The organism is Flavobacterium sp. MMLR14_040 (assembly GCF_033657265.1).
In the GTDB taxonomy this organism is placed as follows: domain Bacteria; phylum Bacteroidota; class Bacteroidia; order Flavobacteriales; family Flavobacteriaceae; genus Flavobacterium.
Genome location: NZ_JAWVWO010000015.1, coordinates 1 through 57,671 on the forward strand (window position 1 = coordinate 1; position 57,671 = coordinate 57,671).

A 57,671-nucleotide genomic window follows, 5' to 3' on the forward strand; every position below is an offset into this window, starting at 1 on the left:
AAAGTCTTAATCGAAATATGAGTCATGAACTCGGACGAACGAATAGTTTACCTTGGCTTCCTTTCTCAATCATAAATCTAATCAAATTTCAAAAAACAAATCTAAAGGACGCAGGAGAAATCTTCGCAAGTAACTCCGCAAAGAGAATCAAATCTTTGTCGAGCTTCTCGTGGAGATTTCTCCCCTGAAATGACAATATTGTGTTTAAACTTTGCGTCTTAGAGCCTTTGCGAGATTAGTGTTAATTTTTTAGAAACTCAAAAAAAGGATTTCCGCTTCTATTCCTAACGCAAACCTATTCATTGGAATTTTTTCCCTTCTAAAATAACCTCAACTTATTTTCATCTTTTTTTATTCTTATGATTTGAGTCATAAAATAGAGCCTCCTGCCCTATTTAAATTTGTAAATATCAAACTCTAAACACATTTATTGCTTTAGAATCTGAATATTTAATCCTAATCAAATCCTAATTATTAAAAAATGAATCCACATCAAAAAGAGCTTATCAAAGCTACAATTCCAATTTTAAGAGCAAGTGGTGAAGACCTTACCAATTATTTCTATAAAAGAATGTTTACACATCATCCTCAATTGCGCAACATGTTTAATATGGGAAATCAGGCCAACGGAAGACAAAAATCAGCGTTGGCAAACGCAGTTTTGGCTTACGCTGAAAATATTGACGATCCGAGTGTTTTAATTGGTGTTCTAAAAGGAATTGGAACAAAACACAGAAGTTTAAACATCCAGCCCGATCAATATAAAATCGTAGGAACACAACTTATCGCTTCAATTGGCGAAGTGGTTGGAGAAGCCGCAACACCCGAAATACTAGACGCCTGGACAGTTGCTTTTTATCAGCTAGCACAAATTATGATTGATATTGAAAAAGAAATGTATCAGGAAAACAGCGCCAAGCCCGGAAGTTGGAACGGCTGGAGAAAATTCGTAATCAAAAAAATCGTAGAAGAATCCACCGAAATCAAGTCCTTTTATCTGTATCCCGAAGACGGAAAAGAAATCACCAATTATCATCCCGGTCAATATATTAGCGTTCAGGTTTATGTTCCTGAATTAGAACTTTTGCAACCCAGACAATACAGTTTATCAAGCGCTTTTAATCCCGAATATTATAGAATTTCGGTAAAAAGAGAAAGCGGAATTGCGCCAAATCCATCCGGTTATGTTTCGAATACTTTGCATTCAAAATCAGAAGGCGACCACATTTCCATCTCTGCTCCTGCCGGATTATTTCATTTAGAAAAAGATTCTCAAAATCCGTTAGTTTTAATCAGTGGCGGAGTTGGGCTTACGCCGATGTTAAGCATGCTGGAAACGAATTTAAACAACATTCAGAATAAAAAAACTATCTGGATTCACGGCTGCAGAAATGAATCTGTTCACGCATTTAAAGATCAAATTACAACATTAAAAGAAGAAGCAAAATATCTTGAAACCTTTACTTTTTACGACACTTTAGAAAATAAAAATGAGATTCAAAGTGAAATAATTCAAGGGCGCGTTGATCTTCACAAATGCAAAGATTCTATTTTATTAGATCAGGCAAAATATTACATCTGTGGTCCCGAAATATTTATTAAAACACAATACGAAACTTTAGTGAATCTAAATGTAAGTCAGGAAAATATTTTTTACGAAGAATTCGGACCTCAGCTGATCAATTTAAATTAAGATGAAAATGGTTCGGTTTCAAAATAAGAAATACCTAATTCCGGTATTGCAGAATTTGACAACAACGTTTTTTATCACCTTTACACTAGCCAGTCTTAATTGCACAAACAAATCTGCTTTTTTATTTTTTTGGATGCGTTCGTGGCTGGTTGCGGGTTTAATTTCGAACTTGTTTTCATTATTTATATTTTCGAATAAAAAGTAAAATGCAAAAGCCTTCATTGTTTATGAAGGCTTTTTTAGTTATGATATCTTTATATTCTAACCAAATTACGATAATCGTATTTTTTATAAAGATCTACGTTTGCTTTTTCTTTCTTCAACTCGATTAACTCGTTTTTTATCTCAACCCGATACCATTGTTCAGGTTTAGTATGCGAAAATGTGCTAAGTTTTAAAACCAATTTTGCATTTAATTTTCTCTCTCCAGAAAGATATTTGTGAAGATTACTATCACGCATTTCAAAATACGTAGCCAATTCTTTCTTGGTTAAATTAAGTGCTTTCAAATACATCTTAACAAAATCAAGAATTTTTAAAACTTCTGTATCATCACTTTCATTCTGTATATAATCCTCTAACTTATATTGAATAGAAAGTAATTGATTGGTAAGTAACCTTTCTTTAGATTGTTTGGCAGAATGAGTAGATATAAAATCTTTTAAATCATTGTTTTTTTTATCGTTCCAAATATCATCAACTTGAATTTCTTTATTTTTCATATTTGCTACTTTAAAAATTCATCTATTAACTTTTGTCCTCCTTGAGGCGGAATGACCATCGTGGTTTCTCTAAATCTTAGTGCATGGTACTTTTGACAATACATTGCCATTAATTTTATTTCATCATTTTTGTCTTCTTCCATTACATCAAAGGCCAGCCAGCCTGTAAAATCTCCTTCTCCTTTTGTAAAACTTAGTCTGCAGGCATAAGCAATTAGACAACCTGCAACATTATCATATTCTTTTATTGTTCCCTTATTATGTGGTGCTATTTCAACATACGCCATATAAGGTTCAATCTTATCTTTCATTTCAAAAATTAAACAGCCTTCAATTTTTTCAAAAGTTTCCTCAGAGATTAAAACGTATGTTTCAAAGTTTTTCTTTTTCGAATGTTTATTAAAATTAAATCGCCATCCGTCTGCTACCGAAGGAAGGCTTATTTTTATTAATTTTGAATCTGAAATCTTAGCATCGATTAAAACATTACCTTCTATTTTTAATATTTTCACATTCATTTAAACAAATTCATTATACAAATATAGCAAATAATTATACATATTGTATAATTTAAATTCGTTTAATTACTCCTCAAAAAAACAAAACTTTTACTATCCGCTTTCAACATGTTTCCTTCAAAAGAAATAGCAATCATTCCTGCTTTTCTTGGAGAAACGCCCGAATTACTAAAATGCGTATGTAAAACATAGTGCATAATATTGTTTTTATCCCAAAAAACATCACCATGACCAATTCCGTTTTGATTGGTATTTTGTCTGCTAATGATCGGACTATCACTCGATTTTTCCCAAGGTCCGCACGGACTTTTACTTGTTGCGTAACCTACGGCGTAATCCGGATTTCTAAAATCATTTGCTGAATAAATTAAATAATACAAGCCATTGTGTTTTAAAACTGTTGGACCTTCTGTAACTAGCCAATCTGTATTTTGAGTATTTTCCCAGGGTAAAGTTCCGGCAATGCATTCTTTTAGAGTTTCGGTTTTTATACTTTGAAGATCATCATTTATTTCGGCTACAAAAATTCGGTTTCCGTTTGTTAATCTCACATGATAGAGATATTTTTTACCATCATCATCAATAAAAATAAAAGGATCAATTTGGTTTCCGGTTTTAATAATGGGTTCCTTCGATTCACTTTTAAAAGGCCCAAGCGGATTATCGCTTGTGGCAATCGCAATATTTTCATTGGCAGTATAAATCATGTAAAACTTCTTGTTGTATTCCAAAATTTGTGGCGCCCAAAAACCTTTATCACCATAAGAATCTCCTTTTTTTAAAGCCAAACCATTTTGTGCTCCCGCAGGACCACTCCACTTTTTTAAATCCGAAGAAGTATAAACCAAAAATCCTTCGCCATTAGTTTGATTTCCTGTCGTTGTTCCGTACAAATAATAAATTCCCTTATTGTAGAAAATAGTGGGATCAGCCAAAAGAATATTACCTGATTCAGATTCGGTTGTCTTCATTGGATTATTTTCCTGAGAGCAACAAATGAAAATACAGAGGCAAGTTATAAGAGTTAATATTTTTTTCATTTTATTATGGTTTAGTTTTTTTTATAATGAATCGTTTGTCATCCTGACAGAGGAAGGATCACACTAATAATTCGACAACAGTTTAACATAATGTAACCACAATATTGTCATCCTGACGGAGGAAGGATCTCCGCAAGTAACTCCGCACAGAAAACCGCCAATCTTTGTAGAGTTACTTGCGGAGATTCCTCGTTCCTCGAAATGACAAGCATTGGCGACCTATTAGTCTGCTCTTTCCTCCGACAGGATGACAAATCGCATTCACATTATCTAATTGTCTAATTTTCAAATTATCTCATTCTCAAAATTTCACAGTTCACATCTCACAAAAAAACCTATTTCACAGAAAACTGATAAAGCGAAACCGTATGATATTTTTGTCCCGTCTTCAAAACAATTGGTGCAAATTTTGGCTGATTTGGAGCATCTGGAAAATGTTGTGTTTCGAGAGCAAAAGCTGTTCTAAAAGCATCTTTTGCACCAGATTTAAAAGTGTTTTTCGATTGCATAAAATTCCCACTGTAAAATTGTAATCCCGGTTCTTCGGTAAAAATATTCAATGTAATTCCGGATTTATCTCCTGAAATTGTTGCAGCATGATTCAACCCGTTTTTCTTTTTTCCGTTTAAAACGTAATTATGATCGTAACCTTTTCCGAAGGTTAATTGCTCATCTTTCGTTTCAATCCTTTCACCAATTGTATGTTTTGAAGTAAAATCAAATGGTGTATTTTTAACCGCTTTTAATTCTCCCGTCGGAATCAAACCTTCATCGACAGGCGTAAATTGATCTGCATAAATCTGCAATTCATGGTTTAAAATCGAATCGCTTCCTTCTCCATTCAAATTAAAAAAAGCGTGATTGGTTAAGTTTACTAAAGTTGTTTTATCAGTTGTGGCTTCGTATTCCATTTTAATAGTTTGATCCTCTTCAATCGTGTACGTTACTTTTACAGTAAGATTTCCAGGAAAACCTTGCTCACCATCTGGCGAAACATAACTAAAAACCAAAGTATTTTCATTCGTTTTACTAACATCCCAAACTACATCCTGAAAACCTTTAATTCCGCCATGCAAAGCATTTTTGCCATTATTCAACGGAACCTGATATTTTTTTCCTTCCAATGTAAATTGTCCTTTTGCAATACGGTTTCCAACTCTTCCGATAGTTGCTCCAAAATAAGGTTCTGTCGAAGTTTTAAAACCTCTTGCACTATTCATTCCCACAACAACATCAGTTTGTTTGCCATTTTTATCAGCAACCCAAAGTCCGATTAATCTTCCTCCGTAATTAGTAAAAGCGGCTTTAATTCCTTTGTTTTCTATCCAATATAAATTGACTTTTTTACCATCAATTATGGTATCAAAATTTTTAGTTTCCAAAACCGGTTTTATCGAATCCGTCACCATTTCCTGTGAAGTTTCTTTGGAAGTTTCAGCCTTATTATCTTTACAATTAAATTGAAAAAGTGCCAGCAAAACAACCGCTGCAATTTGAATATTCTTCATTTTTATGTCATTGCGAGGAAGACCTGTTCGCTGGGGCGAAAGCAATCTCATCCTCTGATTAATATTTTTAAGTTTTATTTCGATGGAATTTCCAATATAGCTGCTTCATTCACAGGTTCGCCCAAAACAGGAAAACCATTCGCATCCCAACTAATTTTTTGCATTCTTGGTGATCTTTTACTTCCGCAGCCTTCACCGGGATTTGAATTGGCGTGATACAAAATCCAGTCTTCTTTTCCATCGGGAGATTTAAAAAACGAGTTATGTCCGGGCGCGTAGACTTTGTTTGCATCCGATTGTTTAAATATTGGTTCTGCTGATTTTTCCCAAGCCGATGCCTCTAATAAATTATCTCCACCTTTAAAGGTTAATAATCCTAAAGCATAAAAATCTGTCCAGCAGCCGCTCGCAGAAAACACGATGAAAATTTTATCGCCATTTTGTAAAAACTGAGGCCCTTCGTTTACATTTACCTGTGGTGGATTTTTCGCATCATTCAACTTTCCGTGTGTTTCCCAAGCATGTTTAGGCGAAGAAATTAAAACTCTGTCGCCTTCAATTTCAAGCGGATTTTTCATTTTTGCGATATAAATATTTTGCTGTCCGTTGCTATCGCCTTCCCAGCCCGCCCAAATCATATAGAGCTGTTTTTTATATTCGAAGACATTGCCGTCAATCGCCCATTTATCGGTTTTAGCAGCGATTTTTCCTTTAAATTCCCATTTCCCTTTAAATGGATCTGATGCCTTATTTTCTAAAACATACATTCTGTGTGTATTGTTATCGCCATTATCGGCAGCAAAATAAGCGTACCATTTTCCTTTTATGAAATGAAATTCCGGTGCCCAGATATCTGCAGAATAATCAGTTCCTTTTGGTGCTTTCCAAACCACTTTGCTTTCGGCGTTTTTTAGATCAGCGAGATTTTTTGTTTTCCATAAAACCAGTCGATCCTGCAAGGTATTTGTGTAGTAATAGTAGCCTTTATAAAATGTGCTATACGGGTCTGCGCCCGAAGGCAAAATTGGATTCGAAAAAGTTTTCTGCTGCGAATATCCACTTGAAACAATCGCTAACAAAAAGAGAATTAAATATTTTTTCATTTATATATTTTTTATTGTTGGGCGTACTTTTAAATACGTGATTCCTCTTGATTAGCTTTGTCAAAGTTTAAAACTTTGACAAAGCTTCAAAAGCAAACACTAACTTAAACTAACCAATTTTTGAATTATGAGTTTACTCCAAATCCTAACTCAAAACTCAAAATTCATAACTCATAACTTTTTTCCAAATTTCTTCACCAAACTATCATATTCATTTCTTGAAATTGAAATCATACAACCGTGACGTACTTTTTCAGGTAAACTATATTTGTCCCAATCAGCAAAAAAGGTATATCCTGAAGCCTGAAACCAAGGTCCGTTGAGATTATCTGCGATTGATAATCCGTAAGAAACTCCGGGATATTGTTCGTAATACATGTACCAGATTTTATCATCCGGTGACGGAATCAACATTGGAGCTTCTCTAAAATTGGGGCTTATCGATTGTTGGGGCAAAGAATAAGGTCCTAAAAGCGATTTTGATTTCGCTATTCGAATAGTTTTTCCGGTTGTCCAATACAACGTTGGATAGGTTTCATCTTTGAGAATGGCGTAGTAGGAATCGCCTACTTTACGAATAAAAACGTCTATTGTTCCCATATCCCAATCAAACAAACGTTTTGGAGTTCCTTCAAAAGTTTTTAGATCTTTTGATAAAACATACAACGTTCTTTGGCTTGCCCAATAACGTTCCGGATCTTCTTTTGTTCCGTCCAGATGCGGAGTATGCCACGTCATTATGAATTTTCCGGAATCTTTGTCGTAATACAATTTTGGTGCACCAATTCGCTGTAAAGCATTCGCATAATCAGGTGTGCTTTTTAAATCGGGTATGTAATTCGAATGCTTTTTCCAGGTAATTAGATCATCGGAAACCCAGATATTAATACTTTTTGCATCATCTCCTGTGTTTCCGGCTATGTAATATTTGCCGTCAGGACCTTTGCAGATATCGGGATGTCCTTTATATTCTTCAAAAACCCTTTTTCCGTTGTTTAAATTTTCCCAATGTAAACCATCCAGACTTACCGAATAATATAATCTTCCGTAATCGCTGTGTGTCATATGCGCAAAAAGATAGGCTTCGTTCTTCGGTTTTTCACTGCCTTTTACTTTTCCCGGTGGATCTGGTTGTTGCGCTTTCGCGGAAAATCCAATTAGGATTGCAACCAGAAATATGAGGTGTTTTATGAAATATTTTTTCATTGCTATTCTCTTTATTTATTAGGCCGCGGATTTCACGGATTAAACGGATTTACGCAGATTATTTTTTTATGAATTATAATTGAAAACTTAAATTTCAAAATCCTACTGTAATTTGATCTGTGAAAACCTGTTTAAATCAGCCAAATCCGTGGGCAAAAAAATTATCTAATTGACTAATTTTCTAATTCTTCTTATTCGCCTCAGTCGTCATTTTTTTAATCAAGTCTGTCTCTGCTTTTTTATAAGGAGTTCCGTCGTTATGAAACACTTCGTGAAACCACACTTTTGGCTCGGCGTCGTATTTTTTTGTCCAGCTGTCCCACGCATATTTGGTTTGAGTTTTTCCGTCGACTAATCCCCAGTTGATCATACCAATATTGTATTTCCTAGCTACTGGCAAAAAGCCTTCGAACGTGCTTCCGTTTGGTCTTGCCATGTATTCTGTACAAATTAGCGGTTTTCCGTAACGCTGTAATTGTTTGATTACTTTTTCGAAATCCTGCGGCGTGTTGTAATTATGAAAAGTAATAACGTCTGATTGCTCGATTTGCATTTTGTGCATTGGCTGCATCTTCGTTTCGTCGCTCCAGTCTCCTGCCCAAACTCCTGAAGTCAATGGCTGTGAAGGATTACTTTCTCTCGCCCAAACGAAAGCATCTTTTAAAAGCTTTAAAACCAAATCGGCTTTGTTTTTAATTTCGATTTTTTCGTAAGATGGTCCCGTCATATTATCCGGTTCGTTCCATACATCCCAACCCAAAATACGTTTATCATCTTTGAATTTTGAAACGGTTTCTTTTACATATTTCTCTAAACGAGGATATTGCGTAGAATCCTGCAGTACTTTTTGTCCCGGACTCTGAACCCATCCTGAGTTGTGCGTATGTGGTTTTGGCGCACGTTGTTTCCCTAATGCCGGAAACGGATCCCAGCAGGAATCAAACAAAACAAATAAGGTTTTGATGTGGTGTTTATCTGCAATTCCTAAATAAGCGTCCATACGTTTGTAAAGCCCTTCGGGATCTTGTTTGTGTAATAAATCGTGCAGGTACACGCGCATTACATTCATCCCAATTCCTTCGGCCCACCCTAATTCCTGATCAATTCTTTTTGGGTCAAAAGTATCGGCCTGCCACATTTCTAACTGGTTAATGGCGGTACTTGGATAATAATTGGCTCCAACCAGCCAGGGCTGTTCTGCGTACCATTTATTAGCTTGGTCTTTTGTCCAGATTTCTCTTTTTTCAACTACCGCTGTTTCTGTTTTATTTTCTTCGGTATTGCTTTTTTTGTTGTTGCAACTAAGCAATAAGGTTCCTGCTAACAAACATGTTAGATACAAATTAATTTTTCTCATTATAAATTTTCTTAAGTAAAATGAAGATTTTTTGGTGATAAGGGAATCGAATTATTAATTCCTGATTCCCTAATATATTTAAACGTTATGTATAATTATTCTAACACATAGAAACATAGAATTATTGAACTCAAAAAAGGCGTTTCACTTGCATTAACACACATAGCTATGTGTGAGAAATAAGTTTCTTTTTTATCCTTTTTCACAGATAAAAAATCTATGTTTCTATGTGTTAAATTATTCTTTTTGCATTACACCAAACGGGTTATTTTAATATTCCGGGTGTTGATCCAGATTTGGATTATTGTCTACATCAACCTGTGGAATTGGTAATCTTTGATTTTTACCAACTGTAAAGTTTTTAAAATCCGGATCACGAAGTGCGATTTTATCAACAGAGGCTTGGGTATCCAGATCTCCCCAACGTTTTAAATCTTCCCAACGAACACTTTCGCCGGCTAATTCTAAAACTCGTTCCATTTTTAATCTTTCTAGAAACAAATCATGATCGTTTCCAATTTCAGGATGCGCAACAGCTAAAGTATTCATGTTTACTCGCGCTCTAACCAAATCAACATATTGATAGGCATCTGCAGTATTTCCCAATTCGTTTAGAACTTCTGCATAGCGTAATAAAATGTCTGCATAACGAATTAATCTGTAATTAACCTGACTGTAATAATCTTCATTATCTCTATAGTAATCACGGCTTCCTTTTCTAAACCAGGCTTCATCATTGTTCCATTCCCAATTTTTTCCGTACGTTTTGTCTCCAAAATCAGCTAATAAATCTGGATAATATAAAGTCCACCTTAAACGAATATCAAAATTACCGTCTTTATTTTGTTCTTCTTTAAAAGCATTTACTAACCAAAAACGAGCCTGACCATCTGACCAGCCAATACTTCTTGGAGCAAAAAACTGAGCACGATTGCTTGAAACCGCAGCATTTGGATCTTCACCTGTTCCTCCTTTTCGTTGATCTCCAAACTGAATTTCAAAAACAGATTCGCTATTGTTTTCATTTACATCTGTAAAGTTGTCTCTATAATTAGAAACCAAACTGTATTTTGCTCCTGCGCCAGAAATTAAATATTCTAAAGCAGCTTTCGCATCAGTCCATTTGTGCTGTTGCATGTATGTTTTTGCAAGAAATGCTTTTGCTGCTCCTTTGTCTGGCCTTCCTGTTTGGTCTCCTGCCCAATCTGCCGGCAAATCTTCAAACGCTTCGTTCAAATCTTTTTCGATCTGGGCCCAAATTTCGGTTACATTTTTTTGTTGTGGTAAATCAGCTGGCGTCGATGGCTCCAAAACCAGTGGAATATTTTCCCAAAGAATGGCTGCATAATAGTAATTCATTGCTCTGAAAAACTTTGCCTGAGCGAGAATTTTCTTTTTATCATCTTCATTTTGAAAAGTAATATTCGGAACATTGGCCAATACCTGATTGCATCTAAAAATTGCTTTGTAGGTATCTCTCCATGTTACATTGTTGCCTTCCCAAAAATTATAATTGATATAGTTGAATCTGGTCCAATCTGCCAATTCTGTCCACGGACTTACACTGTAACCTTCATCAGAAGTTAAATCCAGACGGAAATACATCCATCTTGCCCATAATCCATCTTTATAAAACATGGCATATATAGCGTTTACACCGGCTTGTGCATCACTTTCAGTTTTCCAATATTGTTCTGTTTCAATATCGGTCTGGCTGTTTAGGTCCAATTCATTTTCACAAGATGATGCAAAAAAGAGACCTAAAAAAATTATGGTTATTGTTATTATTTTTTTCATTACGCTGTTTTTTTTTAAAATTAAAAGGTAAATTCAACACCAAAAGAATACGTCTGAAGATTTGGAAAAGCACCATTATCAACACCTCTTTCAAAAATCCTGTTATCGCCAGTATTGCTGAATTCCGGATCTAAGCCTTTGTATTTAGAAATTGTAATAACATTTTGTGCAGACAATGTTAATCTTGCTCTGGTGATTCCTGTTTTTTCTAAAACACTATCAGGCAGGTTGTATCCAAAACCAATATATTTTAGTCTGATAAAATCGCCGCTTTCTAAGAAACGGTCGCTGTCTCCTCTTGAATTTAAAGTTGAGCCTTTTGTAACTCTTGGAAAATCAGTATTTGGATTTTCAGGTGTCCACGGCTGAATTCCTGTTCTATAATTGCTATTATCATCAAAACGATCTACAACACTTGTAAATCCATTATAAACAGTAGCACCGTGCGAAGCAATCCAGTTCATCGAAAAATCAAAACCTTTATACTCAGCTCCTGCGTTTAAACCCATTTCAAATTCCGGCCACGGACTTCCAACAATATCCTTGTCTTCGTTTGTAATTTCTCCATCACCGTTAACATCCTTAAAACGAATGTCTCCCGGCACAGCATTTGGCATAATTACTTTTCCGTCAGCGTTTTTGTAGTTCTGAATTTCTGTTGTGTTTTGAAACAATCCATCTGTTTGCAGTACGTACCACATTCCTACCGGATTCCCGCTGCGGGTTATGGTGTTTCCAACAATATTTTCGTTTTGACCGTTACCTAATGAAACCAGTTTGTTGGTTACTTTTGTGAAGTTTACAGAAGCATTAAAAGAAAAATCATTAATCTTTTTGCTATACGCCAATTCCAGTTCGATACCTTTATTTTCAACCGTCGCAGCGTTAGCGGTTGGGTTTCCGCCATCGTTTCCTGTAGTTAACAAAATCGGAAAACCAAATAATACATCTTCTGTACGGGCAATAAAATAATCTCCTGTAAAACGCAGATCATTATTTAAAACACCAAGATCTAATCCAATATTAGTTTGTTTTAATTTTTCCCAACGCAATTGAGAATTTGCCAGTTTCACCTGAGTTGCAGAAGGATATAAAGTCTGTCCATCTCCTAAAACAATTTGTCCGAAATTATTAATAAAACTTTTAGATTCATATTCTCTAATATTTCCAGAACCTAATTCTCCGTAACTTGCTCTTAATTTTAAGTCTTTGATGAATGCTGATTTAAAAAACGATTCGTTGCTGATTCTCCATCCTGCAGAAACAGAAGGGAAATTCCCCCACTTATTCCCATCGCTGAACCTTGATGATCCGTCACGTCTGATTACGGCATTCAATAAATAGCGATTATCATAATTGTACTCTAATCTTCCTAAATAAGAGGTCAAAGCAGCTTCGTTTATAAAACCTCCAACTACCGGCGAATCTCCTTGATTTAGAACAGTATAATATTGACCTGTCGCTGAATTTATGGGAAGATTTCTCTTTGTTCCGTAAATTTGATCGTAAGTATCTTTTTGAAAAGTCTGACCTACTAAAATCGTAATGTCATGTTTGCCAAATTCTTTCTTGAAATTCAATGTGTTTTCATATAAGAATGTTTGTGATCTTCCTCTGTTTTGATCTGTGTAGGATTGATCCGGCGGTTGGTTAAGAGACCAGTTTCCCACTTTTCTTAAAAATTTATAAGAATCAATACTGGTTTCATATCCAAAATTGAAACGGTATTTTAACCACGATGCAAATTTTATTTCTGACCAGATATTTCCTCTAATTCTGAAATTTTCATTTAAAGTATTGGCAAAATCAGCAATGGCCAAAGGATTGGTACCAAAAGTATCAGCAACACCCTGCTTTCCGTAACCATAACCTCCTGGATTTGAAGCGTCATAAACCGGAATTGTAGGCGTTAATCTGTATACATCAATAATTGGATTCCCGGACATTTCATCTGTTTTTGAATTGCTGATGGCTAAGTTTTCTCCAATACTGAAAATCCCTTTTGAACCGCTTGAATTTACTCGAAATGAGATTCTGTCAAAATCAGTTCCAACAACGGTTCCTTCATTTCCAAAATAATTGGCCGACATGAAAAAGGTAGAATTTTCTCCACCACCTGCAAAACTTGCATTGTAATCCTGAATCATTCCTGTTTCAAAAACTTCATCCTGCCAGTCTGTATTTACTGCCATGTTAAGGTTTTGTCTTGTAAATCCAGCATTATCATAAGCCATGTTATTATATTTTGTAAACTCTTCGGTTCCCATTAAATCATATCTTGGCATAGTGGTAAAACTTGTTTTTGCCGAAACTTCAACCTGAAGCGGACCTTTTTTACCTTTTTTGGTCGTAATAATAATTACACCATTTGCTGCTCTTGAACCATAAATGGCTGCTGCCGATGCATCTTTTAAAACCTGAATACTTTCGATATCATTTGGGTTGAAATCTCTGTTCGCCGTTGTCACTAAACCATCAATTACATACAATGGATTTGAGCTTTGAAGGTTCTTTAAACCACGAATTTCAATATTGGCTTCCTGTCCCGGACGCCCCCCGCCGCGAACTTTAACTCCGGTTACTAAACCCTGTAATCCGTCAGCAACTGTAGTGATCTGACGTTTCTGGATTTCTTCTGCTTTTACTAATGAAATGGCTCCGGTAAGGTCTTTTTTCTGTTGAGAACCGTAACCTACAACAACAATTTCATCCAGTTTTGTGGCATCTTCCGGTAAAGAAGCGTCTATTGTTGTTTTGTTATTTATTGCAATTTCTAGAGTTTTAAATCCCTGCGAACTAAAAACCAGTGTTTGGTTTGGCGCTGCCGAGATTTTATATCTTCCGTCAAAATCTGTAACGGCGCCATTTTTGGTATCTTTAATAATGACATTCGCAAACGGAATTGGTTGTCCGTCGGCAGAAGCTACTTTTCCGGTAATCATAATTTGCTGCGCATAAGATTGCTGAATTAGCAAACTAAAGAAAAACAAGAGGTAATACCTCTGTTTTAAAATTTGGTTGAACTTTGTTTTCATTGGGTTTTGATTTTAGATAGTTTCATTTTTTGTGGTTGGTTTCAATCATATTATTAAAAACTTAATCGTCTGGTTTTCGAACAAAATAATTAATATTGCTCTGACTAATTGTATGTTCATTTTGGTTCATAATTACTGATGATCTGTTTTTTGAAACTTAATTTTATTGATACTGTATTTTTTTAGCTTAAAAATTATCAATATGGTTTATTTAAAAACCCAAAGTAGATGATTTTTATTCAAAATAAAATGATTCATTTGTGTCAAAATCTCTCTCAAATGATTCAAATTGTATCAATTTTGACTTAAAATAAAATTATTGCAACATTTGGAATAAGATTGAGACGATTTGCAGAAACTCATTTTTACATAAAAAATTATAACAATGCGTAAATTCTTTCTTTTTATATTTTTTTTACTTTTTTCTATAAATTTTATTCACGCTCAGGAATATTATTTTAAACATTTTCAGGTCGAAGAAGGACTTTCAAACAACACCGTTATTACTTCAATTCAGGATGAAGATGGTTTTATGTGGTTTGGCACCAAAGATGGCCTGAACCGATTTGACGGTTATCGTTTTAAAACTTACCGAAGTCAAAATGATCCAATTCAAAGTCTGGGAAGCAATTATATTCAATCGCTGCACGCCTATAAAGGCACAATTTGGGTAGGAAGTGATAAAGGTTTGTATCAATATGACAAAAAAACAGATCAGTTTACGGTTTTAAACGAAGCGATAAATGACCGAATTAACGATATTAATCATGATCAAAAAGGAAATATCTGGTTTATTTCGGGTAACATTTTATACAAATACGCGCCATCAAAAAAGGAAACCAAAACTTTTAGCCCCAATAAATATTTTGTTGCGACTTCTATAACTCGAGATGCTAAAGGAAAAATCTGGGCTTCGTCTTTAAACAAAATCTATCATTATTCTGAAGAAAGTCTTTCGTTTGAAAATATTCCTCTAAATCCGCCCGTAAACAAAATCAATTTCAGGATTACGGTTATTTATGCTTTAGACGAAAATAATATTGCAATAGGAACACAAGATCACGGTATTTTGCTTTATAATCGAAAAGATAAAACAACGACCGATTTAAAATTCTCAACAAAAGAACCTGTTTTTGTACGTCAGTTTAAAAGAAGAGGAAACCAAGAATTGTGGATCGCAAGTGAATCCGGCGTTTATGTTTATAATCTGAAAACCAAAAACAGCGTTAATCTCAAAAAAAATTACAACGATCCGTATGCGATTTCAGATAATGCGGCGTATTCGATTACAATTGATAAAGAAAACGGAATCTGGATTGGAACTTATTTTGGCGGCATCAATTACCATCAAAAACAATACACGCAATTCAAGAAATATTTTCCGCAGAAAAATCAGAATTCCATTAGCGGAAGCGCGGTTAGAGAAATCCACAAAGATGATGCAGGCGATTTCTGGATTGGAACTGAAGATGCCGGTTTGAATAGATTTAACCCAAAAACAGGAATATTTACTTCGTATTTGCCTAACGGAAGCAAAAACAGTGTTTCGTACTATAATATTCATGCCTTGCTTCCGCGAAAGGACAAAATTTGGGCAGGAACTTTTGAACATGGTTTGGATGTTTTAAACCGAAAATCGGGTGCGGTTATTAGACATTATTCTGCCAATGACGCTTCGACGGGTTTGCGAAGTAATTTTATTTTTTCTTTTTATGAAACCAAACAGAAGGAATTATTGGTAATTACAACTTCCGGGATTTATAAGTATAACGAACAAAAAGATAATTTTGAGATTTTAAAAATGTTTCCTGAAACGGCGCATTATACCAATTTTAAGGAAGACAGTGAGGGAAATTCGTGGGCTGGAAGTTATCGTGACGGTTTATTTTTTTATAATCCGAAAACGAAAAAAAGAGAAGTTTTTATATACGATTATAAAAATCCGAACGGTATTAGCAATAATTCGATCAATTCTATTTTTGAAGACAGTCGAAAAAATTTATGGTTTGCAACTGAAAATGGTTTGAATTTATTGGATAAGAAAACCAGAACTTTTAAAAAATTCACCACAAAAAACGGTTTTCCGAGTAATGTCGTTTACTCAATTTTAGAAGATGAAACCAAAAATTTATGGTTAACGACTTCTAAAGGTTTGGTAAAATTTAATCCGGATCATAAAACGATTAAAATTTATACAACTGCAAATGGCTTATTGAGTGATCAGTTTAATTATAGTTCGGCTTTTAGGGACAATAATGGCGATATGTATTTTGGAAACCTCAACGGCATGATTAGTTTCAATCCGAAGAATTTTACCAAGAATAAATACACGCCTTCAATTTTTATCACCAATCTGCAAATCAATAACAAAGATATTGACGTTAATGAAAATGATTCGCCAATAAAACAATCTATTTCGCATCTTGATGAATTAGAATTGGATAACAATCAATCGTCGTTTAATCTTGAATTTGCATCTTTAAATTTTACAGCTCCGGAACTTACAGAATATTGGTATAAACTTGAAAACGTAAATAATGACTGGGTTTATCTGGGACGCAACAACAAAGTTTTCTTTACAGAACTTGCTCCGGGCGATTATGTTTTTAAAGTAAAATCACTGAATAGTTTTGGTGTCTGGAGTAAAGAAGTGGCATTGAAAATTGTAATTCTGCCGCCTTTTTGGGCAAGTTCTTATGCTTATTTCTTTTATTTTCTATTGATTTGCGGTTCGTTTTATTACATCATTCGTTATTCGCAAAACCTGACTCAAATTAAAAATAACCGTAAAATAAAACATCTGAACGACGAAAAAGAGAAAGAAATTTATCAGGCTAAAATTGACTTTTTTACCAATGTTGCACACGAAATCAGAACGCCTTTGACACTTATCAAAGGTCCTTTGGAAAAACTTTTAGTAATGGAACATCCATCTGCAGAAGTGCCGCAGAATCTTTCTATAATGAAGAAAAACACGTCGAGATTACTGAAATTGGTGAATGAATTACTTGATTTTAGAAAATCTGAAATTGGCGGTTTAAAACTGACTTTTGTTGAAGCCAATATTTCTTCTTTGGTTCGAAATTTACATTTGCGTTTTAGTCAATTGATTGAAGAAAGAGGAATTGAATTTGAACTGGAACTGGGCGAAAAAGACATTTTTGCTTTTGTGGATAAGGAAGCGTTTAAAAAAATCCTGAGTAATTTGATTAATAATGCCATTAAATATTCTAAAGATAAAGTTTCGATTACACTTTTCAGGGATGAAAAAAAACTGACTTTGATCGTTAAAAATGATGGCGATTTGATTCCCTTTCAATTAAAAGATAAAATTTTTGAACCTTTTTTCAGGGTTGATAATATGGATTCGGCTTCCGGAACAGGAATTGGGCTTTCGCTTGCACATTCGCTTACACAATTGCACAACGGAAGTTTACAATTGATTGCCGATTCAAAACTAAACATCTTCGAAGTTGTGGTGCCTTTGCATCAGGAAGAAGAATTTATGCTTTATACAGATGCTGAAAAAGATGTAAACCAAAAAGAAACAGAACCGGTTGAAAGAGAAATAAAACAAGAGAAATCGCAAATTTTGGTAGTTGAAGACAATGAGGATCTTCTCCAGTTTATTACAACAGAATTGGGTTCATCATATATTGTTTTAAAAGCTGACAATGGCGAAAATGCCTTAAAAATCATTCATAACGAAAACATTCAGCTTGTTATAAGCGACGTTTCTATGCCGGTTATGGACGGAATTACGCTATGTAAAAAAATTAAAACAAATTTGGAAACAAGTCACATTCCGGTGATTTTATTAACGGCAAAAAACTCGCTTAAATCTCAAATTGATGGTCTTGAAGTGGGCGCTGACGCGTATATCGCAAAGCCTTTTTCGATGGATTATTTAAAAGTTCAGGCGAATAATTTAATCGAAAACAGAAAACAGATTATGAATTATTATGCGAGTTCACCGCTTTCGCATATTAAGAGTATTGCGCATAATAAAACGGATGAAAAGTTTCTGAAAAAACTCGACGAAGAGATTTTGAAAAATATTACAGATCAGGATTTAAGCGTAGAATCTCTGGCAGAAATCATGAACATGAGCCGATCAACCTTGTATCGAAAAATCAAGGATATTTCAAATTTGAGCCCGAACGAACTGATTAATCTAGTGCGTTTAAAAAGAGCCGCTGAACTACTTTTAAATGAAAATTACAAAATGTACGAAATCGCCGAAATGGTAGGTTACAAATCGCAAACCAGTTTTGGACGAAATTTCCAAAAGCACTTTGCCATGTCGCCATCTGACTATATTGCGATGAATAAGTAAACAAAAGAGTCTGTAATTTATTGCTTTTTTTGAAGGAGAATCCCTAAATTGATAAAAAATCTAAAAAAAATAGTTTTATATTAGCTAAAACATTTCTACCTTAATACAATGAAACATCAATACAATCTTTTACTTGCAGACGACGACGAAGATGATTGTGACTTTTTTAAAGAAGCTCTCGACGAATTACTTCTTCCTACATCGCTTGTAACGGTAAATGACGGAGTACAACTTATGGATTTTTTATCTGAAAGCGGTGCGGAAAATTTACCCGATATTTTGTTTCTTGACCTAAATATGCCCCGCAAAAATGGTCTGGAATGTTTAACGGAAATAAAACAGCTGGAAGAGTATAAAAATCTTCCGGTCATTATTTTTTCGACTTCCCTAGACCGAAATATCGTAGATTTAGTTTACGGAAAAGGAGCTGTTTATTATATTCAAAAACCCGGTGAATTTTCTAAATTAAAAAAAGTAATTGGAAGCGCCTTAAATATTGCATCTGAAAGCAATTTTAAACAGCCTGCAAGAGAAAATTTCATCCTTCAACCTTAAATTTATTTGAATGGGTATTACAAATAAAGAGCTTTATTTTTTAGAAGGTGGCGAAGAAATGGGGAAACTCATGCGATCTAAAGATTGGAGTAAAACACCTTTGGGCGATCCGGCTTTTTGGCCCCAAAGTCTTTGCACTATGCTGTCTGTAGTTCTTAATAACCCTTTTGGAATGTACATTGCATGGGGAAATGAATATACACAATTGTATAATGACAGCTTTAGGCCTATTTTGGGTTTAACTAAACATCCGGAAGCTTTAGGAATTAGTTCTAAAGAAACCTTTGCTGAAATTTGGGATACCATAAGCCCTATGTTTGCGGATGTAATGAAAGGAAAAGCTGTTAGTATTCCTGATTTTATGGTGCCTTTAAACCGAAATGGATTTACAGAAGAATGTTACTTTGATTTTTCATATAGCCCGATCAAAAAAGAAAACGGAGAAGTTGGCGGCGTTTTGGTCACCGTAATTGAAACTACCGAAAAGAAAAAAAATTCTGAAGCCTTAAAACAAAGCAATATCCGATTTCGAAATAATATCATGCAGGCTCCTGTAGCAATGTGTGTTTTTAGAGGTAAAAATCATGTTGTTGAAATTGCAAATGAGCGAATGGTTCATTTATGGGGAACTACAAATGAAGAAGTCATTAACAAACCCATTTTTGAAGCATTACCGGAAACTAAAAACAATTATCTTGAAAGTTTACTGGATAATGTATACAAAAAGGGCGAAAAAATTACTGCTAACGAACAACTCGTTAAACTTCCCAGAAATGGAAAAATAGAAGACACCTATATCAATTTTGCCTACGAAGCACTTACTGAACCTGACGGAAGTATTTCTGGCGTTGTAGCCGTGGCAATTGAAGTAACATCTCAGGTTTTATCGAGAGCAAAAGTTGAAGAGAGCGAGCATAAAGTACGAGCATTGGTAGATAATGCACCTTTTCCTATTGCAGTTTATGTGGGGAAAGAAATGCGGATTGAACTTGCAAATGAGTCTATTATCAATATTTGGGGAAAAGGAAACGATGTCATCGGAAAATCTTTTAAAGAGGTATTGCCGGAACTTGATAATCAGCTTGTATTTGAGCAGATTAATGAGGTTCTTGAAACAGGAAAATCGTTTCATACTCAAAATACACCGTTGGATTTAACGGTAAATGGAAAACTTCATACTTATTATTTTAATTATAGCTTAACGCCGCTTTACGATATAAATGGTAATATTTATGGTGTAATGAATACGGGAGTTGATTTGACTGATTTAAATCTGGCAAAGAAAAAAATAGAAGAAAGTGATAAGCGTTTTCGTAATACTGTAAAACAGGCTCCGGTTGGAATTACCATTTTGCGTGGTAAAAACCTTATGGTAGAAATGGCAAATGAAGCCTATTTAAAATTAGTAGGCAAAGAAGAAAAAACCTTTGTTGGCAGACCTTTATTTGATTCGTTGCCTGAAACAGAAAAAACGGTAAGTGATTTATTAATTGGTGTATTGGAAACCGGAATTCCGTATCACGGAAATGAACTTCCCGTACCAATCAATAAATTCGGAAAACTGCAAAATCTTTATTTTGATTTTCTTTATCATCCTTTAAAAGAAGAAAATGGCGAAATATCCGGAATTATAGTAACGGTTACCGAAGTTACCGAAAAAGTTCAATCAAGAAAAATAACAGAACAAAACGAAGAACGCCTTAATATTGTTGTAGAAGCCAGCGAACTAGGAACCTGGGAATTGAATGTAAAAACAAAAGAAGCCATTTATTCGCAAAAATATCTTGAAATAGTTGGCGGGTATGACACTCATATTCAATTAACACACGAACAATTAATAAAACATATTCATCCCGATGATATGCCTGTACGAAACAAGGCACTTAAAAGCGCTTTTAGAAAAGGATATTTACAGTATGAAGCGAGAATGATTTGGCTTGACAAATCGATACATTGGATGGAAAGCAAGGGGAAAGTTTTTTATGATGAAAACAACAATCCCGAAAAATTAATAGGGACTATAAGAGACACTACTCTGGAGAAAAAAAATCAGCAGGAACTGGAGGATAGCGAAAAAAGATTCCGTAATCTGGTGATGTATTCTCCCGTACCTAAGGCAATACTGAAAGGACGCGATATGATCATTGAAATAGCTAATGATGTTTTATTAAAAAATATTTGGCGAAAAAATGAAAGTGATGTTCAGGACAAAAAAATCTTAGATATATTTCCGGAACTCAAGGAACAAAAATATGCCCATTTGCTAAACGAAGTTTATACAACCGGCAACGTCCATTCTGAATCTGAGTCGTTAATTTTTATTAATGGCAAAAACGGCGGTCATGAGATGTATATTGATTTTGAATACGCGCCAATGCGTGAGAAAGACAATAGCATTTCTGGAATAAAAGTGACCATAATTGATGTTACCGAAAAAGTTCTGGCAAGAAAAAAAATAGAAGAAAGCGAAAAAAGATTCCGTTCTTTAACAGAAAGTATTCCGCAATTAATCTGGGAAACAGATGAAAACGGAAACTCTTTGTTTGCATCCGGAAAATGGTTTGAATATACCGGCATTCATCCTAATGGAGAAGCAGAATGGAAAGCTATGATTCATCCGGATGATTATGAAGAAAATGTCAATATTTGGGCTCATAGTCTGGCAACAGGAGAAGTTTACAGATGCGACGTAAGGGTAAAAGGCAAAGATGGAAATTACAGATGGCATGCCGTTATTGGGGAACCGGTTTTTAACGAAGAAAATAAAATCATAAAATGGGTGGGCGCTTTTACAGATATTCAGACTGAAAAGGCTTTTACAAACGAATTAGAAAAACAGGTTGCAGCAAGAACCGAAGAATTGGAGCGCAATAATATGGAACTGGAGAAAATGAATAAAGAACTCCAGTCTTTTACGTATATCTCAAGTCATGATTTGCAGGAACCGCTTCGAAAAATTCAGACATTTGCTTCGCAAATTATGGAACGGGAATCTGAAAATTTATCTGATGTTGGAAAAGATAAGTTTCAGCGAATGCAAAACGCAGCCAACAGAATGCAAACGCTTATTAATGATTTACTTTCTTATTCAAGGACAAATACTCAGGAAAGAATATTTGAAAAAACAGATATTTCTGAAATTATAAATGAAGTAAAAGAAGATTTAAAAGAAGAATTGGAACTAAAAAATGCAGTTGTTGAAAATACAGAATCCTGTGAAATTAATATTATTCCATTTCAATTCAGACAATTAATATATAATTTGGTAAGCAATTCACTTAAATTTTCTAAACCGGATATTCAGCCGGTTATAAAAATTAAAAGTAAAATTCATCAGGTAAAAAGCTCTGAAGACAATTTTACAAACGAAGGAAGTTATTGCCATATCAGTATTTCTGACAATGGAATTGGTTTTGACCAACAATATAACACTAAAATCTTTGAAGTTTTTCAGCGTTTACACGGAAAAGAAAAATATAACGGAACCGGGATTGGCCTTGCTATTGTAAAAAAAATTGTAGAAAACCATAATGGCTATATTACCGCCAAAGGTGAAAAGGATAAGGGTGCCACTTTTGACATCTATATTCCTTTATAATCAGAAATAAAAAAAAAACGGAAACAACTTTTATGGAGCTGTTTCCGTTTTAATCCTCACTTCTGTGAAGTCAGGATTGCTTCAAAAAAATAAATTATCTTGTGTATACTGTAATTACACCTGTAGTTTTATCTTTCAATTTTAACTCTTTGTTCGTTAAATTCATGATATCAGATGTTGAACTTACATTTCCGATAGTAAGAGTCAAGTCATTATGAGATCTTACGTAAGTACCTGTTGTTTCTGTTAAAGCGCAATTAGATCCTTGATAATCACCTATAACTGCCGTGTTACTTAATCTTAAATCTAGATAGTCACCTGGACAACCTGCTTGATTTGCCGGAGCATCAACCAATTGTTCCTGACCGTCTACTATAACACCTTGTTTACTAAGATTGTATTTACCTTGAATAGGAACAATTGTTTCTCCTTCATTATCGTCGCTACTACAAGATGTTGCGAACATACCTAAGCTTAATGCTACTACGAATAATATTTGTTTTAAATTTTTCATGATGTGATCTCGTTTTAATTATTTTTTAATTACTAAGTCAAAATTAGTAGGAAAGAAGCTGACGTATGTTCTATAATTTTTGGCATTTTTTACATAATTTATATTTTTAGATATTTTTAACTAAAATCATTGCATAATTATCGGTTATTGACCCATAAATATCACTTTTGTTAATTTTTATCTAATATTAGCTTTTTGAGATAAAAAATATAGTTAACCATTTCATAACCTTTACGTTACGCTCAATTTATATATGTTTTATTAATTTGATTAAAACTATATATCATGAAAATCTTCAATCTATCATTCCTGACTTCATTTAAAGAATGGCTTTTTTTAAGAGCAATGCAAACTACTTTCCTTCATTAATATTAAAAAAATAAAGGAAAGCAGTATTTAAATGAATAAAATTGACCACTCTCTACTAAATAAAGAACAATTTGGGAAGGATTTCCTGTGGGGAGTCTCTACAGCCGCTTTCCAAATTGAAGGAGCGCATGATGCCGAAGGTAAAGGTGCTTCGATCTGGGATGTTTTTACTTCTCAAAAAGGCAAAATAAAAAATGGTCATCACGCTATTAATGCATGCGATTTTTATAATACTTATAAAGATGACATTAAGTTAGTACGACAGCTAAATATCCCAAATTTTAGATTTTCCATTAGCTGGTCGCGCATTATGCCTACGGGAGTTCATCCTGTAAATCAGGCGGGAATTGATTATTATAATAAAATCATTGATTTTTTAATTGAATGCCAAATTGAACCCTGGATTACACTTTATCATTGGGATTTACCACATGCATTGGAATTAAAAGGTGGATGGACCAATCGGGAATGTGTTTCCTGGTTTTCAGAATATACTGAGGTTTGTGCACAATATTTTGGCGACAGGGTTAAGAACTGGATGGTGATCAACGAACCTTCTGTTTTTACTGGCGCAGGATATTTTTTAGGAATTCATGCTCCGGGAAAAAAAGGAATTACCAATTACATCAAAGCCATGCATCATGTAACATTGGCCACGGTTGCGGGCGCAAAAATATTGCGAGATAAAGTTGCTGATGCAAATATTGGAACCACTTTCTCCTGTACCCATATTGAACCTTTCTCGGACAAACCTGCAGATGTTCAGGCCGCAAAAAGAGTCGATACGCTGCTGAACAGAACTTTTATAGAACCTATTTTAGGACTTGGATATCCGCAGGAAGATTTACCGGTGCTTAAAAAACTCAACAGTTATATTATAAAAGGCGATCTTGACAATCTTTCTTTTGATTTCGATTTCATTGGATTGCAATGTTATACGCGCGAAGTAGTAAGATCATCAATGCTGATTCCGTATATTGGTGCCGAATTGGTTAGTGCCGAAAAAAGAAATGTAATTACCACCGAAATGGGATGGGAAGTTTATCCTCCTGCCCTATACCATGTTTTAAAAAGATTTAACGGCTATAAAAACATCAAAAAAATTATTATAACCGAAAATGGTGCTGCTTTTCCGGATACTGTTACAAATGGAAAAGTATACGATATTAAACGCACTCATTTTATACAGGATAATTTAGAGCAGATTTTAAAAGCCAAACACGAAGGCTTAAATGTCGATGGCTATTTTGTCTGGAGTCTTACCGATAATTTTGAATGGGCCGAAGGTTATAATGCAAGATTCGGATTAATTCACGTTGATTTTGAAACTCAAAAAAGAACCATCAAACAATCAGGATTATGGTTTGGTGAATTTTTATCAAAACACAACTAAGAAAACAAATCAGGAAATTCACAGCAACTTAAACAGCAATTTTATGGAAATCAACTGGTTTATTATAGGTGCAATAATTATTGGCGTTGTCTTCCTGATTTATATTCTGATCAGGCAAAATAAAAAAGACCGTAAAAAGATTGAAGAAGAATTAAATTATGTTCCTAAAGAGGAAGAAGCTGAGATTAATAATGAGAAGGAATCTTAGTAGAATTTGACCTCTTCCTCTTGAGTGTATTATTTTAACACATAGACTCAAAGTTATTATTCGCATTTATGTCATTTCGACCGAAGGGAGAAATCTCCGCAAGTAACTCCGCAATGAGAATATAATCTTTGTCGAGCTTCTTGCGGAGATTTCTCGTTCCTCGAAATGACAGACGGTACATTTAAATTAATAACCAATAAAAAAGCCTTTCAGGATTTTACTCCCGAAAGGCTTTTGTCTACAAATTAACAAGGCAATATTATTTCCAGCCGCCGCCTAGTTCTCTGTAAACATTGACTGCAGCGGTTAATTGGTCTTTTTTAGTATCTATTAATTCTAATTTTGCTTCCAAAGCATCTCTTTGTGTCATCAATACTTCAAAATAATCTACTCTCGCTGATTTAAACAAATCGTTAGAAACATCAATCGATGTATTTAAAGCATCAACCTGTTGTGATTTCAGATCGTAGCTTTTTCCTAAATTATCAATTTTAGAAAGCTGGTTCGAAACTTCGATATAAGCATTTAAAATCGTTTTATCGTAGTTGTACAAAGCCTGAAGCTGTCTTGCATTGGCACTGTTAAATTCTGCTTTAATCGCATTTCTGTTGATTAATGGCGCAGCGATATCTCCCGCTAAAGAATACAATAACGATTCTGGAAGCGTAAACAAATACGATGGGTTAAAAGCGTTAAAGCCAACCGCAGCAGAAATATCCAAAGATGGATAAAACTCAGCACGGGCAACTTTTACATCTAGTTTTGCAGCTGTAAGTTCCAATTCGGCTTGTTTAATATCAGGACGATTGGCTAACAATTGAGATGGAATTCCTGATTGTACCGTTGAAGGCAACAAAGTCAGGAAATTGGTTCTGTCTCTTTTAATTTCCTGTGGATATTGACCCACTAAGAAATTAATTTTGTTCTCTGCTTCTTTGATTTTCTGACGAATGTCAAACTCCAGACTTTTTGAAGTTAAAACCTCTGCCTGAAACTTCTGAACTGCCAATTCTGTTGCTCTCGCCGCTTGTTTTTGAACTTTTACAATTTCTAAAGCGTTTGATTGCAATTCGATATTCTGTTTTACAATATCAAGCTGACTATCTAAAGCCAATAATTCATAATAGGAGTTTGCGATTTCGCCAATCAAACTTGTTACTACAAAGTTTTTCCCTTCTACAGTAGCCAAATATCGGGTTAACGCCGCTTTTTTAGAATTACGCAGTTTTTTCCAAATATCCACTTCCCAATTCGCGTAAGCGGCTATTTTGAAATCTCCTAGCGGATCCGGCATTTCCTTGCCTGGCATAATTTCTGTCGAAGCATCACCCGCACCCTGACTTGTATAACGTCCTACTTTTTCTACTCCTGCCCCTGCTCTAACGCCAACTGTTGGCAATAAAAGCCCTTTTCTAACACGGACGTCATTTTTGGCAATTTCAATTTCCTGTAAAGTCATCATTAACTCCTGATTGTTTTTCAGGGCTAAGTCAATTAAATTTACCAGATTTTGATCTTTAAAGAAATCATGCCACGGAATAGTTGCCATATTCGTTGTGTCTTTGCTCGTTGCAAAGGCTTCCGGAACTGGTTTACTTGGTGTTTCGGCTGTCGCCTGCGGAGCTTTGCAGCTTGCAACAGCAAGGCAAAGTCCCACAGCAACACCATATTGATATGTTTTAAATTTATACATGATTGTTGTCAATTTCTTCTGTTAATGGATTCTCTTCTTCATGTTTAACTAATTTGTGTTTTTCTGCAATTTTTGCGAAAATGTAATACAATCCGGGAATCACAAATACACCACAAATAGTTCCGATAAGCATACCTCCCGCAGCTGCAGTACCAATAGTTCTGTTTCCAATTTTACCCGGACCAGATGCAAATGCCAATGGTAATAATCCGGCGATAAAAGCAAATGAAGTCATCAAAATAGGACGGAACCTTGCTTTTGCACCTTCCATTGCGGCTTCAAGAACTGTTCTTCCTGCCGCATGCCTTTGTATCGCAAACTCTACAATCAATACGGCATTTTTACCCAATAATCCAATAAGCATTACCATGGCAACCTGCGCATAAATATTGTTTTCTAATCCTGCAACTTTTAATAAAAGGAAAGCTCCAAAAATACCCGCAGGTAAAGAAAGAATTACAGATAATGGCAAAATAAAACTTTCATATTGCGCCGCCAAAACCAAGTACACAAATCCTAAACAAATAAGAAATACCCAAATTGCCTGATTTCCCTGAGCCACCTCATCAGCAGAAATACCTGCCCAGTCAATATCATATCCTCTAGGTAATTTTTTGGCTGCAACATCCTGAATTACTTTAATGGCTGTACCAGAACTATAGCCCGGAGCGGCACCACCACTAATTTCTGTAGAAGTGTACATATTATGTCTCGTAATTTCCGAAAGTCCATATACTTTTTCTAATCTCATAAAGGCCGAAAAAGGAACCATTTCATCACGATCATTTTTTACATATAATTTTAAAATATCATCTGGTTGCGCACGATATTCCGGTGCGGCCTGAACGATTACTTTATAGTTAATTCCGTATTTGATGAAACTGATTTCGTAGTTACTCCCCACAAGAGTTGACAAGGTGTTCATCGCGTTTTCGATAGAAACTCCTTTTTGCTGCGCCAAATCATTATCGACTTTCATCATGTACTGAGGGAAACTCGCACTAAAGAAACTAAATACGTTAGATAATTCAGGGCGTTTATTTAATTCTTCTACAAAATCTTTGTTAACTGCTTCCAGTTTTTTGAAATCGCTGGAACCTGTTTTATCCAGTAAACGAAGCTCAAATCCTCCCGCTGCTCCATATCCCGGAACTGCCGGTGGTTGAAAAAATTCGATATTGGCACCCGGAATATCTTTTGATTTTTCTTCCAGTTCCGTCATAATTTCCTGTACAGATTGTTTACGATCGTTCCAGTCTTCCAAATTGATCAAACAAGTTCCTGCATTCGATCCTGTACCTTCAGTTAAAATTTCGTAACCTGCCAATGAAGAAACTGATTTTACTCCTTCTACCCCTTCTGCTATTTTTTGCAGTTTCTCAGCAATATTATTAGTTCTTTCTAATGATGATCCCGGAGGTGTCTGGATAATAGCATAGAACATTCCCTGATCTTCATTCGGGATAAATCCTGAAGGAACTGTACTGCTGATTAACCATGTTCCGGCGCAAAATCCTAAAAGCGCAATAATGGTAACGGCTCTTCTGTTTACGATTTTACCTAATACATTTTGGTATTTGCCCTGAGCAAGATTAAACTTGTTATTAAACCCATCAATAAATACATTTACAGGTGTTTTCTTTTTCGGTTTACCATGATTGTTTTTCAACATCATTGCACAAAGCGCCGGCGTTAAAGTCAAAGCCACAATACCCGAAAGTATAATTGCCGTTGCCATCGTGATAGAAAATTGTCTATAGAAAACCCCAACCGGACCAGACATAAAGGCAACCGGAATAAATACCGCCGCCATAAGAAATGTAATCGCAATAATAGCTCCTGCAATTTCGTGCATTGCCTTTTTAGTCGCTTTAAATGGAGAAAGATGTTCTTCTTCCATCTTGGCGTGAACTGCTTCAATAACTACAATGGCATCATCGACGACGACTCCAATGGCCAATACTAAAGCAAATAACGTAATTAAGTTCAATGAAATATCAAAGAAAGTCATGAACACAAAAGTTCCTACTAATGAAACGGGTACTGCAATTGCAGGAATAACGGTAGAACGCCAGTCTCCCAAGAAAAGAAATACAACTAATCCCACCAAAATAAAAGCTTCAATCAAAGTATGAATTACTTTTTCGATAGAAGCATCAAGGAACTTAGAAACGTCATATGATATTTCATAATTCATTCCTTTTGGGAATTTTTGCTTGATTTTTTCCAGTTTGGCTTTTACGTCTTCAATAACCTGATTTGCATTACTACCAAAAGATTGTTTTAATACAATCGCAGCAGAAGGTTTACCATTCAAATTCGAATAAATATCATACATCGAACTTCCAAATTCTACTTTTGCAATATCTTTCAAACGTAAAAGTTCGCCATTACTGGTTGATCTTACAACGATATTCTCATATTGTTCTTTTGTTGTAAAACGTCCTGAATATTTCAAAACGTATTCAAACGCCTGAGAACGTTTACCTGAACTTTCTCCCGTTTTACCCGGAGAAGCTTCCAAAGACTGACTTGATAATGCTTCCATTACCTCATCGGCAGAAATTTTATAAGCCAGCATTCTGTCTGGTTTCAGCCAAATACGCATTGCATATTCACGTGTTCCCAAAATATCTCCAGATCCAACACCGTTTACCCTTTTTAATTCTGAAAGTACGTTGATATCAGCATAGTTGTACAAGAACTTCATATCGGTATTTTTATCCGTACTATAAAGATTCACATACATCAACATACTCGGAACTTCACGCGTAATTTTCACACCTTCTCTTACTACTAAAGGAGGTAGTTTATTGGTAACCGAAGCCACACGGTTTTGAACGTTAATGGCTGCCTGATTAGGATCTGTACCTAAATTAAATACAACCTGAATACTTGCTTCACCATCATTTCCGGCATCAGAAGTCATATATTTCATTCCCGGAACTCCATTTAGAGCTCTTTCTAAAGGAATTACAACCGATTTGATCATCAACTCTCCATTTGATCCAGGATAATCTGCCGTAACATTTACCATAGGAGGAGAAATTGAAGGGAACTGGGTAATTGGTAAATTCATCACCGACAACACCCCTAAAAAGACTATCACAAGCGATATAACTATCGAAAGTACAGGTCTTTGAATAAATTTATTAAACATTTTTATATTTTTTAATGATTAAACCAAATTGGAATTTTTCAAAAGTGTTTCAAGTTTAAAGTTTCAGGTTTAGTAAGAAACTAAAAACTGTCACTGAATACTGTAAACTGCAACTGATCACTTTTTCTACTCCGCTTTTAATCGTAAATTATTCATTACCGTTTTAGGAGCAAGGAATTCGAATTTAATCTTATCATTGTCTTTTACCTTTTGAACCCCTTCAAGCAAGATTTTATCATTTTCGCCAAGTCCGCTGCTTACAACATATAAATCCGGAATTTCACCTGTAATTGTGATTTCTTTAGATGTTACCACATTGTTTTTATCAACTACAAAAACGTATTTCTTATCCTGAATTTCATAAGTTGCTTTTTGTGGAATCACGATAGCATTTTTCAACGGGACAAGCATTTGAACTTTTCCTGTTTCACCATTTCTCAACAGTTTTCCTGTATTTGGGAATCTGGCTCTAAAAGCAATATTTCCTGTTTCGTTATCGAATTCACTTTCAATAACCTCAACATTTCCTTTGTATTTAAAAACATCTCCATTTGCCAAAAGCAAACCAACATTATTTCCTGCACGGTCTTTTACATCAGTTTGATATTGAAGATATTCTGGCTCAGATACATTGAAATAAGCAAACATTTCACTGTTGTCTGAAAGACTTGTCAATAATTCTCCTTCGTCGATAAGACTTCCTAATTTTAAAGGAATTCTGTCGATTGTTCCGTCAAACGGCGCTCTGATTTCGGTAAATGATAAATGTAATTTTGCTAAGGCAACTTCTGCTTTTGCTGATTGCAATTTTGCCTGAGCTACACTTAATTCGTTTTTAGAAACGATATTTTTATCTGCCAGTAATTTAGAATTTTGTAATTCAATTTCTGTTGATTTTTGCTCTGCCTGCGCTTTAAGCAATTCTGCCTGATACATGTTTGGCATAATTTTAAACAACAACTGGCCTTTTTTTACAAACTGGCCTTCATCAACATAAATGTTTTGTAAAAACCCTTTTTCCTGGGCGCGGATTTCAATGTTTCGAACAGATTTTATCTGAGAAACATACTCTTTAGTAAATGAAGTGTCAATTTTTACAGGGTTGGTAACTGTAAATTTTTCCTCTTCTTCTTTTTCTTCTTTTTTTGATGTACAACTGGTAAGGCACAACAAGGCAAGCATGCCCGTTAACACGATAATTCTTTTCATTGGTATGTAATTGGAAATTAAGCGATTGATTAGGGATACAAAAACCCCTTTAGATGTAGAAAGCATCAGCCCCAATACGTGAATTGAATGTCGTAAGTGTGGTAAATTTTAAGAAGTAAATTCTAAAAATAAAATCCATATTTATGCATGATCACGCTTTTGGTAACCGATGTATAAAATAGAATCAAATTCTTAAAACTCTCTGAGTAATATAGATAGGATTTGACAGGCCACGAGATGAGCCAAAAATATCAAAATAGTTAGAAGATTTTGCAGCAATTTGCTGAGATAATGTCAAATACCAATTATCTAGTAAACTGTAATTTGTTGCAAAAAATTTATTGGAAAGTCCACCTTTAAGATTGTCGCCAAAATATTCTTCATCCAAATCTATATCAGCATCTTCAATTATTGAACTGCCTTGTTCGTTATTGGTGAATTTTACGCGGTGTCTTTTCTCAAGATTGTGGTGAGAATTTAAATAAGTTTCAGCATTAAGACATTGCCCTCCGCCTAGCAGAAGGAAATTCATAAATGTTAAAAATACTACTAACTTTCTCATTTGAGTGCGAAAGTAATAAAAGATCGGAATAAAAAAAATAAAATAAGAAAGTCTTAACAAGTTATAATTTGCGAAATCGTTTTCTTTTTATTTCACTATTAATTCAACAATAAATCGATTGATTTTGTGCGGAAATAATAGAGCAAATTAACATAAAAGTAACTTCACTAAAATATTGCCAAATAATCTAGTATCAAAAAACGAGAATCGTAAATATCTGATTCTCTATATTTTATTTCGTAATTATCATGCTCTTTCTAAAACAAAATTTCCATTATAGTAAATTCTTGCCCGTTTTTTTCAAAAGTTTTATAGGTATCTGTCATTCCAAATTTCTCGTAAAAATTCTTTTTATTAGTTCTGGCATTACACCAGACTTTCTTTACTTCTTTTTCTTTTGCCAATTTCAAAATATAATGCAATAATAATGACGCAATTCCTTGTCCCTGAAATTGTTCTAAAGTTGCTAATTTCCTAAACTGCATTTCATCTGCAGAAAAAAAACAGGAAACTATTGAAACTAATTTGCCATTTGTAAAAACGCCAAAATGTGCTCCTAAATCATCTTCCTTTAATTGAACAAATTCAAAAGGCTGATCGGGCCACATTACGTCATGTCTGATTTGCCAGGTTTGAGAAGCCTGGATTGCTACGATTTTCATTTTAAATTCTTTTGTTTTTCAAAATTAAGGCAATTTACTTTTATTCTCACCCAAAGAAAAACACAAAAAAAATATCCATTTAAATACAGACAAATAATTGAAAAATAAATAAGATAAATCTCGCTATTCTAGTGAATAATAATTATTTTTATGATATCTAAAAACAATAAATCCAGTTATGAAAAAATTCCTAGCAGCAGTATTATTATGTATAAGTGTAAATGGTTTTGCACAATTGATACAATTTGGACCTCAATTTTCATCCAATATTACTTCGGCAGTAACAGATGATTTTAGTTCTAAAAGTTCAGGCACAGATATAGGTTTTTCGGGATTTGCGAGAGTTAATTTATTGCTTTTTTACGGTCAGGCCGAATTTGGTTATGCAAAAAATAAATTTAGTGTCTCTCAAACCGGAATTGGCGAAACAGAATATGAATTATCTGGAACAGATGCTTCTTTAATTGCTGGTTATAAAATACTTCCGTTTGGAAAACTAGGAAATCTTCGCGTTTTTGTTGGCTATAACTGGAAACATTACTCTGATATAAAAGCCAGTAACAATCTTAGCTTAATTGCTTTTGAGCAGGACAACAGCAGTATTCTTGGCGGTGTAGGTATCGATGTATGGAAATTTACTTTTGATGCTCGTTACCTTGCAGGTCTATCAGATCTTGATGCTTCTAATAGAGAACTAAAAACAGGAGTTGTGAATATTTCTCTTGGGTATAAATTTCTATAGTATTAAAAATAAAAATGCCACAGATTCCAGAGATTCAAAAGCATGGTAATCTGTGAAATCTATGGCAAAAAATATTTAGTTTAATTCGAAAATGCATTCAGAATTCCCATTGCTTTTTCTATATCTTTTTTATTCACAAAAATATGATCGTGATAAAATGCTGCGACAACATTACAGCTAATTCCTTGTTTTGAAAGTGCTGTCGAAAATGCTGCCGTCAATCCAACAGCTTCTAGCGAAGAATGAACGGTTAATGTTATCCACGCCATTATAACTGAATATTCTAACTTTAGAATCTCTGCTATTTCTTTTTTCAGAATTACTGTAATCGCTTCTTTTTCTCTAAAGAACATTTCAACTTCATTTAGATTTATATTTTCTAAATTCTCCACTTTACAAAAAACATAATCGCCCGAATTATGTTCCGGTTTCATACTTTTTAGCAATTGCTGCAAATCTTTTTCTCCTGACATGGTTGCTTTTTTACTAAATAATTATTGCAAAAGCTTGTCTAGTTTTCCTTTTGTTTCAGGAAAATCTTTATCTAAAGTCAATGCTTTTTGATAATTGGCAATAGCATTTTTTTTATCTCCGTTTGCTTCATAAAAATCTCCAAGAGAATCAAATACATTTGGGCTTTCAGGATAATTTAAAACATTTAATTTAAATAAATAACCTGCCAAATCATTATCTTTTTGTGAAAGAGCCTGATAACCATAGACATTTACAACCTGTTCCGGAATATTTACTTTATAACCGAGATGTTTGGATATATTTTCATAATGTTTTTCGATTTTAGTTAAAACAGCTTTATTGAAATTCATTTGCTCGCCAATTGAAAGCTTTAATTGATTAAAAGCAAAAAGAAAACGAAGCGCATCATAAGTTGCAATTAAAGGAATCGAACCATGATTATCGTCTTTATAATATTTGTATTGATATTGTAAATTGCTTTTTTTATTCTGACTTAAAAAATCGTTTAAATCTAATGCTGATCGAATATGTTTTGTAGTTACAGATGTATCTTTTCGAACTTTTAGAAGATCCATATTGTCTTCCATCGTATTGGCAACTCCCAAAAACAGAGAAACATTTGACATATTTTTAGTTGCCAATGCTTTTGTAGTTTCTTTTAAAAACTTTTGCTTATCCCACCACATACTGGGATCGATGGCAACATAAGAATTGAATAAATTGGTATGATTGGTAAGAACATTCATAACGGTTAATCCGCCAAAAGAATGCCCGATTAGTGTTTTGTAAGGCGCTGTTGGATATTTTGAATCAATGTAAGGGATTAATTCTTTCTCCAAAAATTCTGTAAATTTTTCTCCTCCGCCTGATTGCTCACTCAAACCTTTATTTACAAAAGGCAAATCAATATCAGAATGTGTTGGGGTTAAATCTCTGGTTCTGTTTGTATTTGGAATACCTACAACAATCATTTCCGGACATATAGTGTTTCCGTTTATTTCGCTTAATTCCTCAATCATTCCAACAACAGAACTAAAATGGGCATCTCCGTCTAATAAATAAACCACCGGATATTTTTGGATAGAAAACCCTTTATACTGAACACTTCTGGGAAGATGAATCCAAATTTTTCTTTGTTCATTTAAAACTTTCGAAGAAATACTATCAATTGTTCCTATAGTAATCTGGTTTTTATTTTGAGCATTTGAATAATTTCCAAACAATAAAATACAACATAAAAAAATCATATTGAAATTTAAAAAACCTGAAAAATTACCTCGGAAATTAGTTTGTTTCATCTTTGTTTTTGGGTTAATAGTTAGACAATAAATATAAAACAAAAACGATAAAATATGATTGTTTGAATCATCAATTCTCAGAAAAACAAAAGCCGCAAAGAAGTTTTATTTCTTTGCGGCTTTATAAGTATTTTAATTAGAAAAACTCTTTTATGAGTAATTACATTTTCAAATAATAACGTTCTAAATTTTCACTTTGAATTTTTTCAATACCGTTTTCCGTTTGTTTGGCAATGTTTATTACGTGTAGTACATTTGATTTATCATCAACAGTGCAATTCCAAATTGTGCCATCAGACAAAATAATGGCCGAAAATAATGAATCTGATTTGTCTTTGTTATAATAAACCAAATTCTCTGTTTTTGTTATTTTTTTTACCAAGGTTTTTTTGTCCTGTTCGTAGAACAAAATCTTATTTTCTGATATTTCAACAAATTCATCAACTAACTTAATTTGAGAATCTTTTGTTGTTTTTACAGCCCACATTGGTTTATCTCCTGTCAATTTCCAGGTACCCAAAGCTTTGTGCATCATATTTTTTCTCAGGAGACATTTTAAAGTATCTACTTTTTTAATTGATTCCTGACCCAATTCATTTTCAGGTTTTATTTTTGATGCCACAGAAAACAGATCCAATGCATTTATAAAATCTGATTTTTTGTAACAGGCAACAGCTAATTCGTATTTATTTTTTTGAAATTTAGTCTTTGCATCAACCTGAGCAAAACTTTTAATTGCAAATAATAAAATAATAAGAGTAAAGTATTTTTTTCTCATTTAAAATGGCTTTATTTTTTTGCAAACATAATTGTTAAATTCGTAACTATTTTACGCTTTTACGTATTTTTTTTCAAACCAAAAAACCAAAACAATCAAACAACTGTAAACGAATAAGTTACAACAAAAAAAACCTCTTTCTTAAAACTAAGAAAGAGGATTTTCACCGTAATTATATGATTTATCTTACTAAAAATACATTGTTTTTGGGTGTAGCATCCATAAAAATACCTCCATCAACAGTTATCTGTTTAATTTGTATTTTACTTTTTAATGTAACTGAAGCTGTTTTTTGATTGTTTTGCCAAATTGCCGGAGTTTGATGCAAAGTTTCTTTTGAATCGTCTGTGTAAATGATATTTACATCAAATGGAATAGCAAAACCTCCAACGTTCTCTATAGCTACAGTGTTTTTTTTAACATTTTTAACTGAGAGATCTATATAATTATTGGTAAAAAACCAGTTATTAAAAAACCAATTCAAATTTCGCCCTGAAGCGGTGTTCATCGAATTAAAATAATCCCACGGAATTGGATGTTTTCCGTTCCAGTTATCCATGTAGGCGTGAAGCGATTTTTTGAACAAATCATCTCCAAGCAAATCTTTTAATGCAATATAAGAAAGAGAAGCTTTTCCGTATGAATTGTTTCCATAACCCGGACCTGAAAGTTGAGATGACATTGAAATTATAGGCTGATCTTCTTCTGTTGAAACATCATTAATATAACCTTCAACTCTAAATTCCTTATAAAATTTATCGGCTGCTTCTTTACCATGCTCTGCAATTCCTATTAAATATTCAAAAGTAGTTGCCCAGCCTTCATCCATAAAAGCATAACGCGTTTCATTGATTCCCATGTAAAACGGAAAATATGTATGTGCTACTTCGTGATCCTGAACCAATTGTGCAAAAACCGGATCGTTCATTTGCGAATCATTACACATCATTGGATATTCCATATCTGCAAAACCCTGAAAAGCGGTCATTTTAGAAAACGGATACGGAATTCCAGGCCAGTTATTTGAAAACCAGTCCAACGCGTATTGATTATTTTTGATTGAATTTACAAAATCAGTTCCTTTTACATCATACGCTGCCTGAACACTTGCACGACGGTTTGTTTTTTTATCCACTACAACGCTGCTCGCATCCCATAAATAATGATCGCTCAAACCAAAACAAACATCTGAGATATGTTTTGCTTCAAATTTCCAAATATTCCATTCGTTTTGTTTTGTTACCGCACCGCTTTTCATTTCCTGCTCATTTGCGATATGCATGATTTCATCTGTTAAGTATGATTTTTTCAAACGCGCTGCAAATTCAGGCTGTAAAACCTCATCCGGATTTAATAAATCTCCGGTTCCGTAAACCACATAGTTTTTAGGTGCTTTTACAGAATAGGTGTAATCATTAAAATCATTGTAAAACTCCTGACGATCTGTATGAGGCAATCTGTCCCATCTGTTATAATCATCAAAAACAGTCACACGAGGATAACTGTAAGCGGCAAAAAATGTCGTATTATCAATTTGTCCTTCTCTTCCACTCTCTTTTGATAAAGGATAATTCCAGTCAATATTAATGGTGATTTTAGAATGTGGCGGAACTGCTTTTTTCATTTTTACATTTCCAACCGTTCCCCAGCTTCTGGCGTCTTCTTTATAAACTTCACCCTCAATTTTTAAAGAGGTAATTGTTAATCCATTGCTTAAAAAATCATTACTAACATCACCACTTCTTGGAGAAGAAGGTTTGTGAAGGTTATTTACAAAACGAATGGGTAAGTTTCTTAAAGTATCGCTGCTATTGTTTGTATAGACAATAGTTTCAGTTCCACTGATAATTTTTGTATCTGCATTTACCGTTAATGCGATATCGTATTTTCCGTGGTTTTGCCAGTAATTTTTTCCTGGTTTTCCGTCCATCGAGCGGGTTCCTTTTGCGTAAGCTTCTTTGATATTTCGCGGCATATAAAGTTCCTGCGCAAAATTATTTTGTGCCAAAAACAAAAAGACAATTAGTATAAATTTTTCCATAAGTGGTTTTGGGAATTTTGTTTATTTAATAGTTGTTATGAATTAGTTGCATTTTTTTATTTAATGTTACAATTCTTTAAATAAATTTTTAAGATTGGAGTTAATTTGCCACGAAGGCACAAGGACGCAAAGATTCTTTTTTAAAGACACAAATTAAAAAAACTTTGCGTCTTTGCGATATTAAAATTTAACTTAAAACAAAAAAACTTTGTGCCTTAGCGCCTTTGTGGCAATAAACAAAAAAACCGCCTAATTCAAAAAGAAAAAGACGGCATCTACAATTTAATATATAACCTTGATCACTACAAAATATAATCGGTATTAATAAAATTCGATTCTTTGCTGTTTAGCAATTCCTGCAAAATTTCATTGTTGTAAGCGATATCTTTTGAAGCTACAAACGTACGAATTGAGAATGAACGCAATGCATCCGGAATACTTAAAGTTCCTACGGCAGAATCTTTACGACCTGTAAAAGGGAAAGCATCCGGACCTCTTTGGCAAGAACTGTTCAGGTTTACTCTGCACACTAAATTCACTAAAGAATCAATAAGCGGAGCCAAAGTTTTAATATCTTTTCCAAACAAACTTACTTGTTGTCCGTAATTTGATTCGGCCATATCATCCAGAGGTTCATCAATATGTTTAAAAGAAATAATTGGCACTACTGGTCCAAATTGTTCTTCGTGATAAACTCTCATTTCTTTATTTACCGGAAATAAAACTGCCGGAAAAATATAATTTTCGGTATGTTTTCCACCTTTTTCATTCAGGATTTTTGCTCCTTTAGAAGTTGCATCATCAATTAGTCCCTGAATATAAGCCGGTTTATCTGTTTCAGGAAGCGGAGTCAACGAAGCATTTTTATCCCACGGGTTTCCAAATACAAGAGAATCTACTTTTTCAGAAAAACGTCTGTTAAATTCTTCTGCAATAGATTCGTGAACGTATAATACTTTTAAAGCCGTACAACGCTGTCCGTTAAAAGATAAAGAACCTGCAATACATTCCTGAATTGCCAAATCTAAATCGGCATCTGGCAAAACAATCGCCGGGTTTTTGGCTTCTAAACCTAAAATCAAACGTAATCTGTTTTTGTTAGGGTGCTGATCCTGCAAAGCAATCGCTGATTTACTGTTTCCGATTAATGCCAAAACATCAATTTTTCCTGACTTCATGATTGGGGAAGCAATTTCACGGCCTCTACCATAAACAATATTGATTACGCCTTTTGGAAAACTGCTTCTAAAAGCGTGCAATAATGGTGAAATACATAAAACACCATGTTTTGCCGGTTTAAAGATTACAGTATTTCCCATAATCAAAGCCGGAATCAATAACGAAAAAGTTTCATTAAGAGGATAATTATAGGGTCCAAGGCATAAAACAACACCAAGAGGTCCGCGGCGAATCATAGCATTTACACCTTGTACTTTTTCAAAATGCGAACTACGTCCGTTCAGTTCCTTATAACTATCAATCGTATCCTGAATATATTCTACGGTTCTGTCGAATTCTTTTTGCGAATCGCCAAGGTTTTTTCCAATTTCCCACATCAAAAGTTTCACCACTTCTTCGCGGGTATCCTTCATTTGTCTTACGAAATTCTCCATGCATTTAATTCGGTCAGCGACTTTCATCGTTGGCCATAAGCCCTGACCTTTGTGATATGCGCCATTGGCAGCCTCAACTACTTCTGCCGCTTCTTTTTCTCCCATAAAAGGGATTGATCCTAATAATGTTGGCGAGTATTTTTCTGTAGAAGAAATCGTCGAAAAAACAGGAGTTGTTTGTCCTGTCCATTGTTTCAATTCTCCATTTACAAGATAAGTGTCTTGATTTATTAGTGTTTTAATCTGATATTCTTCGGGTATAAAACTCATAATCTGGTAATTTTTATAGTTTGGTTATTAATAGCAATTTCAAAAGAAAAAAGAGGCTTTTTATGCCTCTTCTTGTCTTTTATGGGTTTATAGTTTCACCTTCCCAGTCCAGGATTCCGCCAAGCAGGTTATAGGCATTTTGTATCCCTAACTCATTCATAACCTGGCATGCTTTGGCACTTCTTGCTCCAGAACGGCAATACACATAGTAATTTTTATTTTTGTCAAGTTCTTCGATTTCATAAATAAATCCCTGACCTTTATTGATATCAATATTTACGGCATTTTCGATATAACCGTCATTAAATTCGTCTTCAGTTCTTACGTCCAGTATAACTGCATTCTCGTCAGCAGCAAGCTGATTAACCCAATCTTCTTGTGATAAATTCATAATATGTCTTTTTTGTAAAATTACGACGTTTCTATTAATTAAAAACGTGCCAAATGCGATTTCGATTATTATTCTCAGAAAACGTTTTAGAGAAAGTATAATAATCAGTGAAACACAAATTTACTCACTATTTTTAAAAATATAGTCTATAAAATCGATGGAAAATAGGATTTTTTCATTTACCTAAAATACATCTTAAAAATAGTTTTCTGACAATTAATAACGTTTCAATCTGCTATCTTTGTATAATATTATGTTCTTTAATCTTAATTTGATAAAAAAAGTTTGCCACTAATTGCACAAATTTTCACGAATAAATTAGTGATAAAGCTTTTTTGCCACAAATTAAAAAATTAAAATGATTAACATTGTTCGCCACGAATCACACTAATTTTCACTAATTAATTCTTGTTGGTTCGTGAATTCGTGGCAAAAAAAAAACCAAATACATGCAAAATTCATTACAAAACATATTTCCTAATTTCTCCAATGAACTTATTGCTACTATTGAAGAAAATGGAAGCGCCCAAGATTTTGAAGCAGGCACCATTTTAATGCGTACCGGACAATACATTAAAAACACGGTCTTAATCACCAAAGGAAAAATCAAAATTTATCGTGAAGGCGAAGATGGCGGCGAATTTTTAATGTATTATCTACAGCCTGGACAAGCATGCGCAATTTCAATGATTTGTACCGCCAAAAGCGAAAAAAGTCAGATTATGGCAAAAGTTGTCGAAGATGTTTCGGTCATGATGATTCCGCTGCAAATGATGGACAAATGGATGATGGAACACAGAACATGGTACGAATTTGTAATTGAAACTTATAGAAGCCGTTTTGAAGAAGTCTTAGAAGTTGTCGATAATATCGCATTCAGATCTATGGACGAGCGTTTAGAATTCTACCTAAAAAGACATTCCGATGCCTGTGGCTGTTCTGAAGTAAAATTATCTCATCAGGAAATAGCGACTGAATTAAATACTTCACGCGAAGTTGTTTCCCGATTACTCAAAAAAATGGAACAACGTGGTTTGGTAAAACTTAACCGCAACCAAATTGAATTATTAAACACGAATTTCACGAATTAACACTAAGTTTTTTTTTCTAACCATTAAGAGATTAAGAAAAATTAAGATTAGCTGCTTAATTATCTTCGTTAAAGATTAAGATAAAAAAGTAAAACTTAATTGTCTTCATATCTTAATGGGAAAAAATATTTTTATGTTCATATTTACTTATGTGATAAATGTTACTGTACATTTCTAATTAACAAAGCACCTTTGCATAAAAACAAATGCAATGGAATATTTAGGCTATTTTGCTTCTATCATTATCGGAATTTCGCTTGGCTTAATTGGCGGTGGCGGATCTATATTAACGATTCCGATTTTGGTGTATTTGTTTAAAGTAAATCCGGAACAAGCCACTTCTTATTCCTTATTTATTGTTGGATTAACCGCAATGTTTGGCAGTTACAGTCATTACAAAATGGGAAATCTCAAACTAAAATCGGCTTTGTATTTTGCTATTCCTTCTGTGATTTCGATTCTGATTATTCGCGAAGTTATTTTTCCGCAGATTGCTTCCACACTTTTTTCGATTGCTTCGTATTCTGTTTCCAAAGATTTTCTGATTATGATTATCTTTTCAGTATTGATGATTACAGCGGCAATATCAATGATTCGAAAAAACAAACCCGAAATAAAAGGCACCGAAACAAATTACATTCAATTAAGCATAATAGGTTTTGTTGTCGGAATCATCACCGGATTTCTTGGCGCCGGCGGCGGATTTTTGATAATTCCTGCCCTGCTCTTTTTTGCCAATTTACCTATGAAACAAGCCGTTGGAACTTCACTATTAATCATAACAATAAATTCATCCATTGGTTTTGGAGGCGATTTATACATCGGAACTCCCATAAATTATCCTTTTTTATTAGGCGTTTCTGCAATGGCACTTCTCGGAATGATAATTGGAAGCCAGCTTTCTAAAAAAATCGACGGAACAAAACTGAAACCTATTTTTGGCTGGTTTGTTTTGGTAATGGGGTTTTATATTATTACAAAAGAGGTTTTATTTTAGTTTACTTGTAGAGTAATCTTTGTCAAAGTTTTAAACTTTGACAAAGATGAACTAAAAAAATCCGTTTATTTCAGGAATTGCAGATTTGTATTTTTTGGGCGGTTCATTCGGCGGGCTATCCGCTATATTAGTTATATGCGTTTAGCATTATTAATTTTAATCATTACAGAATCCATATCGTTAATCCAAATTATTAATTCAGGATCTATCCAAGTTATTATTTCGATAATTGAATTATAAACATCTTCTACATAAGTGAAGTCAATATTATTCTCATTAAAACAAATTGGCTCATTATGATTAATTCGATTTCTAAACTCTCTAATTTTATTCAATCTATCACATACCTGAATTCTACCAATACCAGAGGGCAGATGATTAAAAATTTGTATTGGCCTTCCACGTAAAATTCTGTAATGGGATAATTCAAATAAATTTGTCCAAAATCCTAAAGTTTGATCGGCAATTATTTTGCCGGTGGTTGCAGGAATTCTAATTCTTCTAAATCTATTCTCCGATTTTTCAATGGACGTTTTTAGATAATCATTTGTTACTATTCTTCCTGTACGACGATCTCGGTATGTTAATGAAGAATCAATCATAAATCCAGTTTTTTGATTAATTATCCAATCAGGATCTACAAAATACCCAGACAAAATTATATTTATTTTATTTCTCAATACAACTTCTAATATGCCTAAAATTGGATGAAAAGATTGGGATATTTTTAAGTTTGCCTTATATAATTTAACCGATTTTGTTAATCTGTTTCCCGTACTTATCTTGTATCTGTCAATTCGTGAAGAGGAAAGATATAATTGAACTTTTTGAAATCGCATTTGTAAGAATTATTTGATTGTAAATATAAAAAGATTTCTTATATTTGCATCATGATACTTGATAAAGCCTCTTACCTCTGAGTAACGTAATTAAGTTTAAGAAATGCAAAGAGCCACTTTTTAGTGGCTCTTTTTTTATTGATACTCAATGAAGTTATAATCAATGCTCCCCATACCCAATATCATCCATCTTCCCGCTAAAAACGCGATATTGAATAATAAAATAAATAATCACCAAAAACAAAGCGACAAAAAACCAGCTTAGTCCGGCGTTTAAACCGTATTCTCCTGCTGCAGTATTATAAATCGTTAACGATGGATTTACTTTATTTGTTGAAGGCAAAACATTCGGGAAAATTGAAACAGCTGTTGAAGCAAATCCGCCGACTAAAAACAAGGAAGAAAATATAAAGGCGTGACCGTCTTTTTTGAAGGAACGTACTTTGAACAACCCTAAAATACCAACAAAAGCCATTACAGGAAAAAACCAAAGAATTGGTGTTTCAATAAAATTATGAAACGGTTCCGGTTCGATGAAATGCCAGATTTGCAGCGATATACAAACCAAAACCAATAAACCGATATTTAGTCTGAAAACCATATTTTTAAGCTGTGGATTCAAATCGGAATTGGTTTTAAAAATAATCCAATTGGCACCGTGAATCATTAAAGCGACAACACTTACGATTCCCAGGAAAAGCGTAAACCAATCTATAATTCCCAATTCATTTGCCTGCGGACTAAATGTTGGATTCCACAAAGGCAAAAAGAAAAAATGCGGTTCTTGTGTTGAAACTCCGTTTTGTACCATTCCGAGATTGACGCCGCGAACAATATTTCCCAAAGCAATTCCGAAGAAAAGTGCCAAAAGTAAACTCGCGATTCCGAAAGCCTTATCCCAAATGGCTTCCCACATTGGGTGATGTACCTGCCCGCGCATTTCTAAACCAATGGCGCGGAAAATCAACAACCATAAAATCATGATTAAAGGCAAATAAAATCCGCTGAAAGAAGAAGCGTATAAAGTGGGGAAAGCAAAAAATAAAACTCCCCCGGCAGCGATCAGCCAAACTTCATTGGCATCCCAAAACGGACCGATTGAATTCGTGATTGCTTTTTTATCTTTTTCTGTTTTAGCAAAAAATAAATGTATAATTCCTGCTCCAAAATCATAACCGTCCAGTACAATATAAACGGCCAAAATTCCCATTAAAACTACGTACCAAAAAAATTCCATACTTATATTTTTTCTGTTGAAAGTTCCACATGATGCGGTCCTTTATTGATAATTTTTCCAATTAAAAGCAAAAACAGCATTCCGAGTAAAAGATACAACCCGATAAAACCTAATAAAGTAAACAAGGTATTTCCTGATGAAACGGTTGGCGATGCACCTTCGGCAGTTCGCAGTAAATTATAAACAAGCCACGGTTGTCTTCCTAATTCTGCTGTATACCAGCCTGTTGTATTGGCGATATACGGAAACGGCATCATGAACATGAGTGACCATAAAATCCATTTGGTTTGGTATAGTTTTCCTCTAATTAACTGAAAAAGGGCTAAAACCAGTAATCCAATAAAAATAGTTCCCAGCCCAACCATAATATGATAGGCATAATACAATCCCGAAATATTAGTTGGATGTAAATCTTCTTCAAACTGATCTAAACCTTTGATTTCCTGATCCCAATTTCCATAAGTAAGGAAACTTAAAATATTAGGAACCGCGATTTTATTGTCGAGTTTTTTGTCTTTTACATCGGGCTGTCCGATTAAAACAATTTCCGAACCTTTTTTCTCGGTATGAAAAATTCCTTCCATAGCGGCAAAAGTTACGGGTTGGTGTTTTACGACATTTTTAGCCAGTAAATCTCCCGTTGGAACCGCTACAATAATACTCGAAATCAATCCGAAAATCACTCCGGTTTTTAAAAATAATCTTCCAAAAGAAACATTCTTCTGACTCAAAATATAAAAAGCACCTATTCCGGCCACAACAAAAGAACTCGTTACCAAAGAAGCTGCCTGATTGTGTAAATATGATGGCCACAACCACGGATTGAGAAACAAGGCTTTGAAATTCGTAAGCACAAATCTTCCGTTTTCCAAAATTTCATATCCAACCGGATTTTGCATCCACGAATGTGTGGCAATAATTAAATAGCCACTCGCCCAGGAACCAATCATAATTAGCACTCCGGTTACAAAATGCCATTTATGTCCGAGGAGTTTTTCTCCAAATAAAAATATTCCCAGAAAAGAAGATTCTAAAAAGAAGGAAAACATACCTTCCATCGCCAAGGTCTGACCAATAATTCCGCCGGTTAATTCAGAGAATTTTGCCCAATTGGTTCCAAACTGAAACTCCATCGGAATTCCCGTTACAACGCCCATTGCAAAATTCAGGGCAAAAATTTTCATCCAGAAATGCGTGGCGTGATTGTATTGTTCGTTTTTGGTTTTAAGGTATTTCCATTTAAAATAAACAATGATCAGCGAAAGACCCATTGTAAGTTGCGGAAAAAGATAGTGAAAGGTAATTGTGAAGGCAAATTGCATTCGGTCATAAAAAAGCATTTCTTCCATGAGTGGTATTTGTTTATGAAGTCCCACAAATTTACCCATTAAAACCCGAAATGTTGTCCTTAAAAAAAAGTTTATTGAGTGGCATTTGTTAAACTTTTCAACAAAACATTGCCCGCGGTTTCAACCGCGGGAACTCATGCAAAATCATCATACGTTTCCCCTCGGTTGAAACCGCGGGCTATGTTTAATCATCTTTCAAAATTCCTTTTGCAACGCTTTCGTTTATTAAACCTTCGGCGTAATTCCCTATCGTTTACCCGCGGTTGAAACCGCAGGCTATGTTTTAATCATTTTTCAAAATTCCTTTTATAACGCTTTCGTTTATTAAACCTTCGGCGTAGTTCCATAATGTTTTGGAACCTTCTTTGATGACGCTCTTTTTTTCGCAGACTTTTTTATAGTTAACACCGAATTCTTTCCAGGTTCCTCCGTTATTTGATGTATTTTGCAATAACGGCTCTAATCTGTCCATCGCTTTTGCAAACTTGGCTTCGTTGGTTTCTCCGGCTTCAAATTCTTCCCAAATGGCGATTAATTCCTCGGCTTGTTTCTTTGGTAGTAAACCAAAAATTCGATTCGCAGCCAATCGTTCTTCATCTGTATTGCAATGATTTTTTTCAGAATCGTATATAAAAATATCACCAGAATCAATTTCGACAATATCGTGAATCAAAACCATTTTTACTACTTTCAAAACATCAATTGGTTCATCTGAATGTTCTGCCAGAACAATCGCCATCAAGGCCAAATGCCAGCTGTGTTCTGCATCATTTTCATTTCGGTCGCTATTGAATAGTTTCGTTTTTCGCTGAATATATTTTACTTTATCAATCTCTTTTATAAAAGCAATTTGATTTAATAGATCTTCTGTATTCATAATATTTAGTGTCGAAATGTAAAATTACGTAGATTTTTTTTCTACATATAAGGTATATAAGTTCAATTTAGTTTGGTGCGTAATAAATAAGCTTAAATTTAAATCTTATAAGTTTAATTTTGGTTTGTATAGATTTAGTTTCTAACTTAATCTACTTATATAACTTATCTGCTGAATCTTTCCATCTTTTTTACACAAAAATCAAATTTGTGTAACATTAGTCACTCATTTTAAATAAAAACTAAGTTACCTTTGTATTCCCTTATTTTACAATACATATCATGAAAATAGAACAAATCTACACCGGATGTTTAGCACAAGGTGCATATTATATTACCTCAAACGGAGAAGCAGCTATTATCGACCCACTTAGAGAAATCCAACCTTATTTGGATCGTTTAGAGCGCGATCAGGTAAAATTGAAATATATTTTTGAAACGCATTTTCACGCTGATTTCGTTTCGGGCCATATCGATTTAAGTAAAGAAACCGGAGCACCAATTGTTTACGGGCCAAATGCGGCTTGTGAATTTGACTGCATTTCTGCAAAAGATGGGCAAGAATTTAAAATTGGGGATATTACCATAAAAGCCTTGCATACTCCGGGACATACTATGGAAAGCACCACTTATTTACTGGTTGATGCAAACGGAAAAGATCACGCTATTTTCTCTGGAGACACTTTATTTATTGGTGATGTTGGCCGTCCTGATTTGGCTCAAAAAGCGGCTGGAATGACACAAGACCAACTGGCTGGAATTTTATTTCATTCCCTTAGAGATAAAATTATGACTTTGGCCGATGATGTAATCGTTTATCCTGCGCATGGTGCAGGAAGCGCTTGTGGAAAAAATATGAGTAAAGAAACGGTTTCGACAATTGGGAATCAAAAAGCGACCAATTATGCTTTGCGTGCTAATATGACCGAAGCAGAATTTATTGAAGAAGTTACGGACGGATTATTGCCTCCGCCAGCCTATTTCAGCATGAATGTGGCGATGAATAAAGGTGGTTATGAGAGCTTTGAAACAGTTTTACACAACGGAATGAAAGCCATTAAAGCTGAAGAATTTGAGGCTGTTGCCGAAGAAACCGGAGCATTGATTTTGGATACCCGAAAAAGTGCTGATTTCTACAAAGGATTTATTCCGCAATCTATTAATATTGGAATCAATGGTGATTTTGCGCCGTGGGTTGGAACTTTAGTTGCTGATGTAAAACAACCTATTGTATTAGTTACCGAAAATGGCCTTGAAGAAGAAACCGTAACACGTTTAAGCCGCGTAGGTTTTGATACAATTATTGGACATCTTGAAGGTGGCTTTGAAGCTTGGGAAAAAGCAGGTTTTGAAGTGGATACGGTGAACCGAATTTCGGCTGAACAATTTGCGGATAAATTCAATATTAAAGAAGATAAAATTATTGATGTTCGTAAAGAAACGGAATACGAAGCAGAACATATAGAAGATGCTTATAGTAAACCGCTTGCTTACATCAATGACTGGGTAAAAGATATTAACCCAAATGAGCATTTTTATTTGCATTGCGCGGGCGGATATCGCAGTATGATCGCCGCTTCGATTTTGCAAGCCCGCGGTTTTAGAAACTTTACCGAAATTGACGGAGGTTTTGGAGCCATTGCAAAAACAAATATTCCAAAATCAGATTTCGTTTGCCAGAGTAAGATTTTGAAAGCATAAACATATTTTTTCACCATATAAGTTATATAAGTTCATTTAATTACGGTGCGTTTAAACTTTAAGCTGGTAACTTATATGAACTCATATAAGTTCAACACGATTAAAACTCCAGCTTATAATTGCTTATATCACTTATATGGTAAAAAAAAATCTAATTTTAAAAAAATATGAACCTACTAGAAATTTTAAGAGAACCGTGGCCTTGGTATGTTGCGGGTCCGTTGATTGGGCTGACTGTTCCTATATTGTTGATTATCGGAAATAAATCTTTCGGGATTAGTTCTTCGCTGCGTCATATTTGTGCAGCTTGTATTCCTGCGAATATTTCCTTTTTTAAATATGATTGGAAAAAAGAAAGCTGGAATTTATTTTTCGTTTTCGGAATTTTTCTTGGTGGAATCATAGCGGCTTATTTTCTATCAAATCCAAATCAGGTTGAAATTACACCGCAGCTTTCAGAGCAATTAGCCTCTTACGGAATCACTGATCATTCTGGTTTATTACCAAAAGAGCTTTTTTCCTGGGAAAGTTTATTTACACTTCGTGGATTTATCATGATTGTCGTTGGTGGATTTTTAGTTGGTTTCGGAACGCGTTATGCGGGCGGCTGTACGAGCGGTCATGCGATTATGGGAATTTCAAACTTGCAATGGCCTTCATTAGTGGCGACAATCTGTTTTATGATTGGCGGTTTTATCATGGCAAATTTGATTTTGCCTTACATTCTTGCGCTTTAAGAATTCTTTCACTTTAAAATTTCAAAAATGAATAATTTAGAAAATAAAAATGCAGATACAGAAGGAATCAACGGAAGTCAACTTAAAGATTCGGGTTTCGGAAACTTTAAATATCTTTTGGTTGGAATCTTTTTCGGAATTGTATTCGTAAAAGCAGAGATCATTAGTTGGTTTCGTATTCAGGAAATGTTTCAATTGCAATCTTTCTTTATGTATGGTGTAATTGGAAGTGCCGTTGTGGTTGGAATAATCTCTGTTCAAATAATCAAAAGATTCAATATTAAAACCATTCAGGGAGAAAAAATAGAAATTCAGCCTAAAACTTTCAGTAAGGGACAAATTTATGGCGGATTGATGTTTGGTTTTGGATGGGCGATTACTGGAGCTTGTCCCGGCCCATTATTTGCGCAAATTGGTACCGGGGTAACTGTAATTGTGGTTACTTTATTAAGTGCCATTTTGGGAACCTGGTTTTATGGTTTGATAAAAGATAAACTGCCTCACTAATTTTTTTTCGATTTAAAATATCAAACCCGACAGATTTTTAAAATCTGTCGGGTTTACTTTTTAATAGCTTTCCTTAAAAGCACTTTTTAAATCTATTAACAGACAAATTTTAAAAACACGCTTGGTTTCATTTTCTTTAGTTATGTTTGTTAAAAATAATACCCGCCAAAACAAACATAAATATGAAACGTTCAGAACAGTTATCAATATTAAAAAACACTGAAAAGTGGGACGTTATTATAATAGGTGGCGGGGCAAGCGGCCTGGGAACAGCTCTTGATGCAGCAAGCAGAGGATACAAAACTATTTTGCTTGAAGCTGTAGATTTTGCAAAAGGAACTTCCAGCAGAAGTACCAAACTTTTTCATGGCGGTGTGCGTTATCTGGAACAGGGAGATATTCATTTGGTAAGAGAAGCGCTGAAAGAAAGAGGGTTGCTGGCAAAAAACGCAACTCATTTAGTCAAAAATCAATCTTTTGTAATTCCAAATTATAATTGGTGGGGCGGCTGGTTTTACACCTTCGGATTGAAAATCTATGATTTATTATCAGGGCGTTTAAGTTTTGGCAGTTCAAAATATATCTCAAAGAAAAAAACAATCGAAATGCTGCCTGCTGTTGAAAGAAAAGGCTTGGTGAGCGGAGTTATTTACCATGACGGGCAATTTGATGATTCGCGTTTGGCTATTAATCTCGCACAAACTGCTATTGAAAAAGGAGCTTGCCTTTTAAATTATTCCAAAGTCATAAACTTATTAAAAGACGATAAAAACCAAATTATCGGAGTTGAAGCAATTGATCATGAAACAGGTGACAGATACGAGATAAAAGGAGCTGCGATCATTAATGCAACTGGCGTTTTTACAAATGCTATAATGAAATTGAATGACAAAGTTTATAAAAAATATATTGTTCCCAGTCAGGGTATTCATCTCGTATTTGACAAATCTTTTCTGCCGGGCGAACACGCTTTGATGATTCCTAAAACAAGTGATGGAAGAGTTTTATTTGCAGTTCCCTGGCATAATTACATTGTGGTGGGAACTACTGATACATTAATAAGGAAACACAGTTTAGAACCGATCGCCCTCGAAAGTGAAATTGAATTTGTATTGCAGACTGCTCAGCGTTTTCTATCAAAAAAACCAACCAGAGCAGATGTTTTATCTGTCTTTGCCGGTTTACGTCCTTTGGCAGCTCCGGAGGAAGAAGGAAAAAGTACCAAAGAAGTTTCCAGAAGTCATAAAATTATTGTTTCAGAAACAGGCTTGATTACGATTACCGGAGGAAAATGGACGACTTACAGAAAAATTGCTGAGGACATTATAAACAAAGCAATCAAGACAGGTAAACTTCCTAAAAAGGATTGTAATACGGAGTTTCTTTCTATTCATGGAAATAAGGATACTTCTGCTTTAGATAGAAAAAATCACTTATATATCTACGGTTCGGATATCCCAAAAATAATTGAATTACAAGAAAACGAACCCGGATTAAAAGAGAAATTACATCCCGATCACGAATTTACAATGGCAGAAGTTGTTTGGGCTATTCGACATGAAATGGCCAGAACGGTTGATGATATTTTAGCAAGACGTGTTCGCTTATTATTTTTAGATGCCAGAGCTGCAATTGAATCTTCAGAAAAAGTAGCGCGAATATTGGCTAAAGAAATCGGACATAATGAAGCCTGGATTAATAAAGAAATTTTAAACTTTAAAGAAATTTCTAAAGGTTTTTTGTTGCCTGAATTCCAACAAGCCTTTCTTAATAAGGACAAAAAGCCTGCTTAGTACACTCCTATTTTAAATCAATTTCAATATAAAAATTATAGGGAACATTTTATTATCAGCAAATCATACATCTAATCAAAATTTTGCCTTACTTTTATACTAATTCTATAGGCTTTATAAAGTTATGATAGGTGTTAATTTGAATTAACAAAAAATTAACACAACACTTGTATATACAACTATTAAAAGTTATACATTTGTATATACAAATTATACACTTACGACTATGACAATTGAAGAGGTTATTAAAAGTACAGTTAAGATGGATAATGCGAAAAAAGTTATTCTGAATATCATGTACACGCAAAACGTGATTCAGGATCATTTCAGCGAGTTGATGAAACCGTATGATTTATCCGGAGAACAATATAATGTGCTACGTATATTGAGAGGACAAAAAGGTAATCCTGCTAACATGTGTGTGATCCAGGAACGAATGCTTGCTAAAACTAGCAACACAACGAGACTGGTAGACAAACTGTTACTAAAAGATTATGTTACAAGAAATGTTTGTCCTGGCAATAGAAGAAAGATTGAAGTATCAATTACTCAAAAAGGACTAGATGTTTTAAAAGAATTAGATCCGAAAGTAGATGAACACGAGCGTTCATTTGCCAGAAATATAAGTCCGGAAGAATTAGAATTATTAAATCGATTATTAGAAAAATACCGAACCCAACAAAATTAATATTATGAGCACATTATTAGAAAATTTGAACTGGAGATATGCAACAAAAAAGTTTGATGCAACAAAAAAAATCTCAGATGCAGATTTAAATACCTTAAAAGAAGCTGTTAGATTAGCTGCTTCTTCATACGGATTACAACCATACAAAGTTGTTATCGTAGAAAACCCTGAATTAAGAGAGCAATTAAAAGCTGCCGCTTATGGGCAAACTCAAATTACAGATGCATCTCAATTATTCATTTTTGCAAATGATTTAAATGCAGGACCAGAATCTGTAGCAGCTTATATCAAAAACATAAGCGAAACAAGAGGTGTTCCTACTGAAGCTTTAGGCGGATTTGCAGATATGATGAATGGTGTGATCTCAAACTTATCACAAGAGAATAAAAACATCTGGACAGCAAAACAAACTTATATCGCTTTAGGAACTTTATTAGCTGCTGCTGCCGAATTAAAAATCGATGCAACGCCAATGGAAGGTTTCAATGCAGCTGCATTTAACGAAATTCTAGGTTTCGATAAATTAGGCTTAAACGCTTCAGTTATTGCAACTGTAGGTTACAGACATGATGAGGACGACGCTCAGCACTACAAAAAAGTTAGAAAATCTCACGAAGAATTATTTATCACTATATAATTATTATTAATCCAAAATCAATTTTAACAAAATGAAAAATTTAAAAACAATTGCAATAGCATTATTCGTAGCAGCGGCTAGTATTTCAGTAAATGCTCAAACTAAAAAAATCGACGTTAAAGCATCTACTATCAAATGGGTAGGTAAAAAAGTAACCGGAGAGCACTCTGGAACTGTAAACTTTAAAGACGGAGCTGTAGTTTTCAAAGGAAAAAAATTAACTGGTGGTAGTTTCACTGTTGATATGACTTCTTTAACTGCAACTGATTTAACTGGAGAATACCAAGGAAAATTGAATGGTCACTTAAAAGCTGACGATTTCTTTGGAACTGACAAATTTCCAACTGCAAAATTAGTTTTCAAAACTATCGGAGCTAAAGCAACTGACGTTTATACTGTAACTGCTGATTTAACTATCAAAGGAATCACTAAACCTGTAACTTTTGACATCACTGTAGCTGGAAACACTGCTACAACTGCATTTAAAGTTGACAGAACTAAATATGATATAAAATACAACTCTGGTAACTTCTTCGAAAACTTAGGAGACAAAACTATCAATGACGATTTCGAATTAACTGTAGCTTTAAAATTCTAATATTTTAGACTTACTAATTCAAAAATTAGAAAACCCCAAAAGTTTAGGCTTTTGGGGTTTCTTTTTTATACTTTTCACAATAATAACGTTCTTAACACTTAAATAACCCTTTCATAACAACACGCAATGTTTTGATTAACATACGGCATTTAATTTTGGAGTACTTAAAAAAATCAAAAACTAGAAATCCAAATTATAGTTATGAAAACAAAAATCAGTATTGCAATTCTAAGTATTCTAAGCAGTTTTTTTCTACAGGCACAACAACAAAGGGGAATTGTTGGCACCACAAACTGGATGAACAACTGGACTAATTTTAAACCAGCCAACACAGAATATAACGAAGCTAGCAATATTATTGCAGGAACAATTGACAAAGACACAAAATTATACAAACGAAACACTTATCAATTGGTTGGTACTGTTTATGTAACCAACAATGCTGTTTTAACCATTGAACCCGGAACTGTAATTCGCGGAGATGACAAAAGCTGCGGAACATTAGTAATAACTAATGGCTGCAAAATAATGGCAGAAGGTTTAGAAACCGATCCTATTATTTTTACATCAAACAAAGATGTTTTGGATAGAAAACCTGGGGACTGGGGCGGAATTATTATTATGGGAAAAGCTCCAATAAATAGCCTTGGAGGATTGCACACTTTACCTTTTGATCTTGATCCTTTATTAAATCATTATGGCGGTCAGGATACCGAAGACAATTCCGGAATTTTAAAGTATGTTAGAATCGAATATTCAGGAAGAAAGTTAAGTGCTTTGAAAGAGCTTAACGGACTTTCATTAGCCGCTGTCGGAAAAAAGACAGTTTTAAGTAACATCCAAATTAGTTTTTCAAACGACGATTCATTTGAATGTTATGGAGGAAATTTAGATATGAACAATTTAGTTTCTTACAGAACAACTGATGATGATTTTGATTTTACACAGGGAGCGCAAATTAATATTAGCAACAGCATTGCTATTCGCCATCCGTTTTCATCAGATATTTCAGGTTCAAGATGTTTTGAAATTGACTCTTATGATAAAATCGAAAATACAGACATCAATAAATTGACTAAAATAAACGCCTCAAACATTACACTTGTTAATCTGGAAGAAAATAATCAGGGATTGGTAAGAGAATCTATTCATATAAAAGAAAATACATTTTTTAATTTAACAAATAGTATCGTATCCGGTTTTATGTCTTTTGTTATATTGGAAGGAAATATAGGAAATGGAGATGCCAATTTATCTAAAATCAACTTCAAAAATGTAATTGTAAATAATTGCCAGGGCGAAATTATAAGTGAATCAAGCAGTAATGACGCGGGAATTAAAAATTATTACAGCAAACCACAATTTGCTTTGGATTTTACTAAAATTAGAAACATTGATTTATTTACAACGCCCAATATCAAAGGAAGTCCAGATTTTAGAGTAAACCAAAACAACACTATTGCAATTGGAAACTAAGGAATTAAAACCATCTTATCTGGCAAAATTTAACAAATTTCCAGATTTAGAAAAGTTTTTTTCAAATTTTATGTATTCTAATCCAAATTACATTTATATATTTGCGTTATCAAAATAAGATATGAAAACAACAATGAACAATATTTGGTGGTGGAAGAATTTACGTCAATCGTCGTGAACAAAGCTTCCTATGGTATTGTAAACTATAAATATAAAAGGCTTGTCATCACGACAAGCCTTTTTTTTGGTCGAAACTCAAATGAAATAAATTAAAATTAAAAACAACATACTTTGAAACCTTTTATACTCAACACACACTACAAACAAATTCTGGCAGACACGATTACGCCGGTAAGTATTTATTTTAAAATAAGAGATAAATTTCCTAATAGTTTATTATTGGAAAGTAGTGATTATCATGGAAACGATAACAGCTTCTCTTATATCTGCTGCAATCCCATTGCGACGATTAAAATCGAAAACGAAACAATTTCAAAAACGTTTCCTGACGGAACTACTGAAAAAATTTCAATTGATGCAATGACTAATATTCCAGAAGTAATTCAGGAATTTTCAAGTCAGTTTCAATCAGAAAAAAACGATTTTAAATTCATCAATAACGGATTATTCGGATACATTTCTTACGATGCTGTTCGTTATTTTGAAAAAGTTTCTATTGCTAAAAAAGATACGGCAACATTAATTCCGGATGTATTTTACGCCGTTTATCAAAACATAATTGCTATTAATCACTTTAAAAATGAAGCTTACATTTTTTGTCACAGTGTTGATGGCAAAAACAACATTTCGGAAATTGAGCAATTGCTTCAATCACGAAATATAGCATCCTATAAATTCTCTAAAGAAGGAGAAGGTTTCTCTAACTTAACCGATGAAGAATTCAAGCATAATGTGGCTTTAGCAAAAAAACATTGTTTCCGCGGTGATGTATTTCAATTGGTTTTATCTCGTCGTTTTACACAAGGTTTTAAAGGCGATGAATTCAATGTTTACAGAGCTTTGCGCAGTATAAATCCATCTCCTTATTTATTCTTTTTTGATTATGGAGATTTTAAAATATTTGGGTCTTCGCCCGAAGCACAAATTATCGTAAAAAACAGAAAAGCCGAAATTCACCCTATCGCAGGAACTTTTAAAAGAACCGGAAATGATGAACGCGATGCACTTTTAGCCAAAGAACTATCAGAAGATAAAAAAGAAAACAGCGAACATGTGATGTTGGTTGATTTAGCCAGAAATGATTTAAGCAGAAATGGTCATGATGTAAATGTTGAAAAATACAGAGAAGTTCAGTTTTTCTCGCATGTAATCCACTTGGTTTCAAAAGTAACAGGGCATCTGCACGATAAAGCCACAACAATGCAAGTTGTTGCAGATACTTTCCCAGCCGGAACTTTAAGCGGAGCGCCAAAACACAGAGCGATGCAATTGATTGAAGATTACGAAAAAACAAATCGTAATTTCTATGGAGGTGCAATTGGTTTCATGGATTTTAACGGAAACTTTAATCACGCGATTATGATTAGAACTTTCCTTAGTAAAAACCATCAATTGCATTGTCAGGCCGGAGCCGGAATTGTAGCAAGTTCAGATGAGGAAAGCGAAATGCAGGAAGTTTATAACAAATTAAGAGCTTTGAATACAGCGCTTGAAATGGCGGAGAAGATATAGTAAACAGTCGCAGTTTTCAGTCCCAGTCACAGTGACACAGAATGATCAGCGATTTCTCCCCGAGGTTGAAACCTCGGGCAATGTTTGAAAAGCGTTATAAAAGGAATCGTATATAACATAGCCAACGGTTTCAACCCTTGGAGACAAAGATTAGTAACCTGAAACAATTAACAAACCATCAATAATCATGAAAAAAGCAATTTCAATTTTATTTTTAATCATTAGCATAACAGCTTGTAATTCGGAAAAGAAAGAAAATCCAATTAAAGGAACATGGCGTTTGATATCAGCTGAAACCACAGAAAAAGATTCGACTTTCTCGACTTTCAATCCAAAAACAAAAATGATTAAAATTATAAATGACACTCATTTTGCTTTTTTCAATCATGATTTAAATAATGGAAAAGACAGCACAGCAGCAGTATTCTTTGGCGGAGGCGGGAAATATACTTTAAAAGATAGTGTATACACCGAAAATCTGGAATATTTCAATAACCGCCAATGGGAAAATGGAAAATTTGAGTTTGTAGTTAAAATCAAAAATGATACATTAACTCAAAAAGGAATAGAAAAAATAGAAAAATTAGGCATCGACCGCATTATTACTGAAAAATACATTCGAGAAAAGTAAAAATTTAGTTTCAAGTTTTCTTTGTTTCAAGTTTCAAGTTGTTGAAACTTAAAACCTCAGAACCTTAGCAACTTAGAACCTTAAAAAAAATGAAAAAAATATTAGTTATAGACAATTACGATAGTTTCACTTATAATTTAGTGCATTATCTGGAAGATTTAAACTGCGAAGTTACTGTTTACAGAAACGATGAGTTTGAGATTGACGAAATCGCAACTTTCGATAAAATTCTACTTTCACCAGGACCCGGAATTCCGGATGAAGCGGGTTTATTAAAAGCTGTAATTGCAAAATATGCCCCAACAAAAAGCATTCTTGGTGTTTGTTTGGGTCAACAAGCAATTGGAGAAGTTTTTGGCGGAACGCTTTCAAACCTTGACAAAGTATATCACGGTGTTGCAACGAATGTAAAAACAGTAGTTTCTGATGAAATTTTGTTTGAAGGTTTAGGAAACGAATTCGAAGTCGGAAGATACCATTCATGGGTTGTAGACGCTAATTTACCAGACGTTCTTGAAGCAACTTCAATTGACGAAAATGGGCAAATTATGTCACTAAGACACAAAACCTTTGACGTAAGAGGTGTTCAGTTTCATCCGGAAAGTGTGTTGACACCAAAAGGAAAATTGATATTGGAGAATTGGATTAAGAGTTAGTTTATAACTAAATTCGAAGAAAAATATATTATTCTCACAAGGATTAATAAAAACAATAATATGAATTAATCCTTGTGAAATTCCAAACTATACTTAACTAACATTTAAAAAATCAAAAATGAAAAGAAAATTACTAATATTATTTATTCTAATCTCAACTTATACATTTGCTGCAGACGTAACCGGAAATGTATTTTTAGACAATACAGCAAATTCAGAAAACTGTACCATTACATTTACACCAGTATCACCAAGTGCGGTTCTTGCAGAAGTTACATCGCAAACTAATGGAAGTTATTCTGCTAATATTGCTAATGGAGT

The 57,671-nt window shown here is 34.1% G+C and carries 46 protein-coding genes (1 of these 46 running past the window's edge); 21 read left to right on the forward strand and 25 right to left on the reverse strand.

Annotated features, from left to right (window positions below; all coding sequences use genetic code 11):
* Window positions 1-481: 481 nt before the first annotated feature.
* Window positions 482-1,693: an NO-inducible flavohemoprotein gene (gene hmpA / locus SD960_RS17435; protein ID WP_318805034.1), complete on the forward strand. Its 1,212-nt coding sequence runs from the start codon at window positions 482-484 to the stop codon at window positions 1,691-1,693.
* Window positions 1,694-1,947: 254 nt separating this feature from the next.
* Here the strand turns inward: hmpA and SD960_RS17440 are convergent, their stop codons facing one another.
* From SD960_RS17440 to SD960_RS17480, 9 genes are all read right to left on the reverse strand, one after another.
* The gene (locus SD960_RS17440; RefSeq protein ID WP_318805035.1) at window positions 1,948-2,415 is read right to left on the reverse strand and encodes a helix-turn-helix transcriptional regulator; all 468 of its coding nucleotides are present in this window, start codon (window positions 2,413-2,415) and stop codon (window positions 1,948-1,950) included.
* 5 nt (window positions 2,416-2,420) lie between these two features.
* Window positions 2,421-2,933: a hypothetical protein gene (locus tag SD960_RS17445; protein WP_318805036.1), complete on the reverse strand. Its 513-nt coding sequence runs from the start codon at window positions 2,931-2,933 to the stop codon at window positions 2,421-2,423.
* Between the two features lie 62 nt (window positions 2,934-2,995).
* Entirely contained in the window at window positions 2,996-3,904 is a 909-nt protein-coding gene (locus tag SD960_RS17450; protein WP_318805037.1) for a glycoside hydrolase family 43 protein, read from the reverse strand.
* Between the two features lie 404 nt (window positions 3,905-4,308).
* Window positions 4,309-5,481, reverse strand: a complete 1,173-nt coding sequence (locus SD960_RS17455; RefSeq protein WP_318805038.1) for an aldose epimerase family protein — start codon at window positions 5,479-5,481, stop codon at window positions 4,309-4,311.
* Between the two features lie 74 nt (window positions 5,482-5,555).
* Entirely contained in the window at window positions 5,556-6,584 is a 1,029-nt protein-coding gene (locus tag SD960_RS17460) for a glycoside hydrolase family 43 protein (RefSeq protein WP_318805039.1), read from the reverse strand.
* A 171-nt stretch (window positions 6,585-6,755) separates the two neighbouring features.
* Entirely contained in the window at window positions 6,756-7,790 is a 1,035-nt protein-coding gene (locus SD960_RS17465; RefSeq protein ID WP_318805040.1) for a glycoside hydrolase family 43 protein, read from the reverse strand.
* A gap of 181 nt (window positions 7,791-7,971) precedes the next feature.
* Complete coding sequence (locus tag SD960_RS17470) at window positions 7,972-9,147, reverse strand: cellulase family glycosylhydrolase (protein ID WP_318805041.1); 1,176 nt, start codon at window positions 9,145-9,147, stop codon at window positions 7,972-7,974.
* A 270-nt stretch (window positions 9,148-9,417) separates the two neighbouring features.
* Window positions 9,418-10,944 (reverse strand): RagB/SusD family nutrient uptake outer membrane protein, encoded by a 1,527-nt coding sequence (locus SD960_RS17475; protein WP_318805042.1) that lies wholly within the window; start codon window positions 10,942-10,944, stop codon window positions 9,418-9,420.
* 20 nt (window positions 10,945-10,964) lie between these two features.
* Window positions 10,965-13,979: a TonB-dependent receptor gene (locus tag SD960_RS17480; RefSeq protein ID WP_318805043.1), complete on the reverse strand. Its 3,015-nt coding sequence runs from the start codon at window positions 13,977-13,979 to the stop codon at window positions 10,965-10,967.
* Between the two features lie 385 nt (window positions 13,980-14,364).
* On the opposite strand from SD960_RS17480, the gene SD960_RS17485 reads away from it, so the two are divergent.
* The 3 genes from SD960_RS17485 (at window position 14,365) to SD960_RS17495 (ending at window position 22,468) form a co-directional block, all read left to right on the forward strand.
* On the forward strand, window positions 14,365-18,315 hold the full coding sequence (locus SD960_RS17485) for a two-component regulator propeller domain-containing protein (protein ID WP_318805044.1): 3,951 nt from the start codon (window positions 14,365-14,367) through the stop codon (window positions 18,313-18,315).
* Window positions 18,316-18,423: 108 nt separating this feature from the next.
* Window positions 18,424-18,870, forward strand: a complete 447-nt coding sequence (locus SD960_RS17490; protein ID WP_318805045.1) for a response regulator — start codon at window positions 18,424-18,426, stop codon at window positions 18,868-18,870.
* Between the two features lie 10 nt (window positions 18,871-18,880).
* Window positions 18,881-22,468, forward strand: a complete 3,588-nt coding sequence (locus tag SD960_RS17495; protein WP_318805046.1) for a PAS domain-containing protein — start codon at window positions 18,881-18,883, stop codon at window positions 22,466-22,468.
* A 94-nt stretch (window positions 22,469-22,562) separates the two neighbouring features.
* On the opposite strand, the gene SD960_RS17500 is transcribed toward SD960_RS17495, so the two are convergent.
* Window positions 22,563-22,934 (reverse strand): lipocalin family protein, encoded by a 372-nt coding sequence (locus tag SD960_RS17500; protein WP_318805047.1) that lies wholly within the window; start codon window positions 22,932-22,934, stop codon window positions 22,563-22,565.
* 448 nt (window positions 22,935-23,382) lie between these two features.
* Between SD960_RS17500 and SD960_RS17505 the strand changes: the two genes are divergently transcribed.
* Window positions 23,383-24,744, forward strand: a complete 1,362-nt coding sequence (locus tag SD960_RS17505; RefSeq protein WP_318805048.1) for a GH1 family beta-glucosidase — start codon at window positions 23,383-23,385, stop codon at window positions 24,742-24,744.
* Between the two features lie 43 nt (window positions 24,745-24,787).
* Window positions 24,788-24,952, forward strand: coding sequence for a hypothetical protein (locus tag SD960_RS17510; RefSeq protein ID WP_318805049.1), 165 nt, complete (start codon window positions 24,788-24,790; stop codon window positions 24,950-24,952).
* Between the two features lie 259 nt (window positions 24,953-25,211).
* Here the strand turns inward: SD960_RS17510 and SD960_RS17515 are convergent, their stop codons facing one another.
* The 5 genes from SD960_RS17515 to SD960_RS17535 form a co-directional block, all read right to left on the reverse strand.
* Window positions 25,212-26,645: a TolC family protein gene (locus SD960_RS17515; protein WP_318805050.1), complete on the reverse strand. Its 1,434-nt coding sequence runs from the start codon at window positions 26,643-26,645 to the stop codon at window positions 25,212-25,214.
* Window positions 26,638-29,805, reverse strand: a complete 3,168-nt coding sequence (locus SD960_RS17520) for an efflux RND transporter permease subunit (RefSeq protein WP_318805051.1) — start codon at window positions 29,803-29,805, stop codon at window positions 26,638-26,640. The genes SD960_RS17515 and SD960_RS17520 overlap by 8 nt, the downstream gene beginning before the upstream one ends.
* A 126-nt stretch (window positions 29,806-29,931) precedes the next feature.
* Window positions 29,932-31,014: an efflux RND transporter periplasmic adaptor subunit gene (locus SD960_RS17525; RefSeq protein WP_318805052.1), complete on the reverse strand. Its 1,083-nt coding sequence runs from the start codon at window positions 31,012-31,014 to the stop codon at window positions 29,932-29,934.
* 184 nt (window positions 31,015-31,198) lie between these two features.
* Entirely contained in the window at window positions 31,199-31,546 is a 348-nt protein-coding gene (locus SD960_RS17530; protein ID WP_318805053.1) for a hypothetical protein, read from the reverse strand.
* 287 nt (window positions 31,547-31,833) lie between these two features.
* The gene (locus SD960_RS17535) at window positions 31,834-32,238 is read right to left on the reverse strand and encodes a GNAT family N-acetyltransferase (protein WP_318805054.1); all 405 of its coding nucleotides are present in this window, start codon (window positions 32,236-32,238) and stop codon (window positions 31,834-31,836) included.
* Between the two features lie 178 nt (window positions 32,239-32,416).
* Here SD960_RS17535 and SD960_RS17540 point away from each other — a divergent pair, with 178 nt between their 5' ends.
* Window positions 32,417-32,980, forward strand: a complete 564-nt coding sequence (locus SD960_RS17540; RefSeq protein ID WP_318805055.1) for an outer membrane beta-barrel protein — start codon at window positions 32,417-32,419, stop codon at window positions 32,978-32,980.
* Between the two features lie 80 nt (window positions 32,981-33,060).
* On the opposite strand, the gene SD960_RS17545 is transcribed toward SD960_RS17540, so the two are convergent.
* The 6 genes from SD960_RS17545 to SD960_RS17570 form a co-directional block, all read right to left on the reverse strand.
* Window positions 33,061-33,453, reverse strand: a complete 393-nt coding sequence (locus SD960_RS17545) for an ACT domain-containing protein (RefSeq protein ID WP_318805056.1) — start codon at window positions 33,451-33,453, stop codon at window positions 33,061-33,063.
* Window positions 33,454-33,474: 21 nt separating this feature from the next.
* Complete coding sequence (locus SD960_RS17550) at window positions 33,475-34,701, reverse strand: alpha/beta hydrolase-fold protein (RefSeq protein ID WP_318805057.1); 1,227 nt, start codon at window positions 34,699-34,701, stop codon at window positions 33,475-33,477.
* 211 nt (window positions 34,702-34,912) lie between these two features.
* Window positions 34,913-35,530, reverse strand: coding sequence for a hypothetical protein (locus SD960_RS17555; RefSeq protein ID WP_318805058.1), 618 nt, complete (start codon window positions 35,528-35,530; stop codon window positions 34,913-34,915).
* Between the two features lie 181 nt (window positions 35,531-35,711).
* On the reverse strand, window positions 35,712-37,571 hold the full coding sequence (locus SD960_RS17560) for a M1 family metallopeptidase (RefSeq protein WP_318805059.1): 1,860 nt from the start codon (window positions 37,569-37,571) through the stop codon (window positions 35,712-35,714).
* A gap of 302 nt (window positions 37,572-37,873) precedes the next feature.
* Window positions 37,874-39,454 carry an NADP-dependent glyceraldehyde-3-phosphate dehydrogenase gene (locus SD960_RS17565; RefSeq protein ID WP_318805060.1) on the reverse strand — a complete coding sequence of 527 codons (1,581 nt, stop codon included), beginning with the start codon at window positions 39,452-39,454 and terminating at the stop codon, window positions 37,874-37,876.
* Between the two features lie 79 nt (window positions 39,455-39,533).
* The gene (locus SD960_RS17570; RefSeq protein WP_042564629.1) at window positions 39,534-39,845 is read right to left on the reverse strand and encodes a rhodanese-like domain-containing protein; all 312 of its coding nucleotides are present in this window, start codon (window positions 39,843-39,845) and stop codon (window positions 39,534-39,536) included.
* 449 nt (window positions 39,846-40,294) lie between these two features.
* Between SD960_RS17570 and SD960_RS17575 the strand changes: the two genes are divergently transcribed.
* Both SD960_RS17575 and SD960_RS17580 read left to right on the forward strand, forming a co-directional pair.
* Entirely contained in the window at window positions 40,295-40,936 is a 642-nt protein-coding gene (locus tag SD960_RS17575; protein WP_318805061.1) for a Crp/Fnr family transcriptional regulator, read from the forward strand.
* A gap of 211 nt (window positions 40,937-41,147) precedes the next feature.
* Window positions 41,148-41,933, forward strand: a complete 786-nt coding sequence (locus SD960_RS17580) for a sulfite exporter TauE/SafE family protein (RefSeq protein ID WP_318805062.1) — start codon at window positions 41,148-41,150, stop codon at window positions 41,931-41,933.
* A 131-nt stretch (window positions 41,934-42,064) separates the two neighbouring features.
* On the opposite strand, the gene SD960_RS17585 is transcribed toward SD960_RS17580, so the two are convergent.
* The 4 genes from SD960_RS17585 to SD960_RS17600 all read right to left on the reverse strand — a co-directional run bounded on the left by SD960_RS17585 (window position 42,065) and on the right by SD960_RS17600 (window position 46,235).
* Entirely contained in the window at window positions 42,065-42,772 is a 708-nt protein-coding gene (locus SD960_RS17585) for a hypothetical protein (RefSeq protein ID WP_318805063.1), read from the reverse strand.
* 160 nt (window positions 42,773-42,932) lie between these two features.
* The gene (gene cydB / locus SD960_RS17590; protein ID WP_318805064.1) at window positions 42,933-44,009 is read right to left on the reverse strand and encodes a cytochrome d ubiquinol oxidase subunit II; all 1,077 of its coding nucleotides are present in this window, start codon (window positions 44,007-44,009) and stop codon (window positions 42,933-42,935) included.
* 2 nt (window positions 44,010-44,011) lie between these two features.
* A complete protein-coding gene (locus SD960_RS17595; protein WP_318805065.1) occupies window positions 44,012-45,358 on the reverse strand; it encodes a cytochrome ubiquinol oxidase subunit I in 1,347 nt (448 codons plus the stop codon).
* A 283-nt stretch (window positions 45,359-45,641) separates the two neighbouring features.
* Complete coding sequence (locus SD960_RS17600) at window positions 45,642-46,235, reverse strand: HD domain-containing protein (protein WP_318805066.1); 594 nt, start codon at window positions 46,233-46,235, stop codon at window positions 45,642-45,644.
* A 281-nt stretch (window positions 46,236-46,516) separates the two neighbouring features.
* Between SD960_RS17600 and SD960_RS17605 the strand changes: the two genes are divergently transcribed.
* The 12 genes from SD960_RS17605 to SD960_RS17660 form a co-directional block, all read left to right on the forward strand.
* Complete coding sequence (locus SD960_RS17605; RefSeq protein WP_318805067.1) at window positions 46,517-47,935, forward strand: MBL fold metallo-hydrolase; 1,419 nt, start codon at window positions 46,517-46,519, stop codon at window positions 47,933-47,935.
* A 167-nt stretch (window positions 47,936-48,102) separates the two neighbouring features.
* The gene (locus SD960_RS17610; RefSeq protein WP_318805068.1) at window positions 48,103-48,672 is read left to right on the forward strand and encodes a YeeE/YedE family protein; all 570 of its coding nucleotides are present in this window, start codon (window positions 48,103-48,105) and stop codon (window positions 48,670-48,672) included.
* Between the two features lie 27 nt (window positions 48,673-48,699).
* Window positions 48,700-49,179, forward strand: coding sequence for a DUF6691 family protein (locus SD960_RS17615; RefSeq protein WP_318805069.1), 480 nt, complete (start codon window positions 48,700-48,702; stop codon window positions 49,177-49,179).
* A gap of 182 nt (window positions 49,180-49,361) precedes the next feature.
* The gene (locus SD960_RS17620) at window positions 49,362-50,972 is read left to right on the forward strand and encodes a glycerol-3-phosphate dehydrogenase/oxidase (protein ID WP_318805070.1); all 1,611 of its coding nucleotides are present in this window, start codon (window positions 49,362-49,364) and stop codon (window positions 50,970-50,972) included.
* 226 nt (window positions 50,973-51,198) lie between these two features.
* Window positions 51,199-51,660, forward strand: coding sequence for a MarR family winged helix-turn-helix transcriptional regulator (locus tag SD960_RS17625; RefSeq protein ID WP_042564639.1), 462 nt, complete (start codon window positions 51,199-51,201; stop codon window positions 51,658-51,660).
* A gap of 4 nt (window positions 51,661-51,664) precedes the next feature.
* Complete coding sequence (locus SD960_RS17630) at window positions 51,665-52,297, forward strand: NAD(P)H-dependent oxidoreductase (protein WP_318805071.1); 633 nt, start codon at window positions 51,665-51,667, stop codon at window positions 52,295-52,297.
* 31 nt (window positions 52,298-52,328) lie between these two features.
* A complete protein-coding gene (locus tag SD960_RS17635; protein WP_133524601.1) occupies window positions 52,329-52,895 on the forward strand; it encodes a YceI family protein in 567 nt (188 codons plus the stop codon).
* Window positions 52,896-53,096: 201 nt separating this feature from the next.
* Window positions 53,097-54,371 (forward strand): hypothetical protein, encoded by a 1,275-nt coding sequence (locus SD960_RS17640; protein ID WP_318805072.1) that lies wholly within the window; start codon window positions 53,097-53,099, stop codon window positions 54,369-54,371.
* 291 nt (window positions 54,372-54,662) lie between these two features.
* Window positions 54,663-56,063, forward strand: coding sequence for an anthranilate synthase component I family protein (locus tag SD960_RS17645; RefSeq protein ID WP_318805073.1), 1,401 nt, complete (start codon window positions 54,663-54,665; stop codon window positions 56,061-56,063).
* A gap of 187 nt (window positions 56,064-56,250) precedes the next feature.
* Window positions 56,251-56,694, forward strand: a complete 444-nt coding sequence (locus tag SD960_RS17650) for a hypothetical protein (RefSeq protein WP_318805074.1) — start codon at window positions 56,251-56,253, stop codon at window positions 56,692-56,694.
* Between the two features lie 89 nt (window positions 56,695-56,783).
* A complete protein-coding gene (locus SD960_RS17655; protein ID WP_318805075.1) occupies window positions 56,784-57,350 on the forward strand; it encodes an aminodeoxychorismate/anthranilate synthase component II in 567 nt (188 codons plus the stop codon).
* A gap of 118 nt (window positions 57,351-57,468) precedes the next feature.
* On the forward strand, window positions 57,469-57,671 hold the 5' end (the start) of the coding sequence (locus SD960_RS17660) for a right-handed parallel beta-helix repeat-containing protein (RefSeq protein ID WP_318805076.1). 1,492 nt of this gene lie beyond the right edge of the window; 203 of the gene's 1,695 nt are visible here — the first part of the coding sequence; the start codon lies at window positions 57,469-57,471; the stop codon falls past the right edge of the window.

Bases quoted from the DNA above. Each gene is read 5' to 3' on its own strand.
- SD960_RS17605 (WP_318805067.1), top strand. From the start codon at position 46,517: ATGAAAATAGAACAAATCTACACCGGATGTTTAGCACAAGGTGCATAT.
- SD960_RS17545 (WP_318805056.1), bottom strand. From the start codon at position 33,453: ATGTCAGGAGAAAAAGATTTGCAGCAATTGCTAAAAAGTATGAAACCG.
- SD960_RS17585 (WP_318805063.1), bottom strand. From the start codon at position 42,772: ATGCGATTTCAAAAAGTTCAATTATATCTTTCCTCTTCACGAATTGAC.
- SD960_RS17535 (WP_318805054.1), bottom strand. From the start codon at position 32,238: ATGAAAATCGTAGCAATCCAGGCTTCTCAAACCTGGCAAATCAGACAT.
- SD960_RS17540 (WP_318805055.1), top strand. From the start codon at position 32,417: ATGAAAAAATTCCTAGCAGCAGTATTATTATGTATAAGTGTAAATGGT.
- SD960_RS17615 (WP_318805069.1), top strand. From the start codon at position 48,700: ATGAATAATTTAGAAAATAAAAATGCAGATACAGAAGGAATCAACGGA.
- SD960_RS17520 (WP_318805051.1), bottom strand. From the start codon at position 29,805: ATGTTTAATAAATTTATTCAAAGACCTGTACTTTCGATAGTTATATCG.
- cydB (WP_318805064.1), bottom strand. From the start codon at position 44,009: ATGGAATTTTTTTGGTACGTAGTTTTAATGGGAATTTTGGCCGTTTAT.
- SD960_RS17610 (WP_318805068.1), top strand. From the start codon at position 48,103: ATGAACCTACTAGAAATTTTAAGAGAACCGTGGCCTTGGTATGTTGCG.
- SD960_RS17630 (WP_318805071.1), top strand. From the start codon at position 51,665: ATGAGCACATTATTAGAAAATTTGAACTGGAGATATGCAACAAAAAAG.
- SD960_RS17450 (WP_318805037.1), bottom strand. From the start codon at position 3,904: ATGAAGACAACCGAATCTGAATCAGGTAATATTCTTTTGGCTGATCCC.
- SD960_RS17490 (WP_318805045.1), top strand. From the start codon at position 18,424: ATGAAACATCAATACAATCTTTTACTTGCAGACGACGACGAAGATGAT.
- SD960_RS17475 (WP_318805042.1), bottom strand. From the start codon at position 10,944: ATGAAAAAAATAATAACAATAACCATAATTTTTTTAGGTCTCTTTTTT.
- SD960_RS17470 (WP_318805041.1), bottom strand. From the start codon at position 9,147: ATGAGAAAAATTAATTTGTATCTAACATGTTTGTTAGCAGGAACCTTA.
- SD960_RS17560 (WP_318805059.1), bottom strand. From the start codon at position 37,571: ATGGAAAAATTTATACTAATTGTCTTTTTGTTTTTGGCACAAAATAAT.
- SD960_RS17480 (WP_318805043.1), bottom strand. From the start codon at position 13,979: ATGAAAACAAAGTTCAACCAAATTTTAAAACAGAGGTATTACCTCTTG.
- SD960_RS17460 (WP_318805039.1), bottom strand. From the start codon at position 6,584: ATGAAAAAATATTTAATTCTCTTTTTGTTAGCGATTGTTTCAAGTGGA.
- SD960_RS17515 (WP_318805050.1), bottom strand. From the start codon at position 26,645: ATGTATAAATTTAAAACATATCAATATGGTGTTGCTGTGGGACTTTGC.
- SD960_RS17550 (WP_318805057.1), bottom strand. From the start codon at position 34,701: ATGATTTTTTTATGTTGTATTTTATTGTTTGGAAATTATTCAAATGCT.
- SD960_RS17640 (WP_318805072.1), top strand. From the start codon at position 53,097: ATGAAAACAAAAATCAGTATTGCAATTCTAAGTATTCTAAGCAGTTTT.
- SD960_RS17650 (WP_318805074.1), top strand. From the start codon at position 56,251: ATGAAAAAAGCAATTTCAATTTTATTTTTAATCATTAGCATAACAGCT.
- SD960_RS17500 (WP_318805047.1), bottom strand. From the start codon at position 22,934: ATGTTCGCAACATCTTGTAGTAGCGACGATAATGAAGGAGAAACAATT.
- SD960_RS17620 (WP_318805070.1), top strand. From the start codon at position 49,362: ATGAAACGTTCAGAACAGTTATCAATATTAAAAAACACTGAAAAGTGG.
- SD960_RS17505 (WP_318805048.1), top strand. From the start codon at position 23,383: ATGAATAAAATTGACCACTCTCTACTAAATAAAGAACAATTTGGGAAG.
- SD960_RS17575 (WP_318805061.1), top strand. From the start codon at position 40,295: ATGCAAAATTCATTACAAAACATATTTCCTAATTTCTCCAATGAACTT.
- SD960_RS17595 (WP_318805065.1), bottom strand. From the start codon at position 45,358: ATGGAAGAAATGCTTTTTTATGACCGAATGCAATTTGCCTTCACAATT.
- SD960_RS17445 (WP_318805036.1), bottom strand. From the start codon at position 2,933: ATGAATGTGAAAATATTAAAAATAGAAGGTAATGTTTTAATCGATGCT.
- SD960_RS17570 (WP_042564629.1), bottom strand. From the start codon at position 39,845: ATGAATTTATCACAAGAAGATTGGGTTAATCAGCTTGCTGCTGACGAG.
- SD960_RS17625 (WP_042564639.1), top strand. From the start codon at position 51,199: ATGACAATTGAAGAGGTTATTAAAAGTACAGTTAAGATGGATAATGCG.
- SD960_RS17600 (WP_318805066.1), bottom strand. From the start codon at position 46,235: ATGAATACAGAAGATCTATTAAATCAAATTGCTTTTATAAAAGAGATT.
- SD960_RS17495 (WP_318805046.1), top strand. From the start codon at position 18,881: ATGGGTATTACAAATAAAGAGCTTTATTTTTTAGAAGGTGGCGAAGAA.
- SD960_RS17525 (WP_318805052.1), bottom strand. From the start codon at position 31,014: ATGAAAAGAATTATCGTGTTAACGGGCATGCTTGCCTTGTTGTGCCTT.
- SD960_RS17440 (WP_318805035.1), bottom strand. From the start codon at position 2,415: ATGAAAAATAAAGAAATTCAAGTTGATGATATTTGGAACGATAAAAAA.
- SD960_RS17510 (WP_318805049.1), top strand. From the start codon at position 24,788: ATGGAAATCAACTGGTTTATTATAGGTGCAATAATTATTGGCGTTGTC.
- SD960_RS17565 (WP_318805060.1), bottom strand. From the start codon at position 39,454: ATGAGTTTTATACCCGAAGAATATCAGATTAAAACACTAATAAATCAA.
- SD960_RS17465 (WP_318805040.1), bottom strand. From the start codon at position 7,790: ATGAAAAAATATTTCATAAAACACCTCATATTTCTGGTTGCAATCCTA.
- SD960_RS17455 (WP_318805038.1), bottom strand. From the start codon at position 5,481: ATGAAGAATATTCAAATTGCAGCGGTTGTTTTGCTGGCACTTTTTCAA.
- SD960_RS17485 (WP_318805044.1), top strand. From the start codon at position 14,365: ATGCGTAAATTCTTTCTTTTTATATTTTTTTTACTTTTTTCTATAAAT.
- SD960_RS17655 (WP_318805075.1), top strand. From the start codon at position 56,784: ATGAAAAAAATATTAGTTATAGACAATTACGATAGTTTCACTTATAAT.
- SD960_RS17635 (WP_133524601.1), top strand. From the start codon at position 52,329: ATGAAAAATTTAAAAACAATTGCAATAGCATTATTCGTAGCAGCGGCT.
- hmpA (WP_318805034.1), top strand. From the start codon at position 482: ATGAATCCACATCAAAAAGAGCTTATCAAAGCTACAATTCCAATTTTA.
- SD960_RS17530 (WP_318805053.1), bottom strand. From the start codon at position 31,546: ATGAATTTCCTTCTGCTAGGCGGAGGGCAATGTCTTAATGCTGAAACT.
- SD960_RS17580 (WP_318805062.1), top strand. From the start codon at position 41,148: ATGGAATATTTAGGCTATTTTGCTTCTATCATTATCGGAATTTCGCTT.
- SD960_RS17555 (WP_318805058.1), bottom strand. From the start codon at position 35,530: ATGAGAAAAAAATACTTTACTCTTATTATTTTATTATTTGCAATTAAA.